General features: G+C 65.2%; 49 protein-coding genes and 2 pseudogenes (1 of these 51 running past the window's edge). 29 read left to right on the top strand and 22 right to left on the bottom strand.

Going from position 1 to position 57,671, the window contains the following annotated elements; translation table 11 throughout:
• From AB0H42_RS07990 to AB0H42_RS07960, 7 genes and pseudogenes are all read left to right on the top strand, one after another.
• Window positions 1-436 (top strand): annotated as a pseudogene (locus tag AB0H42_RS07990) (serine/threonine-protein kinase) (its annotated part extends 407 nt beyond the left edge of the window); the annotation flags it as partial.
• A 1,757-nt stretch (window positions 437-2,193) separates the two neighbouring features.
• Window positions 2,194-3,096: a hypothetical protein gene (locus AB0H42_RS07985; RefSeq protein ID WP_357051519.1), complete on the top strand. Its 903-nt coding sequence runs from the start codon at window positions 2,194-2,196 to the stop codon at window positions 3,094-3,096.
• Between the two features lie 88 nt (window positions 3,097-3,184).
• The gene (locus AB0H42_RS07980) at window positions 3,185-4,219 is read left to right on the top strand and encodes an ATP-dependent 6-phosphofructokinase (protein ID WP_063126910.1); all 1,035 of its coding nucleotides are present in this window, start codon (window positions 3,185-3,187) and stop codon (window positions 4,217-4,219) included.
• A 101-nt stretch (window positions 4,220-4,320) separates the two neighbouring features.
• The gene (locus AB0H42_RS07975; RefSeq protein WP_357051515.1) at window positions 4,321-5,706 is read left to right on the top strand and encodes an alpha/beta fold hydrolase; all 1,386 of its coding nucleotides are present in this window, start codon (window positions 4,321-4,323) and stop codon (window positions 5,704-5,706) included.
• 43 nt (window positions 5,707-5,749) lie between these two features.
• A complete protein-coding gene (gene gatB / locus AB0H42_RS07970) occupies window positions 5,750-7,258 on the top strand; it encodes an Asp-tRNA(Asn)/Glu-tRNA(Gln) amidotransferase subunit GatB (RefSeq protein WP_357051512.1) in 1,509 nt (502 codons plus the stop codon).
• Between the two features lie 202 nt (window positions 7,259-7,460).
• The gene (locus AB0H42_RS07965) at window positions 7,461-7,997 is read left to right on the top strand and encodes a helix-turn-helix transcriptional regulator (RefSeq protein ID WP_357051509.1); all 537 of its coding nucleotides are present in this window, start codon (window positions 7,461-7,463) and stop codon (window positions 7,995-7,997) included.
• Window positions 7,981-8,616 (top strand): GyrI-like domain-containing protein, encoded by a 636-nt coding sequence (locus AB0H42_RS07960; protein WP_357051506.1) that lies wholly within the window; start codon window positions 7,981-7,983, stop codon window positions 8,614-8,616. Before AB0H42_RS07965 ends, AB0H42_RS07960 begins: the two co-directional genes overlap by 17 nt.
• Window positions 8,617-8,626: 10 nt before the next feature.
• Here AB0H42_RS07960 and AB0H42_RS07955 read toward each other — a convergent pair whose 3' ends face one another.
• Window positions 8,627-9,733 carry a PQQ-dependent sugar dehydrogenase gene (locus tag AB0H42_RS07955; RefSeq protein WP_357051503.1) on the bottom strand — a complete coding sequence of 369 codons (1,107 nt, stop codon included), beginning with the start codon at window positions 9,731-9,733 and terminating at the stop codon, window positions 8,627-8,629.
• A gap of 338 nt (window positions 9,734-10,071) precedes the next feature.
• On the opposite strand from AB0H42_RS07955, the gene AB0H42_RS07950 reads away from it, so the two are divergent.
• Window positions 10,072-10,764 (top strand): DoxX family protein, encoded by a 693-nt coding sequence (locus AB0H42_RS07950; RefSeq protein ID WP_357051500.1) that lies wholly within the window; start codon window positions 10,072-10,074, stop codon window positions 10,762-10,764.
• A gap of 64 nt (window positions 10,765-10,828) precedes the next feature.
• Here the strand turns inward: AB0H42_RS07950 and ilvD are convergent, their stop codons facing one another.
• Window positions 10,829-12,670 (bottom strand): dihydroxy-acid dehydratase, encoded by a 1,842-nt coding sequence (ilvD, locus tag AB0H42_RS07945; protein ID WP_357051497.1) that lies wholly within the window; start codon window positions 12,668-12,670, stop codon window positions 10,829-10,831.
• A gap of 150 nt (window positions 12,671-12,820) precedes the next feature.
• Window positions 12,821-13,459: a PH domain-containing protein gene (locus AB0H42_RS07940; RefSeq protein WP_357051494.1), complete on the bottom strand. Its 639-nt coding sequence runs from the start codon at window positions 13,457-13,459 to the stop codon at window positions 12,821-12,823.
• A gap of 391 nt (window positions 13,460-13,850) precedes the next feature.
• Between AB0H42_RS07940 and AB0H42_RS07935 the strand changes: the two genes are divergently transcribed.
• From AB0H42_RS07935 to ilvC, 3 genes are all read left to right on the top strand, one after another.
• The gene (locus AB0H42_RS07935; RefSeq protein WP_357051491.1) at window positions 13,851-15,776 is read left to right on the top strand and encodes an acetolactate synthase large subunit; all 1,926 of its coding nucleotides are present in this window, start codon (window positions 13,851-13,853) and stop codon (window positions 15,774-15,776) included.
• Window positions 15,773-16,276 carry an acetolactate synthase small subunit gene (gene ilvN / locus AB0H42_RS07930; RefSeq protein WP_063126766.1) on the top strand — a complete coding sequence of 168 codons (504 nt, stop codon included), beginning with the start codon at window positions 15,773-15,775 and terminating at the stop codon, window positions 16,274-16,276. Before AB0H42_RS07935 ends, ilvN begins: the two co-directional genes overlap by 4 nt.
• A gap of 111 nt (window positions 16,277-16,387) precedes the next feature.
• Window positions 16,388-17,389, top strand: a complete 1,002-nt coding sequence (ilvC, locus tag AB0H42_RS07925) for a ketol-acid reductoisomerase (protein ID WP_357051686.1) — start codon at window positions 16,388-16,390, stop codon at window positions 17,387-17,389.
• 90 nt (window positions 17,390-17,479) lie between these two features.
• Here ilvC and AB0H42_RS07920 read toward each other — a convergent pair whose 3' ends face one another.
• On the bottom strand, window positions 17,480-17,680 hold the full coding sequence (locus tag AB0H42_RS07920) for a hypothetical protein (RefSeq protein ID WP_357051487.1): 201 nt from the start codon (window positions 17,678-17,680) through the stop codon (window positions 17,480-17,482).
• Between the two features lie 322 nt (window positions 17,681-18,002).
• Here AB0H42_RS07920 and AB0H42_RS07915 point away from each other — a divergent pair, with 322 nt between their 5' ends.
• Window positions 18,003-19,265: a phosphotransferase gene (locus AB0H42_RS07915; protein ID WP_357051484.1), complete on the top strand. Its 1,263-nt coding sequence runs from the start codon at window positions 18,003-18,005 to the stop codon at window positions 19,263-19,265.
• Here AB0H42_RS07915 and AB0H42_RS07910 read toward each other — a convergent pair.
• Complete coding sequence (locus AB0H42_RS07910) at window positions 19,259-19,483, bottom strand: hypothetical protein (protein WP_357051481.1); 225 nt, start codon at window positions 19,481-19,483, stop codon at window positions 19,259-19,261. The two genes, AB0H42_RS07915 and AB0H42_RS07910, sit on opposite strands and share 7 nt — an antisense overlap.
• Window positions 19,484-19,944: 461 nt before the next feature.
• On the opposite strand from AB0H42_RS07910, the gene AB0H42_RS07905 reads away from it, so the two are divergent.
• On the top strand, window positions 19,945-20,529 hold the full coding sequence (locus tag AB0H42_RS07905; RefSeq protein WP_357051478.1) for a dihydrofolate reductase family protein: 585 nt from the start codon (window positions 19,945-19,947) through the stop codon (window positions 20,527-20,529).
• 26 nt (window positions 20,530-20,555) lie between these two features.
• Here the strand turns inward: AB0H42_RS07905 and AB0H42_RS07900 are convergent, their stop codons facing one another.
• Complete coding sequence (locus AB0H42_RS07900; protein WP_357051476.1) at window positions 20,556-20,966, bottom strand: RidA family protein; 411 nt, start codon at window positions 20,964-20,966, stop codon at window positions 20,556-20,558.
• Window positions 20,967-21,044: 78 nt separating this feature from the next.
• Here AB0H42_RS07900 and AB0H42_RS07895 point away from each other — a divergent pair, with 78 nt between their 5' ends.
• Window positions 21,045-21,452 (top strand): helix-turn-helix domain-containing protein, encoded by a 408-nt coding sequence (locus AB0H42_RS07895; RefSeq protein WP_357051473.1) that lies wholly within the window; start codon window positions 21,045-21,047, stop codon window positions 21,450-21,452.
• 167 nt (window positions 21,453-21,619) lie between these two features.
• Complete coding sequence (locus AB0H42_RS07890) at window positions 21,620-22,381, top strand: dienelactone hydrolase family protein (protein ID WP_357051470.1); 762 nt, start codon at window positions 21,620-21,622, stop codon at window positions 22,379-22,381.
• Between the two features lie 176 nt (window positions 22,382-22,557).
• Here AB0H42_RS07890 and AB0H42_RS07885 read toward each other — a convergent pair whose 3' ends face one another.
• Window positions 22,558-22,743: a hypothetical protein gene (locus tag AB0H42_RS07885; RefSeq protein ID WP_357051467.1), complete on the bottom strand. Its 186-nt coding sequence runs from the start codon at window positions 22,741-22,743 to the stop codon at window positions 22,558-22,560.
• On the opposite strand from AB0H42_RS07885, the gene AB0H42_RS07880 reads away from it, so the two are divergent.
• Entirely contained in the window at window positions 22,743-22,898 is a 156-nt protein-coding gene (locus AB0H42_RS07880) for a hypothetical protein (protein ID WP_357051464.1), read from the top strand. The two genes, AB0H42_RS07885 and AB0H42_RS07880, sit on opposite strands and share 1 nt — an antisense overlap.
• A 416-nt stretch (window positions 22,899-23,314) precedes the next feature.
• Complete coding sequence (locus AB0H42_RS07875) at window positions 23,315-23,797, top strand: RDD family protein (RefSeq protein WP_357051461.1); 483 nt, start codon at window positions 23,315-23,317, stop codon at window positions 23,795-23,797.
• A 375-nt stretch (window positions 23,798-24,172) separates the two neighbouring features.
• Here the strand turns inward: AB0H42_RS07875 and AB0H42_RS07870 are convergent, their stop codons facing one another.
• Both AB0H42_RS07870 and AB0H42_RS07865 read right to left on the bottom strand, forming a co-directional pair.
• On the bottom strand, window positions 24,173-24,364 hold the full coding sequence (locus AB0H42_RS07870; RefSeq protein ID WP_357051458.1) for a DUF397 domain-containing protein: 192 nt from the start codon (window positions 24,362-24,364) through the stop codon (window positions 24,173-24,175).
• The gene (locus tag AB0H42_RS07865; RefSeq protein WP_357051455.1) at window positions 24,361-25,254 is read right to left on the bottom strand and encodes a helix-turn-helix transcriptional regulator; all 894 of its coding nucleotides are present in this window, start codon (window positions 25,252-25,254) and stop codon (window positions 24,361-24,363) included. Before AB0H42_RS07865 ends, AB0H42_RS07870 begins: the two co-directional genes overlap by 4 nt.
• A 240-nt stretch (window positions 25,255-25,494) precedes the next feature.
• On the opposite strand from AB0H42_RS07865, the gene AB0H42_RS07860 reads away from it, so the two are divergent.
• The 5 genes from AB0H42_RS07860 to AB0H42_RS07840 all read left to right on the top strand — a co-directional run bounded on the left by AB0H42_RS07860 (window position 25,495) and on the right by AB0H42_RS07840 (window position 28,122).
• Complete coding sequence (locus AB0H42_RS07860; RefSeq protein WP_357051452.1) at window positions 25,495-26,202, top strand: hypothetical protein; 708 nt, start codon at window positions 25,495-25,497, stop codon at window positions 26,200-26,202.
• A complete protein-coding gene (locus AB0H42_RS07855) occupies window positions 26,199-26,414 on the top strand; it encodes a hypothetical protein (RefSeq protein WP_357051449.1) in 216 nt (71 codons plus the stop codon). Before AB0H42_RS07860 ends, AB0H42_RS07855 begins: the two co-directional genes overlap by 4 nt.
• A gap of 86 nt (window positions 26,415-26,500) precedes the next feature.
• Entirely contained in the window at window positions 26,501-26,896 is a 396-nt protein-coding gene (locus AB0H42_RS07850; RefSeq protein WP_357051446.1) for a hypothetical protein, read from the top strand.
• Window positions 26,893-27,495 (top strand): DUF3558 domain-containing protein, encoded by a 603-nt coding sequence (locus tag AB0H42_RS07845; protein WP_357051443.1) that lies wholly within the window; start codon window positions 26,893-26,895, stop codon window positions 27,493-27,495. Before AB0H42_RS07850 ends, AB0H42_RS07845 begins: the two co-directional genes overlap by 4 nt.
• 12 nt (window positions 27,496-27,507) lie before the next feature.
• Window positions 27,508-28,122: a DUF3558 family protein gene (locus tag AB0H42_RS07840; RefSeq protein ID WP_357051440.1), complete on the top strand. Its 615-nt coding sequence runs from the start codon at window positions 27,508-27,510 to the stop codon at window positions 28,120-28,122.
• A gap of 65 nt (window positions 28,123-28,187) precedes the next feature.
• Here AB0H42_RS07840 and AB0H42_RS07835 read toward each other — a convergent pair whose 3' ends face one another.
• Both AB0H42_RS07835 and AB0H42_RS07830 read right to left on the bottom strand, forming a co-directional pair.
• Complete coding sequence (locus AB0H42_RS07835; protein ID WP_357051437.1) at window positions 28,188-30,518, bottom strand: hypothetical protein; 2,331 nt, start codon at window positions 30,516-30,518, stop codon at window positions 28,188-28,190.
• Window positions 30,505-30,828 carry a hypothetical protein gene (locus AB0H42_RS07830; protein WP_357051434.1) on the bottom strand — a complete coding sequence of 108 codons (324 nt, stop codon included), beginning with the start codon at window positions 30,826-30,828 and terminating at the stop codon, window positions 30,505-30,507. The genes AB0H42_RS07835 and AB0H42_RS07830 overlap by 14 nt, the downstream gene beginning before the upstream one ends.
• Window positions 30,829-31,002: 174 nt before the next feature.
• Here AB0H42_RS07830 and AB0H42_RS07825 point away from each other — a divergent pair, with 174 nt between their 5' ends.
• The gene (locus AB0H42_RS07825; protein ID WP_357051431.1) at window positions 31,003-32,766 is read left to right on the top strand and encodes a hypothetical protein; all 1,764 of its coding nucleotides are present in this window, start codon (window positions 31,003-31,005) and stop codon (window positions 32,764-32,766) included.
• Entirely contained in the window at window positions 32,763-33,542 is a 780-nt protein-coding gene (locus AB0H42_RS07820; RefSeq protein ID WP_357051428.1) for an ESX secretion-associated protein EspG, read from the top strand. The genes AB0H42_RS07825 and AB0H42_RS07820 overlap by 4 nt, the downstream gene beginning before the upstream one ends.
• Before the next feature lie 67 nt (window positions 33,543-33,609).
• Here AB0H42_RS07820 and AB0H42_RS07815 read toward each other — a convergent pair.
• The 3 genes and pseudogenes from AB0H42_RS07815 to AB0H42_RS07805 form a co-directional block, all read right to left on the bottom strand.
• Window positions 33,610-34,591 (bottom strand): annotated as a pseudogene (locus tag AB0H42_RS07815) (IS110 family transposase); the annotation flags it as partial.
• A gap of 136 nt (window positions 34,592-34,727) precedes the next feature.
• Window positions 34,728-35,822: a DUF3320 domain-containing protein gene (locus AB0H42_RS07810; protein ID WP_357051425.1), complete on the bottom strand. Its 1,095-nt coding sequence runs from the start codon at window positions 35,820-35,822 to the stop codon at window positions 34,728-34,730.
• Window positions 35,823-35,945: 123 nt separating this feature from the next.
• A complete protein-coding gene (locus tag AB0H42_RS07805; protein ID WP_357051423.1) occupies window positions 35,946-37,022 on the bottom strand; it encodes a DNA cytosine methyltransferase in 1,077 nt (358 codons plus the stop codon).
• A 169-nt stretch (window positions 37,023-37,191) separates the two neighbouring features.
• On the opposite strand from AB0H42_RS07805, the gene AB0H42_RS07800 reads away from it, so the two are divergent.
• Genes AB0H42_RS07800 through AB0H42_RS07780 form a run of 5 tightly spaced genes read left to right on the top strand, consistent with a single transcriptional unit; the run spans window position 37,192 to window position 48,966 of the window.
• Window positions 37,192-39,999, top strand: a complete 2,808-nt coding sequence (locus tag AB0H42_RS07800) for a DUF1156 domain-containing protein (protein WP_357051420.1) — start codon at window positions 37,192-37,194, stop codon at window positions 39,997-39,999.
• A gap of 11 nt (window positions 40,000-40,010) precedes the next feature.
• Window positions 40,011-43,391: a Swt1 family HEPN domain-containing protein gene (locus tag AB0H42_RS07795; RefSeq protein WP_357051417.1), complete on the top strand. Its 3,381-nt coding sequence runs from the start codon at window positions 40,011-40,013 to the stop codon at window positions 43,389-43,391.
• Complete coding sequence (locus AB0H42_RS07790) at window positions 43,388-44,926, top strand: ATP-binding protein (protein WP_357051414.1); 1,539 nt, start codon at window positions 43,388-43,390, stop codon at window positions 44,924-44,926. The genes AB0H42_RS07795 and AB0H42_RS07790 overlap by 4 nt, the downstream gene beginning before the upstream one ends.
• A gap of 48 nt (window positions 44,927-44,974) precedes the next feature.
• Window positions 44,975-45,955 (top strand): PD-(D/E)XK motif protein, encoded by a 981-nt coding sequence (locus AB0H42_RS07785; RefSeq protein WP_357051411.1) that lies wholly within the window; start codon window positions 44,975-44,977, stop codon window positions 45,953-45,955.
• Complete coding sequence (locus AB0H42_RS07780) at window positions 45,952-48,966, top strand: Z1 domain-containing protein (protein WP_357051409.1); 3,015 nt, start codon at window positions 45,952-45,954, stop codon at window positions 48,964-48,966. Before AB0H42_RS07785 ends, AB0H42_RS07780 begins: the two co-directional genes overlap by 4 nt.
• A 129-nt stretch (window positions 48,967-49,095) precedes the next feature.
• Here the strand turns inward: AB0H42_RS07780 and AB0H42_RS07775 are convergent, their stop codons facing one another.
• The 8 genes from AB0H42_RS07775 to AB0H42_RS07740 all read right to left on the bottom strand — a co-directional run bounded on the left by AB0H42_RS07775 (window position 49,096) and on the right by AB0H42_RS07740 (window position 56,964).
• Window positions 49,096-49,776, bottom strand: a complete 681-nt coding sequence (locus AB0H42_RS07775) for a response regulator transcription factor (protein WP_357051406.1) — start codon at window positions 49,774-49,776, stop codon at window positions 49,096-49,098.
• Window positions 49,773-50,981 (bottom strand): histidine kinase, encoded by a 1,209-nt coding sequence (locus AB0H42_RS07770; RefSeq protein ID WP_357051403.1) that lies wholly within the window; start codon window positions 50,979-50,981, stop codon window positions 49,773-49,775. The genes AB0H42_RS07775 and AB0H42_RS07770 overlap by 4 nt, the downstream gene beginning before the upstream one ends.
• Window positions 50,978-51,868: a CPBP family intramembrane glutamic endopeptidase gene (locus tag AB0H42_RS07765; protein ID WP_357051400.1), complete on the bottom strand. Its 891-nt coding sequence runs from the start codon at window positions 51,866-51,868 to the stop codon at window positions 50,978-50,980. Before AB0H42_RS07765 ends, AB0H42_RS07770 begins: the two co-directional genes overlap by 4 nt.
• 233 nt (window positions 51,869-52,101) lie before the next feature.
• On the bottom strand, window positions 52,102-52,890 hold the full coding sequence (locus AB0H42_RS07760) for an ABC transporter permease (RefSeq protein ID WP_357051397.1): 789 nt from the start codon (window positions 52,888-52,890) through the stop codon (window positions 52,102-52,104).
• A complete protein-coding gene (locus AB0H42_RS07755; RefSeq protein ID WP_357051394.1) occupies window positions 52,887-53,624 on the bottom strand; it encodes an ATP-binding cassette domain-containing protein in 738 nt (245 codons plus the stop codon). Before AB0H42_RS07755 ends, AB0H42_RS07760 begins: the two co-directional genes overlap by 4 nt.
• A 133-nt stretch (window positions 53,625-53,757) precedes the next feature.
• On the bottom strand, window positions 53,758-54,240 hold the full coding sequence (locus tag AB0H42_RS07750) for a hypothetical protein (RefSeq protein WP_357051391.1): 483 nt from the start codon (window positions 54,238-54,240) through the stop codon (window positions 53,758-53,760).
• Between the two features lie 178 nt (window positions 54,241-54,418).
• On the bottom strand, window positions 54,419-55,651 hold the full coding sequence (locus AB0H42_RS07745; RefSeq protein WP_357051388.1) for a cytochrome P450: 1,233 nt from the start codon (window positions 55,649-55,651) through the stop codon (window positions 54,419-54,421).
• The gene (locus AB0H42_RS07740) at window positions 55,648-56,964 is read right to left on the bottom strand and encodes a cytochrome P450 (RefSeq protein ID WP_357051385.1); all 1,317 of its coding nucleotides are present in this window, start codon (window positions 56,962-56,964) and stop codon (window positions 55,648-55,650) included. Before AB0H42_RS07740 ends, AB0H42_RS07745 begins: the two co-directional genes overlap by 4 nt.
• Window positions 56,965-57,671 lie beyond the last annotated feature (707 nt).

Genomic DNA, 57,671 nt, shown 5'->3' with positions numbered 1-57,671 from the left:
CCGCGACGTGAAACCGGCGAATATTCTCGTCACCCCGGCCGACTTCGCCTATCTGGCCGATTTCGGGATCGCCCGCCACGAGAGCGATACGGGTGTGACCCAGGCGGGTGTGGCGATCGGTTCCTATACCTACATGGCGCCGGAGCGGTTCGACAGCGGCCCGGTGACCCCGCGCGCCGATATCTATTCGCTCGCCTGTGTGCTGCACGAATGCCTCACCGGGGCGACGCCGTTCCCGACGACCAGTGTGGGCGTGTTGATCGGCTCGCATCTGACCGCGCCGCCCCCGCGAGCAAGTGTGCAGCGAACTGGATTACCGGCCGCGCTCGATGATGTGATCGCATGGGGTATGGCCAAGGATCCGCACGAGCGTTTCGCTACAGCAGGTGAACTTGCTGTAGCTGCCCGTACCGCGCTGACCTCCCCGGCGCGCTCCTCGTATCCCACCGACCCGGAGCTACGGTCCGGCGAATCTCCCGCTACTCCCGGTGTGCCGAGTCCCTCCGGGCCACCGACCGGCGGCATTCCGACCCTGGTGGTCCGGATGCCGCGGGACGAGGGAGCGCCGGACCCGGCCACCACACTGCCCGCGATCATCCCCGGCGACCCGACCTCGTTCCGGCCCACCGAAACCGAGTTCACGCCGCTCCCGGCCGACGATCCCGCGGCCGCCGACCCCGAGGCCCCGGCCGGCGGAATCCGGCCGTTCCCGGATGCGCACCTCTACCAGAACGAGCAGTTGCACCCGGCCGCCGATCCGTCACAGTACGAGAATCCGGCCCCCGCGACCGGGGGTATGCCGGTGGCGGATTTCTACCCGCACGATCAGGCGACCCGCATCTACGGTGAACCCGGTTATCCGCTCCCCGGGGCCGAGGAGACCACCCGTGTCTTCCAGCCGGTGGACGAGCCGCACGCGCCTTACTCCGCTGAGGAGGCGACGCGCGCCTACCAGGCGATGGGCCAGGAGCCTGCGGGGCTCGCTTACTCTGCTGAGGACGCGCCGCGCGCCTATCAGCCGGTGGACGAGGAGCCTGCGGGGCTCGCCTATTCCGCCGAGGACGCGACGCGCGCCTATCAGCCGATGGGCCAGGAGCCTGCGGGGCTCGCTTACTCTGCCGAGGACGCGACGCGCGCCTATCAGCCGATGGGCCAGGAGCCTGCGGGGCTCGCCTATTCCGCCGAGGACGCGACGCGCGCCTATCAGCCGATGGGCCAGGAGCCTGCGGGGCTCGCCTATTCCGCCGAGGAGGCGACCCGGGCCTATCAGCCGATGGACGAGGCGCCCGCGGGGCTCGCTTACTCTGCCGACGAGGCGAGCCGCGCCTACCAGCCGCAGTACCCGCCGTCCGAACCGACCGGCCGCTACGACGCTCCGGCGCCGGGCGACAACTACGGCTACCGGGCCGACGATGCCGGGCCGGCCCCGGCCGACCCCTACGCGGCGGCCTACGAGGCCGGCTATCGCGACAGTTACGCCGCGAACGCGCAGGTACGCGATACCGCCCCCGGCGGCGGACGAAATAAAGTCGTTCCGATATCGACCGGGATCGGGGTGTTCGCGGTGGTGGTCATTCTCGCGGTACTCGGTATCCAATTCCTCGGCGGCTCCGGTGGCCCGGAATCCACCGGCGCCGCCGATACGACCGGCGCCGCCACCACCTCGGCGCCCGAACAGACCTCCGCGGCCGGTAGCAGCGCCGAACCCTCCACCACCACGTCCGCGCGTACCAGCACCACCACGTCGGCGACCACCACCACCCGCCGGGCCGATCTGCCCACGGGCGCGCAACCCTGTTCGGGATCGGCATCGGGCGGCTCCGAATACGGCTCGGCGGCAACCGGTACCGCGGTGACCAGCTGCGAGTTCGCCGAGGCGGTCCGGCAGGCCTACCTCGATCCCACCGTCGTCTCGGCCGAAGGCGATCCGGTCTCCGTCGAGGCCATCAGTCCGGTGACCGGTCAGGCCTACACGCTCGAATGCGTCGCCGCGGACGGTGTGGTCACCTGCCGGGGCGGGAACAACGCCGTCGTCTACCTCTACTGACCTGCCGGTCGACACGGAATCGGGCACTCGATTGCCGGTTCGGCGGGCTCATCCGATCCGGGCCGGGGCCGCCGATGGAGTACGGTTTCCCGACCGGGTACGAATCATCGGGACTGTGGGAGATCGCAAGAGCCATGCGGAGAGAAGTGTCGGCCGATAAGAAACGGGAACTCCCACTGGTTCGCCGCCTGCTCGCGGTCACCGTCTGCCTGCTCGTCGCGGCCTTCGCGTCGTCCTGCGGATCCGAGCCCGAGAAACGCCCGCTGACCACCTCGATCACCCAGGCGGCGGCCGAAGCGCCGGGCGGCAAGGTCTCGATCACCATTCCGGGCACGCTGGCCGCCGATTTCACGGTGCTCGAGCAGTCGGCGAAAGGAAAGCTGGGCCTGGCGATCATGCCGGTGGGCGGTGCGCAGTTGGTCGGACTGGGGAAGTGGACCACCGGTCCCGCCTGGTCGACGATGAAGGTCCCGCTGGTGGTGGCCGCGGAGCGGAAGAACCCCGGCGGTCAGTCCTACGCCGTCTCGGCCGCCATCACCGCGTCGGACAACTCCGCGGCGGACAGCCTGTGGTCAGCGCTGGGCACCCCGCGGGAGGCCGCCCAATCCGTGCAGGCCGTGCTGCGCGAGGGCGGGGACACTGCCACCGTCGTGGCCGAGAAGCCGAAGCGCGCGGAGTACTCGTCGTTCGGCCAGTCCGAATGGTCGCTCGCCGACCAGGTGCGGTTCGCCTCGAAACTGCCCTGCCTCCCGGGGTCGGACAAGGTCGTGCAGTTGATGGGTTCGGTCAGCGCGAACCAGCAGTGGGGCCTCGGCTCGGTGTTCGACGCGGCCGAGTTCAAGGGCGGCTGGGGGCCGGACACCGACGGCGCCTATCTGGTGCGTCAGTTCGGCCTGGTCCCGGCCAGCGGTGGTTCGGTGGCAATAGCGCTTGCCGCGCAACCGGATTCGGGCACCTTCTCCGACGGGATGAATCTCCTCGACGAGATGGCGGGCTTGATCTCGCAGCATCTGGGCGAGTTCACCGGCGGGTCCTGCCCGGCCCGATGAGGGGCGGGCCCGCGCGGTGCGCGGGTGTTACCGGACATTCACGGGCCCGACGCGGCAAAGGTGGCGCGCAGCGGGCAAGATGGGCGCCATGCGCATCGGAATCCTGACCGGAGGTGGGGACTGCCCGGGACTGAACGCGGTGATCCGCGCGGTCGTTCGTACCGCGAACGGCCGCTACGGTGACGCGATCGTGGGCTTCGAGGACGGATGGCGCGGATTACTGGAGGACCGCAAGGTCCGGATCCAGAACGACGATCGCACCGACCGCCTGCTCACCAAGGGCGGCACCATGCTCGGTACGGCGCGCACCAACCCCGATATCCTGCGCGCCGGCCTGGGGCAGATCCGCCGGACCCTCGACGACAACGGCATCGAAGCGCTCATCCCGATCGGCGGGGAGGGCACGCTGACCGCCGCCAGCTGGCTGTCCGAGGAAGGCGTTCCGGTGGTCGGCGTCCCGAAGACGATCGACAACGATATCGACTGCACCGATGTCACCTTCGGTCACGACACCGCCCTGTCCATCGCCACCGAGGCCATCGACCGGTTGCACACCACCGCGGAATCCCATCAGCGGGTGATGCTGGTCGAGGTCATGGGCCGGCACGCGGGCTGGATCGCCGTGCACGCCGGTATGGCGGCGGGCGCCCATCTGACCCTGGTTCCCGAACAGCCCTTCGACGTGACCGAGGTCTGCGCGCTCATCAAGAGCCGCTTCCAGCGCGGGGACAAACATTTCATCTGCGTGGTCGCCGAGGGCTCGCATCCCGCCCCCGATTCCGGGTTCGCCCTGCGGGAGGGCGGGGTCGACGAATTCGGGCACGAGCGATTCACCGGGGTCGCCCAGCAGCTGGGTGTGGAGATCGAACGCCGTATCGGCAAAGAGGTCCGCACCACGGTGCTCGGGCACGTGCAGCGCGGCGGAAGTCCCTCCCCGTACGACCGGGTGCTGGCGACCCGGTTCGGCCTGCACGCGGCCGAGGCCGTGCACGCCGGGCATTTCGGTCAGATGGTGGCCCTGCGGGGTACCGAGATCGGGCTGGTGCCGTTGCACGAGGCGACCAAACAGCTCAAACGTGTTCCGGCCGACCGTTACGACGAAGCCCGGGCCTTCTTCGGCTGAGCGCCGGCCGGCGGGCCGGATTCGGCGGTCCGGCCGAAATCCTCGGCGTGACCTCGGTGCTTCGCCCGGGTCCGGCCGTGGCGCGGGGATACAGTCGGACCATGCGCCATGGCAGGGGAGTGTTGCTGGTTGCGGTTCTCTCGATGCTCGTCCCGGTGTTCGCCGGTTGCCCGGGTGGCGCCGTCGACGACCGGGTGCGCGGGCAATGGCACGGGGCCATCGAGGTTCCCGGCGCGCCGGTCGTGGTCGCGGTGGACTTCACCGGCCGGCACAGCGGACGGATCGATATCCCCGCCGAAAAGGTCGCCGGCCGTGCCCTGGCCGGGGTCGTGGCCGAACCCGGGCGGGTGGAATTCGGGGTGCCGGATGCGCCGGGCGACGCGCGGTTCGCGGGCCGGCTCGACGAATCGGCCGATGCCATCGTGGGTGACTTCCACCAGGCCGGGCACAGTTTCGGGCTGAGGCTGAACCGCCGGCCGGTCGGGCCCCCGGCCCGTCCCCAGCGACCCGCGCCGCCGTACCCCTATATCTCCGAGGATGTTTCGTACCCGAGCGGCGGTATCACCGTCGCGGGCACCCTGACCCGCCCCGCGGCGGCCCCCGGCCCGCTGCCGGCGGTCGTCCTCATCGGCGGCAGCGGACCCCAGGACCGCAACGAGGGGATCGCCGGGCATCAACCCTTCCTCCTGCTCGCCGATACCCTCACTCGCGCGGGGTACGCGGTGCTGCGCACCGATGATCGCGGGGTCGGCGGTACCGGCGGCAACCTGAACCAGGCGAACTACACCGACCTGACCGGTGATGTCGAGGCCGGCCTGCGTTTCCTGCACGAGCGCCCGGAGATCGACTCCGGTCGTATCGGGCTGCTCGGGCACTCCGAGGGCGGTTATCTGGCACCGCTCGTCGCCGCGCGGCCCGAGAACGGGATCGCGTTCACGATCCTGATGGCCGCACCCGCCGTCCCGGGCACCGACATTGTCTTGGCCCAGGGCCGCCGGACCTTCACCGAGGCCGGCGCCACTCCCGAGCAACTGGACGCCCATCTCACCTTCCTGCGGGACTGGACCGCGGCGCTGCGGGCCGGCCTGCTCACCAGGGCGGCGCGGCTGTCGGAGACCTACAACCGCACGCTGCCGAAGGATCTGCGCACCATCTCCGAAGCCCTCACCGGGGAGAACACCCCGTATATGTCCGCGCTGGTCTCCCACGATCCGGCCCCCGCGCTGTCCGCGCTGCGGATACCGGTGCTGGCGTTCTTCGGGTCCAAGGATGTGCAGGTTCCGCCGGCACAGAACGCGCAGCCGATGCGTGATCTGCTGGGCGCCGGCCCGGACGCCACCGTCACGGTGCTGGACGGGCTCAACCATCTGATGCAGCCCGCCGGATCCGGCCTGCCCATCGAGTACGAGTCCATCGAGACGACCATCGACCAGGTAGCCCTCGATACGGTCACCGGCTGGCTCGGCGTCCGGGTTCGGGGGGACTGACCGCCCACCGAAGGGCCGCACCTGCTTGCATAGACTGTCTGCCATGAGCGCACCCACCGTCGAACTCATGGATTACGCCGAGGTCGTCACCCGGTACGAGCCGGTGCTCGGCATGGAGGTCCATGTCGAGTTGAATACCGCCACCAAGATGTTCTGTGGTTGCCCCACCACCTTCGGTGCCGACCCCAACACCCAGGTCTGCCCGGTCTGCCTGGGCCTGCCCGGTTCGCTGCCGGTGGTCAACCAGGCGGCCGTGGAGTCGGCGGTGCGGATCGGCCTGGCGCTCAACTGTTCGATCACCCCGTGGGGCCGGTTCGCGCGCAAGAACTACTTCTACCCCGACCAGCCGAAGAACTACCAGATCAGCCAATACGACGAACCCATCGCCACCGACGGCTATCTCGAGGTTCCCCTCGACGACGGCACCACTTTCCGGGTGGAGATCGAGCGCGCGCACATGGAGGAGGACACCGGTAAATCGGTGCACGTCGGCGGCGCGACCGGGCGTATCCACGGGGCGAGTCATTCCCTGCTGGACTACAACCGGGCCGGGGTACCGCTCATCGAGATCGTCACCAAACCCGTCACCGGCGCCGGCGATCGCGCGCCCGAGGTCGCGCGCGCGTACGTGACCGCCCTGCGTGATCTGCTGAAATCCCTGGATGTCTCCGATGTCCGGATGGAACACGGTTCGCTGCGCTGTGACGCCAATGTCTCACTCATGCCGGTCGGCGCCGAGGTATTCGGCACCCGCACCGAGACCAAGAACGTGAACTCGCTCAAGAGCGTCGAGGTCGCGGTCCGGTTCGAGATGCGCCGCCAGGGCGCGGTGCTGGCGACCGGCGGCGAGGTCATCCAGGAGACCCGGCACTTCCACGAGGCCGACGGCTCCACCTCCCCGGGCCGCCGCAAGGAGACCGCCGAGGACTATCGCTACTTCCCGGAACCCGATCTGGAGCCGGTCGCGCCCGATACCGCCTGGGTGGACGGGCTGCGCGGCACCATTCCCGAATATCCGTGGCTGCGCCGCGGGCGCATCCAGTCGGAGTGGGGTGTCTCCGACGAGGTGATGCGCGATCTGGTGAACGCCGGTGCGCTCGACCTGATCATCGCCACGGTCGATGCCGGCGCGCCCGCCAAGGAGGCGCGTTCCTGGTGGGTCGCCTACCTCACCGAGAAGGCCAACGAGCGCGGTGTCGCGCTCGAGGACCTGCCGATCACGCCCGCGCAGGTGGCCGAGGTGATCGGCCTGGTGGAGGCCAAGACGGTGAACAACAAGGTCGCCAAACAGGTGGTCGACCTGGTGCTCGACGGTGCGGGCGATCCGGCCCATATCGTGGAGAGCAAGGGCCTGGGCATGGTCAGCGACGACAGCGCGCTGCAGGCCGAGGTCGACAAGGCGCTGGCCGCCAATCCCGATATCGCCGACAAGATCCGGTCCGGCAAGGTGCAGGCCGCGGGCAAGATCGTCGGTGATGTCATGAAGGCCACGCGAGGCCAGGCCGACGCGGCCCGGGTCCGCGAACTGGTCCTCGCCGCCTGCGGCGGGTAGCTTCCCGAAATTCCGGAACCGGCCCGTCCCGCCTCGCGCGGGGCGGGCCGGTGCGTGTTGTGGGCGGGTAGGGAACGTCTGCGGCCGGGCGCCTCCGCCTCCACCTCCGCCGCTGCCGGGGACGCTCCGGGGACGCTCCGGGGACGCTCCGGGGACGCTCCGGGGACGCTCCGCCCAGCTATTCTAGTGCTAGAATAGTTGCGTGGAGCTCACCTCGTCGGAACTCGTCGTCCTCGGTCTGCTCATCGAGTCCCCACAGCACGGCTACGACTTGGAACAGGTCATCGAGCGCCGCGGGATACGGCAGTGGACCGAGATCGGGTTCTCCTCGATCTACTACCTGCTCACCAAACTGGAGAAACGCGGGTTCGTGCACGCGCCCGAGGCTCCCGCCGCGGCGAAGGGCCGACGTGTCTTCCACGCCACCGCGGCGGGGCGGGAGGTGGCCACCCGTGCGGCGCTCGCGCTCATCGCGGAACCGCATCCGGTACCGAATCCCTTTCTGGTGGGTGTCTCGAACCTGCCGCTGCTCGCCGAGCCGGAATACGCGCGGGCACTGGTCGAACGGCTCGGGCAGGTGCAGGCGCGTATCGCCGCGATCGAGGCGGCGGCCTCCGCGCAATCCCCCCTCGCGCTACCCGCGCGCGAGGTCTTCTCCTATTCGCTGAGCCTCCTGGAGGCAGAGAGGTCGTGGCTCGCGCGGCGAGTCCAGGTATCCGATGGTGGACAAGACGGCTGACAAGATCGACTTCAAGAAGGAGATCGAGGCCTATCGTGCCCGGCAGGGCCGATTTCAGGTGGTGGACGTGCCCGATCTGCAGTACCTCATGATCGACGGGCACGGTGATCCCAATACCGACCCCGCCTTCGCGCACGCGACCGAGGCGCTCTACCCCCTCGCCTACGCACTCAAGTTCGCCAGTAAACGCGAGCTCGGACGCGACTATGTCGTCATGCCGCTGGAGGGTCTGTGGTGGGCCGACGATATGGACTCTTTCACCGCCGCGCGTGACAAGTCCCGCTGGGACTGGACGTTGATGATCATGGTCCCCGACTGGATAGAGCCCGGCCTCTTCGCGGCCGCCGTCGAACGGGTCGCGGCCAAGAATCGACCGGCGCGTCTACTCGATGTGCGCCTGGACGGCCTGTCCGAGGGGCGCTGTGTGCAGACGCTGCACATCGGCTCCTACGACGACGAGACCGAGGTGCTGGCCCGGATGCATCACGAATTCGTGCCGAACAACGGGTTCCGAATGGTCGGCCGGCACCACGAGATCTATCTCGGTGACGCCCGCAAGGTGGCGCCCGGGAAACTCCGCACGATCCTCCGGCAGCCGGTCGCCGCGCGGAATTCCTGAAGCGCATTCTCTAGTCCGGTCCGCCCCCACCGGCGGCCGGTGGTGGAATGCGCACCACCCGGTCGTCGTTCGGCGTCGGCTCGCCACCATCGGATTTGTTCGCCGTCGATACCCAGATGGTCCCGTCCATCGCCGGGGACGCGCCGAGCAGGCGGCCGTACTTGTTGGAGACGAAAACGCTCGGGGGCGCGGTGACCGCGAAGGTCTGGGGGTCCGGCGCGGCCATCGCGAGCGCTTTCGCGTCGGTCAGCGAGATCGCCACGCCTTCGGGCGTCACCGCGCACCCGGCCACTCCCGGCCGGTCGGGCCAGGTCCAGGCGGTGGTGACCACACCGTCGGGGCCGATCCGCTGGAGCCGGTCCATGGTGGGGGTGCGGTCGGTGATCCAGATCTGGTCACCGCCGAGGCAGATATCGCCGGCCGAGCCGATGCCGGCGACCGCGACCTCGGTGGGCGCGTCCCCATTGGAACTCGGATTGTTCACCCGCAGCAGTTTCCCGGCCCGGCTCCCGGGATCGGCGGCCGCGGCGGGATCGCCGGTATCGCCGGTGAGCACCAGCATCTGATCGGGTTTCGACCATTCGATCGCACCGCGATTCCCGGTGGCGCCCTTCGGGATTCCGGTCAACACCGGTTTCGCGGGCCCGCCTTCGGCGAAGCGCACCACCCGGTTGTCGCTGGGCGTGGTGACATAGGCGTAGATCAGCCCGTCCTCGGCATAGGTGGGGGAGATCGCGATATCGCTCAACCCGCCGTCGCCCGCGGGGTCGACATCGACCCGGGCCACTTCGATCGGCTGCTGCTCCGGCGCCACCTGCAGGATCCGCCCGGTACGGCGTTCGGCCACCAGCGCGTACCCGCCCATCTCGACCAGCCCGCCGGTGGTGTCGAGGCAACTCACCACCACGGCCGGATCCGGGTCGATACACGGACCGCTGGGCCGGGTGGTGGAGCTCTCGGAATGCTCGGGTTTCTTCGGCTCGAGTTCCGCGCCCTCCAGCGTCGGTTCCGGGGTGAACGGACTGGATGCGGAATCGTCGAATCGGGCGCATCCACTGAGCAGCAACGCTCCGAGTACCAGCCCCACCGTCACGCGCCGCGCGCCAACCGACCTCATAATCTCCCAACGTAGTGGAAACGACGCCGCCCGTGCCCCGAAGGCCCCGCCGCGGCGAGAAGCGTCCATTCGGAGCGGTTCGTCCGGGCTGTGACACGGGGCCGGCGCATGGCACGGACACGCCGCCGATTCAGCCGGTGCCGGGCGGTTCGTCGGCTTACTGTTGAGGAGTGAGTGCCAAGGCGAGAAACGGGTCCGCGTCCTCCGAGGCCGCGGGGCCCGGGAATCTGTCTACCGGAGAGCAGCGCGCGGTATCGACCACCGCGGGCGGGGTCGGGAGTCCCTACGATTCCCCGACCGGCCAGTTCCCCTCAGTGGCCATGACGAAGGAGATCCCGGTGAACGCATCGGCGACCACCGGTGGCACACCGGCCGATACGCCGGGTCCCGGCGGCCCCGGCGACCCAAGAGGTCGCGACGACGCCTACAACGCCAGCATCCCGCCGGCCGGTAATCAGCCCAACAGGGGACTGCGCCGCCGCAACGGCGATTTCCGCCGCGGCACCCTCGACTTCGGCCTCTTCATCCTGCGACTGGTCGTGGGAGCCACGTTCCTCTACCACGGCCTGCAGAAACTGACGGGCTGGTTCCACGGCCCGGGCCTGGACGGCACCAAAGCCATGATGGAGAGCAGCGGCTGGCAACATCCCTCGCTGGCCGCCGCCCTGGTGACCGCCGGCGAGGTGGGCGGCGGAGCGCTGCTGATCCTGGGCCTGGCCACCCCGCTGGCCGCGGGCGCGGTGCTGGCGGTGATCCTGGACGCCTGGTTCTGGAAGCAGGGTATGCATCCCGGGTTCCAGTACAAGGCCGGTCCGGGCGCGGTCGAGATGGAGAGCATCCTCGCCGGCACCGCGGTCGCCCTCATCTTCACCGGGCCCGGACGCTGGTCACTCGACCGCGGGCGGGGCTGGGCGGTCCGGCCCGGGGCGGGATCGTTCGTGGTCTTCGTATTGGCCGTCGCCGCCGCGGTGCTCACCTACTGGTGGCTCCAGAACGGCAATCCGCTGACCGGTATCGGTCCCTTCGACTGACCTCGCGAAACGAACAAGGCGCCCCCCGGTTTTGGGGAGCGCCTTGTTCGTTGCGGCGGGCGGGTCAGGGCACCTGCCGGACCGCGCCCTTGTCGGCGGAGGTCGCCAGCGCGGCATAGGCGCGCAGCGCGGTGGTGACCTGCCGTTCCCGGTTCTGCGGCTGCCACGGCCGCTCGCGGGCCTCCATCTTGGCCCGGCGTTCGGCCAGCACCGCCTCGTCGACGACGACCTCCAGGGTGCGGGTCGCGACATCGATGCGGACCCGGTCACCGTTCTCCACCAGGCCGATCACACCGCCGCTGGCCGCCTCCGGCGAGATATGGCCGATCGACAGACCCGAGGTACCGCCGGAGAACCGGCCGTCGGTGATCAGGGCGCACTGCTTGCCCAGGCCCGCGCCCTTGAGGAACGCGGTCGGATGCAGCATCTCCTGCATCCCCGGTCCGCCGGCCGGACCCTCGTACCGCACCACGAGCACATCACCGGGCTGGATCTTCTTGCCCAGGATCACCGAGACGGCTTCCTCCTGGGACTCCACCACCACGGCGGGGCCTTCGAAGGAGAACAGATCCTCGTCGATACCCGCGGTTTTGAGCACCGCGCCGTCGACCGCGAGATTGCCGCGCAACACGACCAGCCCGCCCTCGGCGGTGTAGGCGTGTTCGATATCGCGGATGCAACCGCCCGCGGCATCGGTGTCCAACGACGACCAGCGGTTCTCGGTCGAGAAGGGTTCGGTGGTGCGCACCCCGCCCGGTGCCGCGTGGAAGAGTTCCAGTGCTTCCTCGGACGCCTTGCCGGACCGGATGTCCCAGGTGTCGAGCCATTCGTCCACCGACGCGCTGTGCACGGTCGTCACCCCGGTTTCCAGCAGACCGGCCCGGTGCAGCTCACCGAGGATGGCGGGGATACCGCCGGCCCGGTGCACGTCCTCCATGTGGTAGTCCGAGTTCGGTGCCACCTTCGACAGGGTCGGCACCTGGCGGCTGATGGTTTCGATGGTGTGCAGATCGAAATCGATCTCACCCTCCTGCGCCGCGGCCAGCGTGTGCAGGACGGTGTTGGTGGACCCGCCCATCGCCACGTCCAGGGCCATGGCATTGCGGAAGGCCTTCTCGTTCGCGACATTGCGCGGCAGCACCGAGGCGTCGTCGTCGCGGTACCAGCGGGTCGCGATATCGACGACGATCGTCCCGGCGCGCTCGAACAGGGCACGGCGCGCGGCATGGGTGGCCAGCGTCGACCCGTTGCCCGGCAGCGCCAGACCCAGGGCCTCGGTGAGGCAGTTCATCGAATTGGCGGTGAACATGCCGGAGCAGGAACCGCAGGTCGGACACGCGCTGCGCTCGACCTCGCTCAATCCGTCATCGGTGACCGCCGGATTCGCGCTGGCCGAGATCGCGGTGATGAGGTCGGTCGGGGCCTGCGCGACCCCGCCCACAACCACGGCCTTCCCGGCCTCCATCGGCCCGCCGGAGACGAAGACGGTGGGGATGTTCAACCGCATGGCGGCGTTCAGCATGCCCGGGGTGATCTTGTCGCAGTTGGAGATGCACACCAGCGCGTCGGCGGTATGCGCGTTCACCATGTACTCCACCGAATCGGCGATGATCTCCCGGCTGGGCAGCGAATAGAGCATGCCGCCGTGACCCATGGCGATTCCGTCGTCCACCGCGATGGTGTGGAATTCCCGTGCTACCCCGCCCGCTTCCCGCACCGCGCCGGCCACGATCTCACCGACGTTCTTGAGATGCACGTGCCCGGGCACGAACTGGGTGTAGGAGTTGGCGATGGCGACGATCGGCTTACCGAAATCGGAATCGGTCATACCGGTGGCCCGCCACAGGGCGCGGGCGCCGGCGGCATTGCGGCCGATGGTGGTTGTTCGGGAACGAAGCGGTGGCATGAGTGTCCTCGGTCGGGTCGCGGGGCTGAAAGTTGCGACAGCGCCGTATCGCCCGGCGCGGGGACCGCGGTCGGGTGCGATCGGCGATTTTCCAGGCTACTCCCGTTCGGAAGTGGGCCCGGGGCCGGTATCGGCAGCCCAGGAGGTGGGTCAGGAGTCGTTGGAGTCGGCGCCGGTCTTTCCGGAGCCACCGGCCGCGGGCCGGTCGGACGTCGAGTCGCCCGGCGCCGCATCCCGGGAACCCGCGTCACGCGGCGTCGCGTCATCGGCTGCGGCGTCGGCGGGTGCCGAGTCGTCGGACGTCGCGTCGGCGGGCGCGGGGCTGCCGGCTTCGGTGCCGGGCGTCGCGTCGTCGGTGCCGGGGGCGGCGTCATCGGACGCGGTGACGTCGGTGGTGGCAGTGTCGGAGGCGGGCGGGGCCGGGTCGGGGACCGCGAACGGGTCCGGGATACGCCCGCCGGAGGCGTCCACCAGGTCACGCAGCCGGTCGTAGCTCACCGCCGGCAGCGGCACCTCGCTGTCGTCGCCCAGATGGACGCGGACGAACCCCCGTTTGGGGATGCTCAGGCCTTTCACCTGTGCCCAGTCGATGTGCCGGGAGGAGAAGACCGAACGCAGGTCAAGTCCGGCCGGCGAGACCGTCGTCTGTGTCCGTACGATCCAGACGAGCACGGCAAGGGGGATCAGCGCGAGCCAGAAGAACCCGGCCGGCCAGCCGACGATGGGGAAGAACACGCACATCGCGAGAATGAACACGCCGAGATAGGACAGACCTGTCGTGCGGATCACACGCCGCGGTCCGGGCGGCGCCGTATCCGCACCCGTTACCTCCGCGGCAGCGGGGTTGTGGGACGATTCAGGAGGTGGCACGGACTGATGCGGTGATGACACCTCACCATCCTCGCATCATGGTGGACCGGCGTGAGCACCCGCTACCTTCCCACATAATGGGAAGTCGGCGGTCAGCTGTTTGACTCCGCACCACACGCACACATACCGTCATGCGCGTGAATCGAAACGAGTTGCTCGTAATCGGCCGGCGCGTCCAGCGCTGAGCCAGACGATCCGGAGTCGAATACGTCAGCTCGCACTGCGACGCGCCACCCTCGAACAGCCGCCGGCTGTCGGGGGCTTTTTTATGTCGGGACCAGTGAACGACAAGCAGTAAGGAACCAAGACGGTGAGCGCACCAACTACCCGGCCCGGGCCCGCGGCCCGCAGGCCCGCGCCTTCGAACCCGTCGGCTCCGGCCGGCGCTCCGACCACCCCGGCGAATCGCCGCCAGGTCCCGCCCGAGCGGGTCACCGGCGCGCAGTCCGTCGTCCGCTCCCTCGAGGAGCTCGGCGTCGACACCGTATTCGGCATTCCGGGTGGCGCCGTTCTCCCGCTCTACGATCCGCTGTTCGATTCCACCAAGGTGCGCCATGTGCTCGTGCGGCATGAGCAGGGCGCCGGCCACGCGGCCACCGGATACGCCCAGGCGACCGGCAAGGTCGGGGTGTGTATGGCGACCTCCGGTCCCGGCGCGACCAATCTGGTGACCCCGATCGCGGACGCCCAGATGGATTCGGTGCCGATGGTCGCGATCACCGGTCAGGTCGGCCGTAGCCTGATCGGCACCGACGCCTTCCAGGAAGCCGATATCTCGGGCATCACCATGCCGATCACCAAACACAATTTCCTGATCAAAGAGGGCGCCGATATCCCGCGCATCCTCGCCGAGGCCTTCTACCTGGCCTCCAGCGGACGGCCCGGGGTGGTGCTGGTGGACATCCCCAAAGATGTGCTGCAGGAGCAGACGACCTTCGGCTGGCCGCCGGAGATGCGGCTGCCCGGCTACCGTCCGGTCACCAAACCGCACGGTAAGCAGGTGCGCGAGGCCGCCCGGCTGATCGCCGAGTCCACCCAGCCCGTGCTCTACGTCGGCGGCGGTGTGATCAAGTCCGAAGCATCGGCCGAACTGCTGGAGCTCGCCGAGCTCACCGGTATCCCGGTGGTCACCACCCTGATGGCGCGCGGCGCGTTCCCCGACAGTCACGAACTCAATATGGGTATGCCGGGTATGCACGGCACCGTGGCCGCGGTGGCCGCCCTGCAGAAATCGGATCTGCTGGTCACCCTCGGCGCCCGGTTCGACGATCGCGTCACCGGAAAGTTGGACTCCTTTGCGCCCGGCGCCAAAGTGATCCACGCCGATATCGACCCGGCCGAGATCGGTAAGAACCGGCACGCCGATGTGCCGATCGTCGGCGACTGCCGCGAGGTGATCACCGAACTCATCGAGACCCTGCGCGCCGACCCGGCCGGTTTCGAACTCGACCTGACCGCCTGGCGGGCCTACCTCGACGGCATCCGCGACTCCTATCCGCTCGGCTGGAGCAAGCCGTCGGACGGGTCGGTGTCGCCGGAGTACGTCATCGAGACCCTGGGCCGCCTGGCCGGCCCCGACGCCATCTACTGCGCCGGCGTCGGCCAGCACCAGATGTGGGCCGCCCAGTTCATCAAGTACGAGAAGCCGCGGACCTGGCTGAACTCCGGCGGCGCCGGGACCATGGGGTACGCGGTTCCCGCCGCGATGGGCGCCAAGATGGGCCGGCCCGACCGTGAGGTGTGGGCGGTCGACGGTGACGGCTGCTTCCAGATGACCAATCAGGAACTCGCCACCTGCTCGGTGGAGGGTGTGCCGATCAAGGTCGCGCTGATCAACAACGGCAACCTGGGCATGGTCCGCCAGTGGCAGACCCTGTTCTACGACCAGCGCTACTCCAATACCGACCTCAAGACCCACGGTCTGCGTATCCCCGATTTCGTGAAGCTCGCCGAGGCCTTGGGCTGCCACGGCATCCGGGTGGAGAGGGAAGAGGACGTCGAGGCCGCGATCCGCGAGGCCCAGTCGATCAACGACCGTCCCGTGGTGATCGATTTCATCGTCGGCAAGGACGCCCAGGTGTGGCCGATGGTCGCCGCCGGCACCAGCAACGACGAGATCATGGCCGCGCGCGGTATCCGCCCGCTGTTCGACGAGGACGAGCAGGCCGCCGAACCCGCCATCATCCACGAGGCCATGAACCGCGAGCAGGCCGAGACCGAGGGGAACCCGTCATGAGCACCACCCACACCCTCAGTGTCCTGGTCGAGGACAAGCCCGGCGTGCTGGCCCGGGTGGCCAGCCTGTTCTCCCGGCGCGGATTCAATATCGAATCGCTGGCCGTCGGCGCGACCGAGGTCAAGGAGATCTCCCGGATGACCATCGTGGTCACCGTGGACGATCTGCCGCTGGAACAGGTCACCAAACAGCTCAACAAGCTGGTGAACGTGATCAAGATCGTCGAACAGGACCCGGAGTCCTCCGTGGCCCGCGAGCTGATCCTGGTGAAGGTTCGCGCCGACGCCAGCGTGCGCACCCAGGTGATCGAATCGGTCAACCTGTTCCGCGCCAAGGTCATCGACGTCTCGCCCGACGCGCTCACCGTCGAGGCGACCGGCACCCGGTCCAAGCTCGACGCGCTGCTGCGCATGCTCGAGCCGTACGGCATCCGGGAGATTGTGCAATCCGGGGTGGTGGCCGTGGGCCGCGGACCCAAGTCGATCACCGCCACCCGCTAACCCGTGGCCGGGCGCACCCCGCACCCGGCCACGTTATGTGCCTCGTTTACCGTTTCCCGCGTTTCGCGGGTTCGAATAAGTCAGAAGGGATACCACCAAGTGGCAGTCGAGATGTTCTACGACGACGATGCCGACCTGTCGATCATCCAGGGCCGCAAGGTCGCGGTGATCGGCTACGGCAGCCAGGGTCACGCGCATTCGCTGAGCCTGCGCGACTCCGGCGTCGAGGTCCGCATCGGCCTCAAGGAAGGCTCCAAGTCGCGGGCCAAGGCCGAAGAGGCCGGGCTCACCGTCGGCACTCCCGCCGAGGTTTCGGAGTGGGCCGACGTCATCATGCTGCTCGCCCCCGACACCGCGCAGGCCTCGATCTTCACCAATGACATCGAGCCCAACCTGAAGGACGGCGACGCGCTGTTCTTCGGGCACGGCCTCAACATCCACTTCGGCCTGATCAAGCCGGGCGCCGAGATCACCATCGGCATGGTCGCCCCCAAAGGCCCCGGCCACCTGGTGCGCCGCCAGTTCGTCGACGGCAAGGGTGTCCCCGCTCTGATCGCCATCGAGCAGGACCCGAAGGGCGAGGGCCAGGCCTTGGCGCTGTCCTACGCCAAGGGCATCGGTGGCACCCGCGCCGGCGTCATCAAGACCACCTTCAAGGAAGAGACCGAAACCGACCTCTTCGGTGAGCAGGCCGTGCTGTGCGGTGGCACCGAGGAACTGGTGAAGACCGGTTTCGAGGTCATGGTCGAGGCCGGCTACGCCCCGGAGATGGCCTACTTCGAGGTGCTGCACGAGCTGAAGCTGATCGTCGACCTGATGTACGAGGGCGGTATCGCCCGGATGAACTACTCGGTCTCCGACACCGCCGAATTCGGTGGCTATCTGTCGGGCCCGCGGGTCATCGACGCCGACACCAAGAAGCGGATGCAGGACATCCTCAAGGACATCCAGGACGGCAGCTTCGTCAAGCGGCTGGTCGCCAATGTCGAGGGTGGTAACAAGGAGCTCGAGGGCCTGCGCAAGCAGAACGCCGAGCACCCGATCGAGGTCACCGGTAAGAAGCTGCGCGATCTGATGAGCTGGGTGGACCGGCCGATCACCGAAACCGCGTAGTCCGGACACCACATCGATGGGTCCGTTCGCAAGATCGCGAACGGGCCCATCTGTGTGTTCGGGAGGGCATGGTTCGCCGGCGGGTCCCACTCAGTCGAGTACGGCGAATGCCTCGACCTCGACCAGCACATCCGGCTCGAACAGGTAGTCCACACCGATCTGGTGCCCGAAGGGAACTTCAACGAAACCAGGTGTCATGCCGGAAACCGCGCCGCTGCCATCGGGTACCCGCAACTCACCCACAACCACCGCGAACTGCTCGATCAGGTCCTCGACAAATGGTCGCTCCAAATCCTCGACGCGCTGTGCGAGCTCGACGATTCGGTGTCCGGGAACCAGCGGCGGAGCACTATCGGTAGCGGATTTCACTGCCGATGGACGACGACGGACTTTTGGCTGCAGTTACGATTCACATCGAATTGATCGACGAACGGAACCGTGGGCCAACCCACAGTGAGGGGACGAGGTGGCGCTGACCAGACGGTTTCAGCCAGTATCTACCCTCCGACCGTTCGTGCACCGCGGGACTGTGCCCGCCGCGTTCGACAGCGCGCTCGCCGCCACCTTCTACTTCGCTGCCTGAGCGCCCGGTCACCGGCAACGGAAACCTTCGATGGCTAGGTTGGGCGACGATAGGGTCATCGCGGAAATGCTGCATGCGGCCGAACGCATCGCCGACGCGCTCGTGGACAGGACCGCTCCTCAGTTCAGCAGAAAGCATCACGAATTCCCGGACCACATACGGAACCACCTCGAACGAGTCCAGCACCAGGACGAGCGGCTCGCACCCGAGGTGTACAAGATCGGTCCGGCTGCGCACACGGACCGCAATACCGCCACCGAAGAGTCCGCATACGGCTCGAGCACGCGGGGGCCGTTCCACGATCCGGACGCGAAGCGAGTCGAGATATCCCTGGAAGAAGCTCAGGAGCTGTGCGACCAGGTCCGTGATCGGAAACCGGATTTCGCCGGAACCGGTAACAGGGTGCATCTGATCGATACGAGCTCTGGTCCAGCTGTGATGCGTTCCAATAAAGATGAGCCAACCGTGACTTTCATGAAGAAATGGATGCCCGAGAACACGGCGATAGCGTACGGACGCGATCATGGCATGAGAACACCCAGGGTCCTCCATGCCGGGGTGGATTCGGTCACCGGTCGGGCATTCACAATTATGCAGCCTATTCCCGGTAGAACGCTGAAGGTCGATGATCCCGAGCTGATGAGTTGTCTGCCCGAAATTTTGGATCAGGTGCATCCGATGTCTCCACGCCCCGTACCGAAAGGAATGGAAATGGATATACCGGAGTGGCAACGGCAGATGATCCAGCATGCCGACGACGAGTATCACCGCCTCCCACCGGATCGGCGGGCGAAGCTCGACGAACTCGGCCTAGGCCCGCTGTCCGAGTATGTTCGGCCGGACCGTAGTCGTTTCGGTGAACCGGTCGTCTTCGGCCACAACGACATGTATCCGGGCAACGTCAATCTCGATGCAAGGAACGGAAAAATGGAAGTGTGGCTTTTCGATCTGGAGAACGCCGGACCCAGTGATTCGATCTATGACGGAGCGTTCTTCCTTGATCGTTCGTTGAATGACGAGACGGTCCGCGCACAGGCCACGGCGATGTGGGCCGAGCGGATATCGTCCGTGAATCCTGCCGTTGATGCCGAAGCTGCCCTTCGCATGTACCGTGATATTCAGGACTGGAGAGTAATGGCGATGTCCCCCGATGTAATGCCGGGTGTCACCGATCCGGGCCAGTACGAGAAATTTGTCGACTTGTACCACAAACGGCTATCTCGGCATTCTGAACCCTGGCCCAATTTTTCACGGGAGGAGTTGAGTGCAGTGTTTCGCGGATGGGGTCAGTAACCTCTTGTGTCTGTGCGGGACAGCCGCATCGTACCGATCGCGAAGATCGCCACGCAGACCACCGCGAAGTAGATCCTGCGGCGGTCACGGCGGCGATCACACCGAAGACGATCGGTTTCGCGATCGGGAAGGAGCCGGCGGCGGGTCTGGATGCCGAAAACCGTCTCGACCGTATTGGCTTTGAATTCCGCGCACAGCGACGACACCCCGCCCGCCATGAGGATGAAGGCGGAGAAGATGAGGATCCAGTAGGCGGCATTGGTCCGATCCGTGGTTGGAGACGCTCAGTACAAAAGCGACCCGGCCGGGTTTGGTTTCGACACCGGGAATGGGAATCACGTTGTCCGGCCCCTGCACGTGGGCGGTTTCGTCACCGACCCCGCTGCGACCGGTGTCGAGGTTCGTCCAGGACACCCGGAACTGCTGTTCGTAGCCCGTCTCCGACGCGGCGTCGGTGTACAGGGTGAGATCGATGATCCCGGGCGCGACGGGGGTCGCGGTGACCTTGCTTCCGGCGTCGTGTCGTCGGGGGTCGGTCGGTCCGATGCCCAGGCCCCGCCGATGCGGCGCTCGCGGTGACCGCCTCGGCGGTATCCGGAGCCCCGGCCCCCCGATGAGTTTCGCCGTGGTTCCGCGTCTGTACCTGTACGTGCCCGATCACCGCACCCGAGGAGAGCATATGACCGCCACCTACACCTTCGACGTTTTCTCCAGCCTCGACGGCTACGGCTCCTACGGAGAAGACGGCGACTGGGGCGGCTACTGGGGTAAACAGGGCCCCGAACTGCTCGACCGCCGATTCGAACTATTCGGCACCGAGCAGCGAATGATATTCGGTGCCAATACTTTTCGTCAGTTCGTGGAGATGCTGGGCTCCGGCACCGAGGAGTCCGGGGTGGGTGACCCCTGGGTCACCCGGATGCGGAACCTGCCCGCGACGGTGGTGTCGAGCACCCTGGAAGGGCCGCTCGACTGGCCGGACGCGACCATCGCGAGCGGAGACGCCGTCGAGATCGTCGCCCGGCTCAAAGAGGAGTCCGAGTTGCCGTTGCGGTCACACGGCAGCTTGTCGATGAACTGGGCGCTGCTGGCCGCCGGTCTGGTCGACCGGGTGCAGGTGACGATTTTCCCGGTGATCACCGGGCGGACCGGCACGGACCCGATCTTCGGCGGCGCGGCCGATTTCGATCTGGAGCTGATCGAGAGCCGGACGCTCGACGGCAATATCCAAGAGCTCATCTACCGTCCCACCCTGCACGGGTAACGTTCGGGCGCCGCTTCTCATACCACTCAGTCCAGCACGGCGTACGCCTCCACCTCGACCAGCACATCGGGCTCGAACAGGTAGTCCACACCGATCGCCGACAAGGGCGGCAACGGTTGAGGTATCCCGAGCTCCTCGACGACGCGCTCGATCCCCGCGACGAAGTCGTCGTACTTGTCCGGGGTCCAGTGCGTGACGAAGAAGCGCAACCGGACAACATCGGCGAAACTCGCGCCCGCCCCCGCCAGCCCGCGTGCCGTACTGCGGAGGGCGTGCGCGACCTGACCGGCGAGGTCGCCGGTCGCGACGGGATTGCCGGCCGCGTCGCGCGCGATCTGGCCGGCGATGTGCACCTGACGGGCGCCGGAAGCGATCGAGACATGGTGGTACGGAACAGGGGCGAACATGCCTTCGGGGGTGAGCAGCTGCACTGTCATGGTGGTCCCTTTCACTGATCGAACAGGTATCTGATGTCTACCTGGTGTCCGAAGGGAACTTCAACGAGACTAGGTGTCATGCCGGAAACCGCGCCACTGCCCCCGGGCAGCCCGCAACTCACGCAGGCCCACCGCGAACTGCTCGATCAGGTCCTCGACAAATGGTCGCTCCAAATCCTCGACGCGCTGTGCGAGCACGGGTCGCTGCGCTTCAACGACCTCCGCCGGGCCATCCCGTTGGTGACGCAGAAGTCGCTCACCGCCGCGTTGCGGCGGCTGGAACGCAACGGGATGGTCGATCGGATCGTCACGAGTACCCGGCCCATCGCGGTCGAGTACCGGCTGACGCCGCTCGGCCGGTCGCTACAGGACCTCATCGACGCACTCCTGCACTGGGCCACCGGCACACTGCCCGAGGTCGAATTCGCCCGCACCCGGTTCGACCAGGAGGCGGAAGGCGGACAGGCCCGTTCACGTACGAGCTGAACGGACGCTGGGGAGTCGGCGAACCATGCCGACGCCGGGGGCGCGGAACGGCAGTATCCGCGCCCAGCGACGATCAGTAGGCCCCAGACCGGGCTCGACGCCGTATCGCATCGGCCGAGCCGAACCCGGTATGTTCGAGAACGCTCGACACCACAGGAGGTTTCACAATGACTGAAGTCCACGGTATGTCGGTCGACATCCAGACCCCTGACGGTGTCGCCGACGCGTACGTCACCCACCCCGGCGACGGGGCCGCCCATCCGGGAGTACTGCTGATCCAGGACGGTTTCGGGGTGCGGCCCAGCCTGCGAGCCCTGGCCGACCGTATCGCCGCGCACGGCTACACCGTCTTGCTGCCGAACGCCTTCTACCGGCACGGTCCCGCGCCGGTGCTCGAACTACCGGATTTCATCGACCCGGAGGCACGGCCGGAGATCTTCCAGCAACTCTTCCCGATGATCCGCGAGCTGACCCCCGAGCTGCTGCGGTCCGATGCCGGCGCCTACCTCGCCTGGCTGGCCGCGGCGCCGCAGGTCGCCGCGGGAAAGGTCGGTGTCACCGGCTACTGCATGGGTGCGCGACTCGCGGTGCTGGTCGCGGCCGGGTTCCCCGATCGGGTCGCGGCGGTGGCCGGATTCCACGGCGGCCCGCTGGTCACCGAGAGCGCGGACAGTCCGCATCTGCTCGTCGGAAAGATCACGGGAGAATTGTATTTCGCCCATGCCGGCGAAGACGTGCACAAGGCGCCCGACCATTTCGACCAGTTCGACAAGTCAGTCGAGGCGGCCGGTGAGCGGCACCGCACCGAGGTCTACGAGGGCGCGAAACACGGCTACACCCAGGCGGATACCGCCGCCTACGACGCCGAGTTCGCCGAGAGGCACTACCGCGAACTACTGGCCTTGTTCGACCGCAACCTGCGGGGGTAGCCGCGCGCGGACCGTTGGCCGGACCGCAGCGCTTCGCCCGGCTGATCCGCGATATCGCCGACGGTTGCGATGCCCGTCGCTATCTCCGCGAATGTTCGCACTGCTGTGGAATCGACAGAGCGCGGGCCGTTGCCCCGCCCGCTTCTTCGTCGTGACGGAACCCTTCGGACTGCGGGTTACGATGCGATACGCGGTACGGCACGGCTGTTGTGCAGGAGACCGAAGCGTCCGGTGGTGTCGGGTTCGAGGAAGATGAGGTCTCGGTATTCTCCCTGGTCCGGGATCGTTTCGACGAAGTGCGTCTCGCTGATCGCCGCCAAGGTCACGACCGAATCGGTGACGGCGATGGTCGCGCCGGGCAATGGTGGCTCCGCTCTGGGTCGACGAGGACGAACTCGCCCGCATTCACCAGGGACTCCGCGAACTTTTCGACCCCCTGGTGCGCAATCCGCCCGGGAGCGGCCGTCGTCAGCTCACCCTGGGTGTGGTGACGGTCCCGCATCCATCGTCGGAGTGATGGTGCGACCTGTTGGCGAAACAGTGGCGGCACAAGCGTTTCCGAGCGGTACGGTCCGGCCGGAGGTGGTTGACTCGTGGTGGCTATGCGGCCGTGGGCCGCAAGAAGTAACAGCAGTCGATTGCCCGTAGCGCGTCCGAGTCCGTGATCGCGCTGGCGCTGCGGCGCACGACCGGGAGTCGCAGACCTCGCTCACCGATGCAATGAACTGCTCGTCGGCCCGCTTCCTCCTACCGCGCCGCGTGCGTCCTACCTGTCACTTTCCGTTATCAGCCGTATTGAGTCCGTACTGCGAGATGGACACGAAACAGTGTCGACACCGCCGCTGCCGCCCCCGCCGTGGAATCCTTGAAAATCGACATGCCGTGAGCACGTGACAGGCACCCGGAGCCACACAGCGTTCGCTAGGAGGCGTGATGACCGCAGGTGGATTCGACCCCGCATACAGCCCCACAGCAAGCCCCGCCAGCAGCATCAAACCAGCCGGCCTGGGCAAACGCGCGGTAGCCAGGTTCGTCGACTGGATCATCGCCGGCATCATCGGCGCCCTCTTCTTCTGGCTCCTCGGCACGGTTTGGGACCTCCCCGACTGGGTCTCGGTCCTCCCCGGTGCCGCCTTCGGCTGGCTCTACTTCGTTCTCTTCGAAGTGTCCTCCGGCTCGACACCGGGCAAGAAACTCCTCGGCCTGCACGTCAACGGGTCGGGCAGGGCACCGAAACCCAGCCTCAAGGACTCCGCGGTCCGCAACGCCTACATGCTGCTCAACCTGATCCCGTGGGTGGGCGGGCTGCTGTGGTTCGTCGCGGCGATTGCCATCGCGTTCACGATCAGCTCGAGCCCGACGAAGCAGGGTTGGCATGACAATGCGGCGGGGGGGACGCAGGTCATCGACCAATAGCCACAGTCATCATGTCTGGGACGTGGCGGACTGGCCCATGCTTGATATGGCCCGGCATCGGAGCAGATGCTGGGCCATATCGTTTGACCATGTCTGATTCACTCGCGTAAACAACTGCGGCGCGAAGATGGGGGAGCACCGGGTGGGGGTGTACTGCATGAGAACGAGATCGTCACAGCGAACAACCGGCCCGCAGTCTCCCACCCGGGCCTGGCCGCACCGTTGGGAAGCTCACCGATATCCGCGACCGGGTGCTACGGGGCCATCTGTTTGTGATCCATCGCCGGTCCTTGCGATCGCGGCCGTCATGATTCCGGGTCTGGCGTCACATGGCTGAACTGAGCTGAAAGAAGCCGTGATCGATTGTGGCAACCTTCAGGTAGCTGACGAGATATCCCGGAGGAAGCCGTCCCACTCTGCGGGGGTGAACATGAGCACCGGGCCCGTCGCATTCTTCGAGTCACGGACTCCGACTGCCTCATCGAGGTGAGCGACCTCCACGCAGTCGCCGCCATGCTGGCTGTAGCTGCTCTTGAACCAGATAGCGCCGGATAGATCATCGTTCACTCGGCATGCTCCTCTAAGACTTCCCGCATAAGGAACCTGGTGTCCTCTGGGCTCAACGCTACATCGCGCAGGGTTGCCACTGCTCTTCGATGGCGATCGATCTGGTCGTCATCTTCCAGGAACAACGCTCCGGTAAACCCTTCGACGAACACCACGGGCGGCTCCGGAACGTGGCCGGCGCGCAGTGGCGGGAATTCGAACAAGGTGAACGATTGAGTGATCAGGCCGAAGTGTCCGCCCACACCGAACGGGATAGCCCGGATCGCTACGTTCGGTAGTTCACCGGCTTCCAGCAGCCGACGGACCTGTTCGCCCATTACTTGTTTACCGCCGATCTGGTGCCTCAGCGCTGCCTCCGACAGCAACAGCTCCAATGAAAACGGCTGTGTCCCTGTTAGTTTTCGCTGCCTCCTGGCGATCAACTCCAGGTGCCGCTCCTTGTTCGCCGCAGAAATGTCCGGTTCGGTCGTCTCCATGATCCACCGGCGGTAGGCCGGGGTCTGGAGCAAACCGGGCAGCAAGGTGAGTTGGAACGTCGTCATGCTCGCGCACGCCTGCTCCAGGCTCATGAAGTGATCGAAGTGCGGGTTGACCACATCGGCATAGTCCCGCCACCAACCTCTCGACGGATCCCCTTTTGCTGCTTTCACCTCTTGGATCAGTCCCAGCACTTCATCGCGCACGTCCTCGGCCGCCCCGTAGAAATTCAGCAGATCCCTGAACTGCGCGGTACTGATCCGGACCGGCTGGCCTTCCTCCAAGCGTCCGATGCCCTGCTTGGACACCTCGATCGCCAGCCCGGCAGCCAGCTGACTCTTCTTGGACTGGGACCGCAGTTTCCGAAGCCGCCGACCCAAAGCGCGCCGTGGAAGAGTCGAACCAATAGCCATGCCCACCCTCGCTATCTCGTCGTGGTCCAGTACGGACCTATGTTTTCTGGACCTACCCATACTGGACGCCTGACGATCTGGCCAAATGTCCCCGAATAGTCTTTTCAGCGAACAGCTTTCGGAGTCTACTGTAGCCACCCGATGGCCGGGAACTCGAATAAATGTCGAGCGCAGATAATTTCATTGCAAACCCTCAGGAAGGGCTGCCGGAATCGCATTTCCGTGCCGGCAGGAATTGCCATGCGCGGTCATGGGTCAAATCACCATCTACGAAAAGGGATAGAACAGATGACGTTACGTCCGGTGGACGGAAAACAACACGCGCACCGCCCCCGTGCGATCGGCTATCTCCGAACCGATCTCTCGCCCCATGAGGCCCACGACACGGAGACTATCCGTCGACTCGCTCGACGGCAGCATCACACGCTGGTCTACATAGTCCGACTCGGCCCCGACTCCGTTCCGGACGCTATCGCTCACGTCCTCGATATCGTGTGCGCAACCGGCACAACAACACTGATCACCCCCGACCTCGCGCACCTCGAAAACCATCCCGGCCGGGTCTGCGACACCTGCGACCTCATGACGGTGTGTCCGGGACAGCTCTGGATGAAAGCCGTTACGAACCCACATGAAAATCCACACGAACCCATCTGGTTGCCCGAGGTCTGGCACAGCGAGCCCGACGCCCGGCTGCGCATCGCCGACGCGCACCGCGTCATGCAGACCCACCTGACCTGCAATCCCTTGGACTGCCCTCGCAAAGCCGCCGCGTTCGCCCTTCTGGTCGAAACCGGCAAACTCGTCCCCGCCACCCGCAGCCCCCGCGAACGCGCCGTCTCCCGCAACCTCGCTTACCCGCCGGTCGGGCCGACCACCCCGGGCATGTGCCCATCCCCCGCGATTCTCCAACGGCTACTCACTGGTCTCGAACAGGTGCAGCCATGAGCGTCTACGCAACCCAACAGTTCGGCGCCGATGTCCACCTCACGGTCTTCCTCCACGGCCTCCGCCTCGACTACCGAGCCCATCCAACCGCCGCCGAGCGCTTCCTCGAGGAGTGGACCGCACACCACGGCATCCACACGGCTGCCGTCCTCCGTGAGGACCCGGCCGACCTCCCACGTCTCCCTTGTGAACGCCTCTACCTGGACCGCTGAGAACTCCGCGTTCGGCGTCGGTGAATCTGACCCAACCTCCCCTTCTGTTAGCCTGAGCAACCGAAGCCGTTGAGGGGGTCCCATCGATGAATCAAACCGCAATCGACTACGGCCAAGCACAGATCACGGCCTTCAGCAACGCCGCGGCCGCAGGAGAAATCAAGTATGAGCCGGACGTCGCTCGTCAGGCTGCCGCCGAGTACCAGAAGATGATCAACGGGCTCTTGGAAATCCGCAATCGACTGCGGACGGTTACCGAACCCCAAGGGTTCGGGGGCTTTCGATCTGCGTTGGACCTGCAGAGTGGGTTCGGTAGGAAGGCGGCCGACGGGCTTACTGTCCTCGACCAGCTGGTCCAAGGAGCCATGCAGCTCCAGGAAGCATACTTTCGTGCCGGCGATCTCATTGCCGAGGCAGATCAAAGCAACGCTGCCCGGACCAGATTCGTCGCGGAAAACGCTGGACTTGGAGCGCCTCAGTGATCAGAAAACTCGCGCTGGTTCCGGCTGTTGTGGTTATTGTCTTCGCCGGTGCCTGTACGACTCGGACCGACGACACGACTTCGTCCGCGCCTTCGCGTATCACGACAGGTCCCAGTATTGCGGCGAATGTGCCGCCAACATCGAGTCAGGTCAACAAGGGAAGGGCTCGGGTCGAGCGTGACCCATGTACTGACCTGAGCGATGAGGCTGTCGAGGCGGTTGGTTTCGACCACCTGACGAGGCAGCGGATCGACCGGATATTCGACAGCTACTCCTTTGTCGGATGCCAGTTCGATCACGAAGAACGCGATCAGTTCGAGATGATGACGACTACCAGGACTCTTCAGGTGTACGCGACGAATCTGACGCTCGATGAGTTCCGTGGGCGGGAGGGAGCGGCCGCCACCCCCGCCCAAGTGAATGGGCGCGCAGCCATAACGTACACAGATCCGTCGGCTGAGGCCTGCTACACCGTAATCGAGACGAGCTACGGAACCCTCGATATCTCGAAGAGCGTTGCCAGCGTGTTCACACAGGAAAAGCCTTGCGACAATATGCAGGAAATCGCTTCGGCAATCGATACCTCTATGCCTGATTGACAGGATCGTTGAATGAGAATCATCTCCACTGTGTGTCCTGTTGCTCTGGCCGTCATCATCTCGGCCGGTTGTGCCACATCGGGGAACTCGGACACGCCAACTGCCGCCCCGCCCAAGCCGGCAGGGCCGCCGGTGATTGCCATATCCGTCCCCCCGGCGAAAACTCTGTCCGGTGACGGTCAGCCATTCGCGGGCCCCGACCCCTGCCTGGAGTTGGGCGACGATGTGATCGAGCGTCTCGGATTCGACCCTCTCAGCCGGGCGCGGAACGAGGAGACTCCGTCTGCGCATGTATTCGTCGGATGCAGCTTCGAAGGTCGAGAGCTGGCGTCGCCGCCCTCGCCTTCGCAGTCTTCCGTGGTGACCGGTTTCCTCTATGTGAGTGCTTCCAGTATGACGCTGGGCGAAATCCGAGATGGAATCAAGAACGCAAGCGATACTGAAGTGGGCGGGCTCGAGGCCGTTGAGTATGTCTACGGAGACGATAAAATCTGTGATGTCGTCATCGAACGGCCCTATGGGACCCTATCTGTGCGTAGATCGGTTGTACGGTCGAGTTCCCGGCAGGAAGCTTGTGCTGGGATCGATGAGATAGCCGAGGAAGTTTCGTATCGTCTTCCCGAATAGAGGCTTCGCTTCCGACGTGTAAGACGCTGGTCTCCTCCTGCACGCTGCAACTCGTGTTCGACAGGCTATTTGTCTCGTTCAACGACATTTATCCTGTACGACTGGCCGTAGTCGGTGATGTACTGGTCCAGTCCTCGCGTATCGGTAAACTCCTTGAATATATCCCAGGTGGTCGTATCAGCCCTGATGTCACCAAATTTCATTGGGCCGTTCTCCGTCTGCAATTCCGCTGGGAGGACCCCGGCGGAGTATGCCGCGTTCAGGACGGCCTCATTGGCGCTGATTACAGCATCGACATTCATCATCTGCTCGTCCGGCCGGTCGAGGAATTTGTAATCCGGATTGGCTCCGAGCATGTTCTCCACAGCTTTCTGAACCGTCTCGCCGGCTTCGACTCCCGCGACTCCGAGACCCGTTTCGACCGGCTTGACGACACCGACAGCCGTATCGGTTAATCCGCCCGCCACCTGCGCGCCCAGCATCTTCGCCCGGTGGAGGGCATCAGTGGGGTTCAAGACTTCCTCCCCCTTCATTTGGTCTTGATGGATCAGCGCATTCCATATGGCCTTGTCGGCGCGGCCGGATAGCGTGCCGACGTCACTGTCGTCCAAGCCGGCCGTTATATCGCCCGGATTGTCACGCATGGCTTTGGCGAGTTCGTCGATACGGTACTGCTCGATCGCGGCAGTCAAAGTGACCCTGCCTTCATCGCTGTAGCCCGCCAGCTGCATGAGGCCGTCAGCCTCCGCTGCGCTCCACTCGACTCGGCCGTCGGGGTAGACAGTCGTGGCGCTGAAACCGGCCGCCATGCCGGGAATGCTGACCGACTCCAGATTCTGTGAAACAGCACGACTTATCGCCGCGGAGAGTTCTGGACTGTTTGCGATGCCTTCTTGGCTCTTCTCCCATGCTGCGCTGTCGTCAGCCGGGGCGAGCATTGCACCGAGGCTCGCGAGCGCCTCCCGGCCTCTCTCGCCTCGTGGATCATCGGCAGGTAGAGCGGCCTCTTCGGTTATTCGGTTGACCATGGTGGAAGCCGCGACCCCGTTGTCGGATCCGGACCAATCATGGCCGAGAAGGCTACGGACGGTTTCCTCTGGCTTGTATCCTTCGGGCATTCCTTCGCCTGTCCAGATCTGGTGGCTGCTGTCATCATTCCGCCCCGCGATACCGAGGAACTCTGCGGCGGCATCATCACGCCCAGGCCAGGTGTACTGGTCCTGCACCATGTCCGATGATTTCAGGACCATCTGGGTACCCAGTTCAGTCCCGGGCTCGTAATCGGGGTTGGCCTCGCCCAGTAGCGCCGCGAGCGCGTTGGTGTCTTCCCATTGCTTCTGCAAACCCGCGGCCGGCCCGCCTGGCACATCGGGCTCGAGGGGATCCGGATCTGTGCGCCGGGATTCGAGCAGCTGCCGCACGTCTTCGGGAAGTTGCTGGTAGCTGCCCGGGTTCGTCAGCGTCCCGTCGGGGTTGCGGCCGGTGCCGATGTCCTCGTTGCTGACCACCATCAGCCCGTTTGCCAGCGAATCCAGCTGACCGGCGGCCTCGGGGTTGCCAGCGGCTTCCTCGGTACGGAGATGTTCGCTCAGCGCCAGGACGCCGTCCTTGCCGGCTGCCTGATAGAGGCCGCGGTAGTACTCCTGAACGTCCGCCGGCAGATTGTCGACCTCGCCACCCTCTGCCAGGATTCTCAGTTGTTCGTCGGTGAGCGCTCCTTGGGGCAATCGGCCCGCGATTTCCTCGAGTGCCTCGGTGTTCTCCTTGTCCGGAAGAGAACCATCGGCCCACGCGGCGAGTGCTTCGCCGTCTTCCTTACCCAGTTCACCGGAGTCACTGGGGGAAACCGAAGTCACCGAGACCCCGTCTCCGATCAGGTCACCTCTCACCCGGACCTCCTGAGCCGCCGTAGTTATCCCTAGGCCCACTTCGCTGATCGCATTGGCGAGGCTGTAGTAGGCGGCGTTGATCGCGTCCTGGTGGAGATGGACCTTGTCGGTGACTGTCTGCTGATCCTGCTGGGACAGGCCGGTACCGGTACCCGATACAGCCCAGTTGTCGGCCACCTGCAGCCCGACCGGACACGTCGGGTCGTTCTCGGCCTCGCCCACTTTGCCGAGCAGAACACGACGTTCGTTGGCCAGCCGCTGATCCGCGCTTCGCAATGCGACCGCCACGTCGCGAATCTCTTGAGAGAGCTTTCGGCCTTGGTCGTGTTCCTCGGTGAATCGGTCGGCTGCTGCGTCGTGTGCCGCCCCCGACCAGTTGGTGCCGGTGAAGTGCGGGAGCATCCGGCCGAGTTCTGTCTCGTAATGCTGGGTGTCGGTCTCGAGTTCGGTCGCCCACTCCGAGAGCTTCGCGGTGTTCCAGGATTCGACCTGCTTACGGGTTGGCATGCTCGCCGCCTCCAGGAATCCGGAAGTCCATGGTGTTCAGCTTGTCTTTGAACTGCTGGTCCGTGGTGTTCATATCGTCGGCGCACTGCCTGACGATCTCCGACAACGCCCGTATCCGGAGGGCTGTTCGCAGCCATGCACCTTCGGTGAACTCGCCTGCCTGCGCACAGATCGTTCCGAGGTTGCAGCCCGGAAGTGCCGCTCCCAGCTGGTCGCCGGTGGTTCGCACGTCGATCTCGTCGATCTCCCCGCCGATGCTTTCCAACGTGTCGGCCAGCTTCTTCAGCTCATCGATATCAGCTTCGAGCACGCGCCGATAACCCCCTCGAACTCTCGGCTCCGTCGGCTCGGACGGTCGTCAGTGAACAGATGCGCTCAGACGATATCCGAGCCCCCCGAGGGCGGGCCAGCGGGAGGTATGCGTTCGTTCGCTGTGCTAATCTCCGGCCAGCGGGCTGGCGCGCCCGTGAGCGAAGGGGGCTTTGTGAGCGAGCAGGGGCTGCCGGAGATTCTGCTGCCGGGTGTCGGTGACTATGTGGCGAACCAGCAGTCGCAGGCCGCTGTCCAGCAGACCACGGAGGCGCAGGGCCGGGTCGCGTCCTGGGACTCCGGGCTCGCCGATCTCGGCGCCGGCACCGACCCGGATTTCGTCACCACCGTCGAACACTTCGAGGGCATGACCCATCAGGCCATGTATCAGGCGGTGCACGGCGAAGGCGAGGGCGGGATGGACGCGGCCGGTCTGCGGACGCTGCAGCAGGTGTGGCGCGAGAACTACTCGGATCTCCTGAATCTGACGATGTTCAACCGTCTGGGATTGAACCGGATCTTCTCCGATGGCCTGTGGACGGGGGCGGCCTCCGATGCCGCACAGGTCGCGTCGGAACGGTATGCGATGGCGGCCAATCAGATCGGGCAAGTTTTCGCCTCTGTGGCCGACCGCCTCGACGCGCTGGCGTGGTCGGCCGAAGCGGTCCGCGCGGCAGTACAGCCGCCACCCGGCACGGCAGTGCTGTACGCGGACCCCGACGACCCAAGCCAATCCTTGCTACCAGGACTGGTCAACCCAGAGTTCTCGGATCAGGATCGAGCGGCCCGGGAATTGGCGCGACAGGAAGCAGTGCGGGCCCTCAACAACATCTACAAACCGACTTACCCACCGGCCGGTTCCGGTGTACCCACATATGTGTCCGTTCCGCAGCTCGCTGGTGATATGCCCGGTGCACCCGGTGGGAACAGCCCCGGCACGCCGGGGCTCTCGGTGACCACTGCCACAACACCGCCCGGTGCACCCACTGCGCCGGGAGCACCCGGGGAAGCGACTGCGCCGGGCGGAGACACCCCGGCCGGTCTCGATCCCGGCCAATTGGGAGCGCTGGAAGGGCTGCTGCCCGAAACCGGTACCCTCCCTGACGATCCGGCGGCGACGACGACGGCGGGAGTCACACCGAGTGTCACAACCATGCCCGGCAGCCCAGGGCTCGGCACACCGGCACCGACAGTGGACAATCCGGATCAGCCCGGCCGGACGGTAAACAGCCCCGGGGGGCCGGGCGCGCCGGGCACGTCCACCACCCAGCCCGGCCCGATGGCCACCGGAGCTCGGGGGGTGTCGCCCGCCGGTCGCAATCCGATGGCGCCCATGGCGCCGGGTGCCGCGGCGAACCGCCGCCAAGAAGACGACGACGAGCACACGGCTCCGGATTATCTGCGCCGCGTATACGACGACTGGACCGAGGGTCTTGCACACCCGGAGGGGGTGATCGGTGCAGACCCGGCATTCGAGCTGGACCCGAGCGATGACCGACCATCCGGGCCGAACTCGTTTATCGATGACGAGTTCGATTCCTTCACAGACGATTTCACGCGCCCGGCAGTTGCTCCGGAAAGCATCGGCACCGCAGGGATATCGGTGACTTCTGCCGCGACCAGCTTCCCTGCTCCGGCTGCCTGGCCAAATTCCCACGTGCCGTCCGTCAGCAATTCGGAAACATCTGCTGTTGCCGCGCAACCCGCCCCACCGGAACCTGCGCCCGGCAGAGTCCCGCCGCCGTCGGTAGCAACCCGAACCGAGCACCCGGCCCCACAAGCGCACCCGGCGAGAGCCGAAACCACAGAGCCAGTCGAAGACAACGCGGACGCTGCGGCGGCCGACGCCGCGAGTCCGGTGGAGCCGGAGATCTTCACGGTGACGGGCCGCGGTCCGATGATGGACCTCGACGCCCCCGGCAACGATTCACCCAAATGACAGACCCTTCACAGCAACGTTGGATTCTCACCCCGGACGAGTTCGCCTGGGTGTGGATGGAAACAGGCAGCGATCTCCATCCAGATCCGATCAGCGTCGTCGAATCACCCACTACCGAAGACGAATACCGCCTGCTGGCCCGGGAAATCAGCGCCCGATACCCGCGGGGCGGCACTCCGAACCTGACCGAGGCCCTCCGTACTCTTGCCGATCCCGAACTGCGAATCATCGGCACCGGCTACTCTCATCAATCCCCTGACAAACGTCTGCGAGTGGTGGCGGCGGCGGTCGGCGAATCCGGCGCGGTCGCGGTCCAGCGCTCCGGCCCGACCGCGGAAGCCGGCGGTGACATCCAAGTGCTCACCACCACCCGGTCGATGCTGGCTCGTCATGTCGCGGCGGCGATGCCGCCCAACACAGCCGGACCAGCGGAACGGATGGTCGGCTACACGCCGCGGATCCGAGGTGACGAACCACCCGCCACCTATTTCCGGGACAGTGCCGGCCGGGCGCCGGTAGAGGAACGAATCCGGGCCTTCCTCCGGGCGCCGCGCGCGGCGGAAGGCCACTTCACCATCGCAACACACGTGTCACGTGGCGCGCCACCGGCTTATCTCAGCTGGGTCGATATTCGAGAAGATCGTCCTGCGGCGGGTCGATACCTGGTCGCGGTCAACGAGAACGACACGACGGTCGCCCCGGCATCCCGAGAGGACATCGAGCGGCACCTCACCCACCGTGCCGAGCCGGAATCGGCATCTCGGCGTGACTTCTAGTTGTATGAGGCCGGGATGTTGGTGACGCTGGCGGAGGCGGCTGGCTGGTGGCCGGTTCCCGGCGGCGCAGGCGACGGTTGCCCTCGTCGCCCCGTGCTCGGGCCGCTGCCGGTGCCGGTGCCTGGTCCCACCGCGAGCGCATGACCGCGCCGACGTGATACCGCGGCCGGTGGTGCCAGGCGGCCTCGACCAGCAGTCGCCGGGCGTGGGTGTTTCCGGTCTTGGTGATGGCGCACTGCACACGTGACGAACCCGACGAGCACTCCGACGGCGCGAGACCGACGAAGGATCCGACCATATTGCCTGTGAACCGATTCCAGTCACCGATCTCGACCGCCAGCGCGAAGCCCGTCAAGGTGCTCACCCCGCGCAGGCAGCACATCCTCCGGACGATCGGAGTGAACTCACTGCCGGCGGCCATCTCCTCGATCGCGGTGTCGAGGCGCCCACGCCTGGCCTGCATCGTCAGGACGTGGTCGCAGTCGGCGTCAAACGTCGTCCGTGTCGCCTGTGAGGTCAGCTGCGGTGCCGCTTCGGTGCGCAGCCACCGGTCGTGTGCTCCGGTCCAGGCGGCGCCGTCGTAGTAGACGATGCCGTGCCGCAGTAGCAGTTTCGACAGTCGATGTCGTGCTCGCATGAGATCACCGCGGCAGTCCTCACGGGCCCGCACCAGATCCCGCGCCGCCTGCTGATCGACGGTCGGGATCGACACTGCACAGATCTCGTCGAGGCGCAGCAACCGTGCCAGATGCATCGCATCGCGGGCATCGGTTTTGACCCGGTCACCGGACGGTCTCTGCAGCTTCGACGGGGCGGCGACCTCGCACCGGATCCCTGACTCCGTCAATGCCCGGTATAGCCCGAACCCGGTCGGTCCTGCCTCGTAGACCGCAGCTGCCGGCCCCGGGAAACCAGAAATCCAGGATCGGATGTGGTCGTAGGACGGAGTCGGACGGGCCTGGAACACCTCGCCTAACGCTGTCGATCGCTGCTGCCGCGACCGAACGTGCGTGCACGTCCAGTCCTACGCTCGTACGCTCGGTAAACACCGGGCCTCCCACCACTGTCGGAAAGACCGGGCAGTGCGCTTCCTGCTCGGAACCCACGAACATGGGTGAGTGAGGCCCCGGCCCGCAACCCCGGCTCAACACCGGCGGTCACCCATACCGTCTAGATGGGAACCGATCACCGCGCTTGCCGGTTGCGGTGTGCTGCGTTCTCCGGGGCGGATTCGAGTGCGGCCGCGCGCTGTTTGCGTCCGCAGTCGGACAAGTAGGTGAGTCCGTCCGAGGTGATACGCCCCGATTCAAGCATCAGGTTAAGGCACGCCAGCATTCGCGTCGAACCCTGCGCCGAGATTCGCGAAATCCCTAACAAAGCGGCGGTCCTGCGGAACAACTCGTCGCGACGCAATGCCACCAGTGCAGCCGTCTGCATAGCGTTGGCGATCTCTTCGGGTGCGATCTCCACAAGCGGACGGGTGTTACCGGCTACGGGTGTTCGAAACCCACGCCATCGGTCGGGGTCGCATTGTTCGGGCCACACGAAGGCGCCCATCCGCGACCGTCGGATCATGGCACGGGGAACCCGCCGCTTGATCTGTTCCTGCCTGCGTGACGATGCCCGTTCGAAGCCGAAACGCTGAACGATCGTGCGCGTCAGGCGGTCCATTGACAACGGCCCCTCTACGTTGGCGATCTCACGGATTGCGGCGTCGATCACACCGCCGACTGCTCGGGACCGGATCTGATCCAGGTCGTCGGGGACACCAAGCGGCGTGATAAGAACGCAGACGTATGGCGTTGCGTTCCCGGGGAGCGCTTCGGTGGCAGGAGGCGATCCGTTACCGTGGTCGGCTGTGGTCACCGAGTGTTCGATCAGTGCGAGCACAATTTGATTCGCTGCTGCTGAGCCGATTCCTGGCGCGTGCGTCAGTTCCGCCACGGAAAACTGCAACACGGTGTTTGCCAATGGCGAGTCGGTGACGGCATCCGGACGGATACCGGTGGCGTCCGAAATACCTCCGATCGCTCTACTGCCGAGCCCCAAGGCGGAGACGCCGATGTTATCGGCGATTCTGGGAAATGCGGTGCGAAGGCGGTCGTTGGCGTGGCGGGCGACGAAAATCTGTGTCAGTTCGCTGCAGAGCGCAGGCACATCAGTATCCAAGGAGGTTTCGGCGGGCGTCTGGCTGAACCACCAGTCGAGATCGGGTGCGAGGTCTTCGAGGACCTGCGCTTTCCGGGATACGTATCCTTCGAGCCACGGCAACAGTTCCACCCACGGTTCGTCGGCGAGCAGTGGCGGGTGATCAGGTCGATTAGGCAACGCTTGCTTCTCACGGATAGGGATGAGTGGATCCAGCGCTCCAGTATGGCCGCAGTCCGGGACGTGATGGCATGGTCAGCTGGATTCGAGGGCGCCGGCGATCAATCTACCGATAGCCGCCGCGAGTGGAATCGGCACGGCGTTGCCGATCTGACGTGCGATTGCGGTCTTCGAACCCACCCACTGATGGTCTTCGGAGAAGCCTTGAAGTAGCGCGGCCTCGTAATGAGTGATGGCACGATTCTCGGTCGGATGAAGGTACCGGCCCTTCTCCGGTTTGAAGAACTCCGTCCGAATCGTCACCGACGGCCGGTCCCAGTGCAGCCGGCCCATAACGTCCGCCGAGCCGGTGGTGTGGCGACGCCAGCAGGGGGAAAGTAGCTCGTCCGGGATGTCGAAGCGGTTTCCGCCTCGAGGGATCGAGGCGAAGCGCGCGAGGGAGCGGTCCTCGAACTTCCGCGTCACATGCAATTGAGATGTCTTGAAGGCGCCGGGGAAGCTTCGACCGGCGAACTCGACATGCTGGTCGGGTAGTTCGCGTTCAGTGACAGCGGCGGGAACGCCTGCGAAGGCGTCGCGGACTGTTCGCTGGCGTGTTGTGGTCGTCGGGGGTGCTCCGGACGCAGGGAGATCGCGGTGACGCCCGATGACCACGGTGCGCTTGCGCGCTTGTGGGGATCCGTAGTCGGCCGAGTTGAGGACGAACGTCTCAAAGGTGTAATCCGCGAGGCGACCGCCTTTTCGGGTGGCGCGCTGGAACAGCGCGAACTCCGGCGATGCCAGGAATTGCGGCACGTTCTCGAGCACGAACATCCTGGGCTGCGCCCGCTGGACGGTCTGCGCATAGTGCAGCCACATCCGGTTGCGCGTGTCGTCGGCATCCTGTTTGCCCAGGGTGGAGAACCCCTGACATGGCGGTCCTCCAACGACAACGTCGACCGCAGGTACCTCTTCGTCCTTCAGCCAATCCTCGATACGACCGGGATAGACGAGGTCCCCGAAGGTGGTTCGGTACGTCGCTGCGGCCGCGAGGTCCATCTCTACTGCGCGGACGGTCGCGAATCTGTCATCTGATTGATGCAATCCGGCCGTGAGTCCGCCGGCGCCGGCGAACAGGTCGAGAACTCGGAAAACCGGTGATGACGTGGACACACGACAACGATAGCCGGCGCGGCGGACAGAGTTAAGTCAGATAGGCCACTCGGCCGAGTCGCCCGCAGTGCCTGTCACGTCGGTTCCGTCATGTAACTATTTGCTTAGCAGTTCATACAGTCTTATTGAGGCGGCCGGTCAGCCACCTCGTCGAAGGAGGGCTCCAGCGGTGACGCGGCGGAAGTTGATCGAGGTGGCGTTGCCATTGGAGGCCATCAACAAGGAGGCCGCGAGGGAGAAGTCGATCCGGCACGGGCACCCCTCGACACTGCACCTGTGGTGGGCACGTCGGCCGCTGGCTGCGGCCAGGGCGGTGTTGTTCGCTCAGCTCGTTGACGATCCCGCGTCACGACCTGAAGCCGAGGCGATCGAGGATCCGGACGATCGTGAACACTGGATCCGCGCGGAGCGCTCGCGACTGTTCCGGATGATCGAAGATCTCGTCAAATGGGAAAACACCACTGACGAGCGGCTTCTCAAGGCAGCTCATGACGAGATCCTGCGCTCGACCGACGGCAACCCACCGCCGATCGTCGACCCCTTCGCGGGCGGCGGCACCATCCCACTCGAAGCGCAGCGCCTGGGTCTCGAGGCCCATGCGTCCGACCTCAACCCGGTCGCAGTGCTGATCAACAAGGCACTGATCGAAATCCCTCCGAAATTTGCCGGCAATGCACCGGTATTTCCTGACGCAGCCGAGTCGAAGCTGGGGAATTGGCCGAACGCGACAGGCCTCGCCGAGGACGTGCGCCGCTACGGGCAATGGATGCGAGACGAGGCCGAGAAGCGAATCGGGCACCTCTATCCGAAAGCTACGCTCGCGGACGGAGCCGAGGCGACAGTCATCGCCTGGATCTGGGCCCGCACGGTAATGTGTCCGAACCCTGCTTGCGCAATAGAGATGCCCCTCGTTCGGTCGTGGTGGCTCGGGAAGAAGAAAGGCAAAGAGGCATACGTCGTCCCGGAAGTGGTCGATGGGCCGCACGGCAAGTGCGTCCAGTTTCGAATTGGATGCGATCCGAAACGTGGCCCTGCGAAAGATCAGGATGGTACCGTCGGTCGTAATGGTGCAACTTGCGTCTCTTGCGGCACTGCAATTCCCCTAGAGTATGTGCGAGAACAGAGTCGGAATGCGGGACTAGGTTCTCGGATGATGGCGACGGTAGCGGAGGGAGATCGTCGTCGGGTCTACCTATCGCCGACAGAAGTGCAGACTGCTGCAGCGTGGGTTTCGATGCCGCAATCAGTACCAGCCGGCGACTTGTTTGATTGGCCCGGTCGGATCAACGTTGTCCGCTATGGACTGACGAAGTTCGCCGACCTGTTCACTAATCGCCAGCTCGTTGCATTAACGACATTTAGTGATCTTGTGTCGGAGGCGCGCGAGAAGGTGCTCGCGGACGCAGAATTGGCAGGAATGTCCGTTGGTGAGCGGCTGGTAAACAGAGGGACCGGCGCTGCCGCATACGCGGACGCTGTCGCGACCTATCTGGGGTTTGGCATCTCGAAGGCCGCTGATTACCAGAACTCGTTGTGCGCGTGGCGGAGTGATCCCAAGAATGAAGGTGTGGGTCACTTGTTCGCTAGGCAGGCGATACCAATGATCTGGGACTACTGCGAAGCCAACCCACTGTCGTCCTCATCGGGGAACATTCGCGATCAGTACACCTGGGTTAGTAAGGTTATCGAACGTCTTCCTGCAGCCGCTTCCGCATCGGCCAGTCAATCAGATGCTTCGTCGCGAGATTTTAAACGCGTACTGATCTCGACCGACCCGCCTTATTACGACAATATTGGATACTCCGATCTCTCTGATTTCTTTTATGTCTGGTTGCGACGCTCACTGGAGGGCATCTTTCCGAGCACGTTGGGCACGATGCTTGTGCCAAAGGCTGAAGAACTTGTGGCCAATCCCTACCGGCATGATGGTAGGGACGGCGCGAAGGAGTTCTTTGAAAAGGGGTTTCAGCGGGTATTTGCTAACGCGAGAAATTCGGCATACGAAAACTACCCGATAGCTGTTTACTATGCCTTCAAGCAGACCGAAACTGACTCCGAGGGCAGCGCTTCAACAGGTTGGGAAACCCTCCTTGAGGGAATGATCCGGTCTGGATGGGCAATTACGGGCACCTGGCCCATGCGAAGCGAGCTGGGTAACCGTATTCTCAGTAGAGGGACCAACGCGCTCGCATCGTCAATTGTCCTTGCGCTGCGGCCGCGTTCGGAAACTGCGCCTTCGACTGAGCGCCGCACGTTTCTCAATGAGCTGCGCGATGAGCTTCCTGAGAAGCTGCGTGAGCTCCAGCAGGGTTCCATTGCGCCTGTCGACATGGCACAGGCTGCCATCGGCCCCGGTATGGCGGTTTTCTCCCGTTACTCCGATGTCATCGAGCCCGACGGCTCCTCGATGAGCGTGCGCAAGGCCCTATCCCTGATCAATCAGGTTCTCGCGGAGGTTCTGTCGGAGCAGGAGGGCGATTTTGACGCTGCCACGCGGTGGTGCCTCAAGTGGTTTGAAACCCATGGCTTCAACGAGGCGCCCTACGGTGAGGCGGAACAGCTCTCGGTGTCGATGAACACATCGGTGGCCAGCCTCGCGCGATCCGGCGCGATCCGGTCGGGGCAGTCGAGAGTGACGCTCATTCATCCCGACGACCTGCCCGACAACTACGACCCTCAGCGTGACAACGACATCAACCTCTGGGAAGTCGTGTGCCACATGGCAAAGTCTTTGGACACGGTCGGAATCGACGATACGGCCCGGATCATGGCGGGCGCGGTCGATCGCGTCGACCTCGACTCCGCCAAAGGGCTCGCATATCTCGCCTACTCGATCGCCGAGCGGAAGAACTGGTCGCAGATCGCGCAACTGTTCAACGCGTTGGTGACCACATGGGCAGACATCGCCGCAGTCGCCCGCGAACACCAGGGTGGTGTTCCGGAGCAGGGCCAGCTTGGCCTCGACGAGCTGTACTAGGAGTACTGATCATGGCAGTCAGCAATCGTGACCGCGTCGGAAGCGCACTCGACCTCCTCGCCGGCGCCCTCGAACCCTTCGTCGCCAGCGCGCTCGCCGAGGAGGTGCCCGCAGGCGCCGAGTGGACCAAGCTCCTCGAAGCACGGGACAACGAAAAGTCATCGTCTCCCCGCGGCGGGTACAACCGTGGCGACCTTCAATGTCAACTCCGCGCGATCACTGAACGCTTACTCCCACAGTGGTTCCCCTTCGAAAACCTGCTGGCCAGGTCGGAGATCAACCTGGCCAGTGAACTCCGCGAAGTGCGAAACCGATGGGCTCACCAAAACCCCTTTAGCTACGACGATGCCTACCGTGCCCTCGACACAACCGAGCGGCTTCTCCGCGCCATCAATGCTCCGGAGCCGGCGGACACGGTTCGCAGCACGCGGCAAGTTCTCCAACAGGAGCAGTTCGAGACAGGCGTAAAGCGGGCCACTCGCGCCCAGACTGCTCTTCCCACACTGTCGAGTGAGGGCCTGCCGTCATGGAGAAGCGTCCTGCGCCCACATCCTGATGTCGAAAGCGGCAACTACGCGAAGTCCGAGTTCGCGGCGGATCTCTACACTGTGGCCCAGAACGCCGGCATCGCCGAGTATCAGGACCCCGTCGAGTTCTTTCGTCGCACATATGTAACCGAAGGGCTCGGTGACCTGCTGAAGCTGGCGGCGCGGCGGGTAGCCGGCGACTCCAACGCCGAACCCGTGATCAACCTCCAGACGAACTTCGGTGGCGGCAAGACCCACTCCATGCTCGCAGTGTGGCATCTGTGCTCCGGAACTGACATAACGGATTACCCGCAGCAGGTGCAGGACGCTGTCGATGACACCAGAGTTCCGTCCGGTGTGCGGAGGGTAGCGCTGGTGGGCAACGAGATTCCACCCGGGCAGCCGCTCCCGGCGAAAGAAGACGGCACCGTCGTCCACACTCTTTGGGGAGAACTGGCATGGCAACTCGGCAAAGCCGAGGGATATGCCATGGTCGAACAGGCCGACCGCACGGGCACCAACCCCGGATCCGTGCTCGAGGACCTTCTCCGTCGATTCGGGCCCGCAGTGATTTTGATCGACGAGTGGGTCGCCTACGCACGCGGTCTCTATGGGCGGGAAGACCTTACCGGTGGCACCTTCGAGACACAGTTCACCTTCGCTCAGACACTGACCGAGTCTGTCAAGCGAGTGCCCGGAATCCTTCTGCTCGTCTCCATCCCGGCATCCGATGTTCGGCTCGGTGAGAACGGCGAAGAGAAGGACGCCAGCGACCTCGAGATCGGCGGAGCCAATGGTCGCGCAGCCCTGGACCGCCTCCAGAACGCGGTGGGCCGGCTCGCCTACCAGTGGCGGCCGGCATCGTCACGAGAATCGTTCGAGATCGTCCGCCGACGGCTCTTCCAGGATCCTGATGCCGACGCGCGCACTCTGATCGGCGCAACCGCACGCCGCTTCGTCGAGTTCTATCGCGAGCACATCGGCGAGTTCCCGAGCGAGACCAGGGAAGTCGCGTACGAGCAGCGGATCCGCGACGCCTATCCGATTCACCCGGAACTGTTCGATCGCCTGTACGAGGACTGGTCCAGCCTCGAGCGATTTCAGCGCACTCGCGGTGTTCTGCGCCTGATGAGTGCGGTCGTCAGTTCCCTGTGGATGGCCGGCGACGAGTCGCCGTTGATTATGCCCGGATCGATCCCCTTGGACGCGATCGGCGTGCGAGACGAGATCACACAGTACCTCAACGACCAGTGGAAGCCGATCATCGACGCCGACATCGACGGTGCCGGATCGGTGCCTCAACGCATCGACGCGGAGCGACCGTTGTTCGGCAAACGATCTCTGACCCGACGGATCGGCCGCAGCGTGTTCCTCGGGTCTGCGCCACGACTGCACACGGCACACAAGGGAATCGAACGGCAGCGGGTGTTCCTCGGTGTCGCGCAGCCGGGCGATACGGTCGGCAACTTCGGGTCCTCGCTGCAGATGCTCGGCGATCGTGCCACGTACTTCTATGCGGACGCGGACACCTACTGGTACGACGTCCAGCAGTCGCTCAGTCGGCGGGTGCGAGACCAAGCCGAGCAGCTGTCGATCGGTGATGTGTGGGCGGAGGTAGTCGAACGGCTGCAGCGTACCGAAGTATCCAACCCTGGTGATTTCTCCGAGGTCCAGGTCGCGCCGGAGTCCTCCGCCGACGTTCCCGAGGCATCCGGTGTAAGGCTCGTCATCCTCGATCCGCGACTCGTACACGCTAACCGCAGCACTAGTTCGAGCGCGTACGAGTTCGTCGAGAAGCTCGTCAATTCACGCGGCAGCGCCCAGCGTGAACGACGGAACACCGTTATCGCACTGGCCGCCGACCACCAGCGGCAGCCTGAATTGGAATCAGCGGTGCGCGCCCATCTGGCGTGGCGCAGTGTCGTCGAACGCATCGACGCAGAGTCGGCCTTCACCCATCAGCAGGCAGCGCAGGCTCGCCGGCGGATGGACGAGACCAACAAAGCGATCGGGCAGCGCATCGCTGCCACTTTTATCTGGGTTCTTTACCCCGAGCAGCCCGACGGCTCGCGTCCACTGACTATCGTCTCCCGCAAGGTCGAAGGGCGGGGTGAGGCGTTGGCCCGAACGGTCAGCAAACGGGTGGTCACAGACGACATTCTCCGTACCAGTACCGCGCCGAGAAACGTCCGCATGGACCTGGACAACCACCTGCGCAACCGCTGGAACGACGGACGAATCGCTCTTGGTGAGTTGTGGGACTACTACACCAAGTACCCGTACCTTCCGCGGATGAAAGACCGCGCGGTTCTCGACCGTGCGGTGCAGGACTCACTCGGAGATATCGGCTGGGAGACCGGAGGGTTTGCCGTCGCAGACGGGTACGACGAGGCCACCGGAGACTTCCTCGGACTCGTCCTGCCGCACTCGGGTCGCCTCTCGCGTCTCGTAGACACGACGCTCCTGGTCGCCCCGCACCTCGCGATGGCGCAGCATCAGCGAGAACTCAGTGCGGTCGAACGCCGCGCGCAGGAGCTCGTGTCGGAGCAGCGCAAGGCGGATTCCGGTTCCGTCGCGGAAGACACGATTCGGACGAAGCCCGTGCAGGAAAAGCCACAGGTGACACGAAACGCGAGGTTCATCGCTCGCTTCAACGTCGATCCGGACAGCAGCATCGAAGAACAACTGGCCACCGTCGTGCGCGAGGTACTCGACAGACTGCACGGCGGAGCCGACACATTCGACGTCACACTCGATATCGAGGCTGAGCGTTTCGACGGTTTCGATGATGCAGTGGTGAGGACGGTCTCCGAGAACTGCCGGACCATCGGATTCTCGAGGGCCAGGTTCGAGGACGGGCAGTGAACGGAGAGCGCCCGGTCGTCGTCGACACGAAGACCCTCCCTCCGGACCCATCGCTCGTCCGGAGCTTGGGCCTCCACCATTCCCTGACCACCGCCATCGCCGATCTCGTGGACAACAGTATCGATGCAGGCGCGAAGCATATCCTGATCCGGTTGGAGCAGAGAGGTATCCGGACTGTCGGCCTTGCCGTCATCGACGACGGGAGAGGAATGGACGAGTCGGCTGTCGACAGCGCAATGACGTACGCGAAGAAGCGCGACTACGGCGACAGCGACCTCGGCCACTTCGGACTCGGGTTGAAGGCGGCGTCTCTGAGCCAAGCCGAGACACTCGTCGTGTGGTCGCGGGCATACGGCGCAAACGCCGTCGGACGAATGCTCAACCGTGAAGAGGTCGGTCGCAACCACGCGGTGTCGGTGTTGTCCGGAAAACAGGCCGAGGAACGGCTCGCTAATACTGCGGCAGGCTTCGACACCTCGACAGGCACCATTGTGGAGTGGCGTGACGTCTATACCTTCCTGTCGTCGGACGACCCCGGCGATCAGGCAAGTTGGCTGGAACAGACGATCAATGAAATCCGTACCCACCTCGGAGTCGTCCTCCACCGAATTCTCGCCACCGGTTCACTTGCAGTGACTGTGCAGCAGTACGATCTGGACCTGAAGGCTGCAGGTATACCTCGAAGTGTCGAGCCTATCGACCCCTTCGGGTACCGAGCAGTTGGCGCATCTACATATCCGCGCATGCTCACCGTGACGCTGCCCGGTGTGCCCGAACCCGTCAGCGCGGTGGCACACATCTGGCCCGCAGCGGCCCAGGAAGACGGCTACCGTCTCTTCGGTCGACCCGGACGTGAGCACCAGGGCTTCTATTTCTACCGCAACGACCGGCTGCTTCAGATCGGCGGCTGGAACGGAATAGCGCACGCGAAGCCTGCGTACGAGCTCGGTCGCGTAGCGATCGAACTCCGCGACGACATCGACCGGTTCGTCACGATCAATCCAGAGAAGTCGGGCCTCGTACTGGCCGCCGAGTTCGACGAGGCGATTCGGAAGGCGCGCTTCGACGAGGGGCGGGGTGGATTCGCTGAGTACCTTACAGATCTGGAAGACCGATCGCGGCAGTCCCGGGCGCGAAAAAGGTTGCCGGTCACGCTCGTCGAACCGGGCTTCGGCCTACCCGGATCGGTGATCGACGTCATCGACGAGACCGTTCAGATCAGCGAAGCGACAGAAGCTATCGAGATCCGGTGGCGTGCACTTCCGCTGGACAAGGTTTTCGAGGTTGATCTCGAAGATCACAGGCTCAACTTGAATGCGCGGATGCGAGATGTTCTCGTCGGTCATCGCAGCCGCGACCCTGACGACGCGCCCGTTCTTAAGGTGCTGTTCCTCTTGCTCATGTCGAACACGTTCGAAAGCTCCTGGCTCGGGCCGGCCGAGCGGCAACGGCTGGATGCGTGGCAGGAAATCCTCCTGTCGGCGGTCGACGAGCAGCGCCACGCCACGGAACATCGCAGTTCATCGTCAGACTGAGCCACGAGTTCACAGCTAGTGTTCGCACGACAAGCGAGGCGGAAGATTTTGGCAGATCCGAACGAGTACATGACACCGGAAACCCTAAACACATACTTCGAGTCGGGTACGCCGACGGTTCAGGTGCTCAGCACTGATCCACAATGCTGGTTGAGGATCGACCCGGTCCGGGATGCACTGCAGTTGTTCACACCCGAGATGGGCGACATCCCCGATCTCGTTGCCTATTCGCGACTGACAGTGGACCTCGACGAGATGGACGACGTCGCGTGCTACCGGGTCGATGTTGAGGCGGGTGACGCCCGGTATGAGGGATACAGTTTCCTCGCGGCGGTGGTCGACGCGATGAAGTCGGGGCAGACGCTCGCGGCGGCGACACAAGGCTCGGTTCGCACCTTCAAGGACCTCCTTGCAAAGCGGAGGGGTCTGACACCGGAGAGAGAACAGGGTCTGATCGGTGAGCTTCTCCTACTCAGGCACCTGCTGGACGCGGTCGGTGAACACGAGGCGCTGAAGGCATGGCTCGGCCCCCAATCCGAGGAACACGATTTCGTTCTGAGCGAGTGCGACGCCGAGGTCAAGACCACGACCTCAGAGAAGCGCGTGCATACGATCAACTCGGCAACGCAGCTCCAGTCGTCGCCGCAGCGTGCCCTGTGGCTGGTCTCGATTCAACTGACCAAGGCAGGCGCAGCGAGTGACAGCACTAGCCTGGCGATACTCGTCGGCGAGATCCGCAACCGCCTGAGCGTTGCACGTGAGCGGTTCCTCGAATACCTGGTCTCGCTCGGTTGGCGAGACGCCGACGCCGACCTATATCGAACGAAGTACATGCTGCGGTCCCAACCGGCCGCCTACCTGGTAGACGACGACTTTCCTGCAATAACCCAGCCTCGAATCGATGCGGTCGTTCCGCAGTCCCACTTTGTCGGTGGCATCTCGTACCGTATCGACGTCTCGTCACTGCCGGCATCCGTGCCACCGCAGCCACTTACCGAGTTCGTCAAAGCCCCTGGGAGGAACACGTGAACGACACCGCGATCGTAGACGAGCAGATCGCCGGGGTGATACTGCAGGAGTTGAAGGCACTCGAAGGTGCTGCCCCGGAGAATCTGCTCGAGAGTGTTGCGTTCAGGGCTCGTAAGGAAAGGCCCGGGGGAGTACCCGAACTAGAAATTCTCGCCGTCCTGACGGCAGCGGACCCGAACCTGGCGGCAAAGACTAAGTTCCGTATCCTGCTGACGAAGTGGGATGACGCCGAATCGGGCGAATGGATGTTCGAGACTGCCCCGAGGTCGCTCGAACGCCGCAGTCTTGTATACAATCAGCTTGGATTCGACGAATCCAGCTACGACGCCCTCGACAAGGAGTACCCGCGCGACCTGAGTGGTTCGACGGTGATCAGTGTACCGATGCAGTGGGATCCTTGGTACACCGGTAAGCGCCGTGCCGAACATGATTTCTACTGGAGTGCCTACCACGGAGTCCTTCAGAAGGGCTGGGATTCGGAAGCGATAACCAAACTCGACTCCGCAACAGACGAGGTTGTGAGCCGCCTTGCTGACCCCGAGCGGGATGCGTCATACCAGTCCAAAGGTCTCGTCGTCGGCTACGTTCAGAGTGGCAAGACCGCCAACTTCACCGGAGTAATTGCGAAGGCGATCGATGCCGGTTATCGCCTGATCATCGTCCTGACCGGCACGGTGGAGATTCTTCGTAGTCAGACACAGCGGCGCCTGGATATGGAACTCGTTGGTGAGGAGAATATTCGCGGCGGAATTGATCCCGATGACGCCGAACTCATGGCTGGTGTCGACTATGCGGGTCAGGGCGACCAGGACTGGTTTGACGGCAAGTTTCTTCAACACGGCGTGAACATCGCTGAGCAGGATGGTATTCCAGGAATAGTCCGTCTAACGTCACCGAACTGGGACTACAAGAAGCTCCTGGCAGGACTCGGTGCACTCGACTTCCGAGGCGGGCACGAGCTCGCAGTGAAGAGCAAGAAGCTGTACGACCCGGCCAACCTGCACGGTACGAACGTTCGCCTCGCTGTTGTGAAGAAGCACAAGGGCACGCTTGAGAAGCTTGTCGCGGACCTGAAGCGCATTCACACACGGATGGACGAAATCCCAACGCTGATCATCGACGATGAGGCCGATCAGGCATCCGTCAATACCATCAACCCGAACCGCAAGGGAAGGTCGAGCGAAGAGATCGAGCGGACTGCGATCAACAAACAGATCTCTGCGCTTCTCGAACTGCTTCCCCGTTGCCAGTACATCGGTTATACTGCGACACCTTTTGCGAATGTATTTGTAGACCCTGACGATTCCGAGAACATTTTCCCCAAGGACTTCATCGTCTCGCTCGACCGGCCGGTCGGCTACATGGGTGGATCCGACTTCTACGATTTCGATCGGGACTTCAGCAATACCCCCAAGACGCCGGCTACGTCGAATGAAGCCGCATTCGTTCGCAACATCGACAGCAATGCGGGCGACGAACGCATCGCCACTCTACAACGCGCAATCGACTCGTTTGTACTCGCGGGCGCCATAAAGCTGTACCGTGAATCGCGCGGCGCCAAAGAGTTTCGTCACCACACAATGCTTATTCACGAATCGGTAAAGACGGCAGAGCACAATACGCTGCGGGTAGAGGTCCAGCGGCTATGGCAGCGGTCGGCCTACAGCTCACCGGTCGGACTCGATCGACTCCGCGATTTATGGTCGGACGACTACGAACCCGTATGTCGTGCCCGCGCTGAAGATAAGGCCGAGATCCCGTCCCACTTCGACGAGTTGATCCGATTCATCGGCAAGGCGGTTGACAACATCTCGTCACTGAACACCCCAGTTCTTGTCGTGAATGGCGACACGGATATTAACCAGCCAGCGCTCGACTTCCAGGCGGCCAAAGTATGGAAGATTCTCGTCGGTGGCACGAAATTGAGTCGAGGATTCACTGTCGAGGGTTTGACCGTCTCATACTACACACGACGCACTTTGATGGCGGACACCTTGATGCAGATGGGGCGTTGGTTCGGCTTCCGTCGTGGGTACCGGGATCTGGTTCGCTTGTACGTGGGACGCGCAATCACGGCCGGAACCAAGACGTACGACCTCTATGAGGCCTTCGGTGCAATCATTCAGGACGAGGAGGAGTTCCGTGACGAGCTAAAGCGGTTCGCGGACACCGAGGAAGACGGCCGGCCCAGCTTCACCCCGATCGATGTACCGCCGCTTGTCTACCAGAGGCTTCCGTGGCTCAAGCCGACTGCCGGCAACAAGATGTACAACGCAGAACTAAAGTTTCGAGGTGAAGGCGCGAAGCTTGTCGACTTCACGATGCAGGATGTGCGAGGAAAGGGCGACGGCAACGCCGCCCATTTCGCTGCCATCCTCCCGCTGCTGGATGCACTCGACAAAACTGGTAAGTTCGAGTACCGGGAGAAGCGAATCGAAGGCGATCGCGACGGCAGTTTCTCAGCGAGGTACGGTCTCCTCGATGCTCAGTCGATACTCGATGCGCTCAACCATTTCCGATGGGCTCCGAATTGGGAGTTTGGTCCCCACGCGGCCTTCTTGAAGAGGGCAATCGAAGCGAAAGAGCTCACCGATTTCGCGATACTGTTGCCGCTACTCGCAAATTGCGAGATTAAGGAGGTAGCAGGTACCGAGCTGTCCGTGCCAGTCATCAAGCGGAAGCGCCGAGAAGACCGGCCGGGGTTCTCCGGTAGCTCTTTCCGTCAGCGGCAGGCCATTGAGCACATCGCTGGTGGTGACAAACTTGGCGGTGTTCTGGCCGAATCACTGTTCACGCCGACGCGAGGGGCACTGTTGCTCTCGTTTGCGGCCGACCCACATGGTGTCGACCCGAAAACCGGTGCGGATCCCGCTGACCTCAAGCCAATTGTCGACCCGAAAGATATTGCGACGTTGTTTTCATACGCCCTGCCGAAGGCTGCAGCGCCGGGCGGCAGGATCGGCTTCGCTGCGAAGAAGAAGGGTAGAGGGCTCGTCGTGACAAACGACTGACTCGCCTTCGGCGGGTTCGGAGGTACCGCCAAGTTGGCCCACCGACCCGGCGTGACGACGAGCGCAAGCGGCCGCCTGCACTGGTCAGCATTGAGATGCGGTCCCGTGGTGGGCCCACTGCTCTCGTGGTCAGTTGGCCTGGGGTTGGCCCAGCGAACGTAGATAAATCAGCGTCGCCTGGACTCGTCGATCACCGTCGAGCAGGGGAAGTTTCGCGAATATGGCGCCGATGTGTTTGCGCACGGCGGCTTCCGAAACCGTCAGAACCTCCGCTATTCCGGAGTTCGTCTTGCCTTCCGCCACCAGTGCGAGCACCTCCCGTTCGCGGGCGGTGAGGTCGGCCAGGGGAGTGCGGTGCCGGCTCGACTTGACGAGGGCTCGGACGACCTCGGGGTCGACGATCGTTTCGCCCGCGGCGACCCGGGAGATGGTGTCGAGGAACTGCCGGACGTGTCCGACGCGCTCTTTCAGGAGGTACCCCACACCGGCAGTCGAATCGTCGCCGAGAATGTCGTCGAGGTAGGCGACGGAAACGTACTGTGACAGAACCACTATCGGTAGGCGTGGGTCGCGGCGGCGTAGCTCGGCGGCTGCGCGGAGGCCGTCGTCGGTGCCGTGCGGCGGCATCCGTACGTCGGTGATCACCAGGTCTGGCGTGTAGGCCGCGCAGGCGTGGAGGAGGCCCGGTGCGTCGCCGACTGCCGCGCTCACCTCGTGCCCGGCCGAGGCGAGCACACTCTCCAGCCCGGCGCGCAGCAGCGGGCTGTCCTCGGCCAGCACGATCCGTAGTCGAGAGGGTGGGACTGTCACACTGTGCACTCCATCCGGATGGTGGACGGCCCACCCGGTGGGCTGGACACCGTCAGTTGTCCGTCCAGGGCCGCGAGACGGCGTTGTAGGCGGTCGAGGCCGTGGCCGCCCACAATGTGGGCGCCGCCCGGCCCGTTGTCGGTGATGCTCACAATCCACTGTGTACCGGTGTGGGTGCCGTGGAGGTCGACTCGGGTGGCGTCGGTGTGCCTGGCGACGTTGGTGAGGGATTCGGCGGCGAAGACGTAGGACATGTGCTCGACCGCTGGTGGTAGCCGGTTTCCCGGGCCGGACGCGTCGTCGAGGTAGATGTGGATATCGAGTGGTAGATCCGCCGCGAGATCGATCAGCGCCGGTGCCAATCCGCGTTCGGTCAGGACCCGGGGCGAGAAGCCGCGCAGGACGGCCCGCAGTTCGCTCAGGGTTTCGTCGACCTGCCGGTGGGCTTCGGCGGCGACGCGGCCGGTGGGTCCGTCCGCGTCCTGGGATTCGGCGAGGCCCAGGGCCATCGACAGGGCGACGAGTCGATGCTGGACGCGGTCGTGTAGTTCGGATTCGAGGAGTTCACGCTCGAACCCTTCCGCTTCCAGCAGCGCGGAGCGGGAGTTCTCGATTCGCGCGGCTTCGCGCTGCCAACGGTCGGCATCGGGGACCAGCAGCGTCCGAGCCACCAGCGCTTCGAGCGCCGACCAGGCGCTGAGCAGTACCAACAGCAGGATCGCGGCGACGAACGCCACGCCTGTGCAGATCCATGCTTCCGCCGGCTCATCGACCACCCAGGGACCGAGGTCGAAGTAATCACTCCGGACGAGGCGCGGCGCGGCGAGCAGGACCGCGGCGAGGATGAAACCCAGCACTGCCAGGCAGCACACCGCACCGCCGAACACTGTGGTGGCGACCAGGTAGATGGCGTGGCGGGCAGTGGGCAACCGGCGCTCGGCCGCCGCGGCCCGCACCCGGGCCGTGGCGTGGTCCGCGGTCTCGGGGTCGACGAGTCGGAGCCGGGCGCACTGGAGTCGCAGCATCGGCTCCCACAGGGCGGTCCGCAGATCGCGGGTGAGCCCGAGCAGTACTACCGGTACGAAGCCGACCGCCGTGGCTGCTGCGAGGATGCCACCGCAGAGTACGGAGAGCAGCGCGCGCCACGGCCAACGGGAAATGAGGAAACGCGGGCCGGTCCGGAGTGCGGACCCCACCGCGGTCACTGCTGGACTACTGCCGTCGTCGCCGGTTGCGCGCTCCGTGAGTTGCCGCGCTTCGTCGCTATGACGATCCACGCGACCACGGGCGAATATGCTGCGCACATCAGCAGAGTAGTGGCGGCGCCGGAGGGGTCGGCGGTGCCGGCGAACAGTTCCAGTCCCAGCGCCAGCACGAGGTTGCTCCCGCCGTGCAGTAGGGCCGGCGGCCACACCGAACCGCTGCGCGTCCACAACCAGCCGATCACGAACTCGAGTTCGATCGACAGCGGCAACCACAGCACCATGGCGACGAACGCGTCGGCGGCGGTACCGCCTGTGCCCAGATACCCCACCCAGGGCAGCGGCCAATGCCACACACCCCAGATCGCGCCCGTCGCGAACGTGGTGAGGACGGGGCGGCCGGGAACGAGACGGTCGCGTAGATAGGTGGTCCAGCCGAATTCCTCACCGAAGAAGAGCGGCGCGGCCACGACGGGGATGATCGGCGCGAGCGCCAGGAACAGCACATGACCGGAATCGAAGTCGCCGGCCTCGGGACGCCACATGCCCAGCACCAGCGCGAGCCCGAGCGCGAGGGCGAGAACACCGATCGGGAGCAGCGCGGCGATCAGGTACGAGCGCCACTGCCGGGTGAGTCGCAGGGGCAAACCGGCATCGGCGAAACCCTCACGGGTGATCCACCGCCGGGTGCAGACCGCGGCGAGAGCGGGAACGAAAGCTCCGGTCAGCAGTTGGACGACCGGATTGTCGAGGGAGTACCCGACCGCCCCGGCGATCCCCCACGGAATCCACGCTCCGGCGAAGGCGAGTATGAGGAACCAGAGGATGCCCTTGCGCCGGGTCCGGGCGCCGGACCCGAGCGGCTCCCGGTCGGTCAACGCTGTTGTCATGCCCTCATTACAGAGCGGCTGCCGCGGGATGTCGGTGGTGAACGTGACCGTTTCATGGTCGCGTACGCGCTACCTCGAGGGCGACAACCGTTATGCCATTCCCCGACACCTGAACCTCGTCACAGGGGGTTCGTCGGTGGTCCTTCCAGGACCATCGGCGCCCGCCCTCGTGGACAAGGTCCCGAGTGGCGGCGGTCGGGCGGAATCGACCGTCGATGTGTGCCGGCCGCCGGTCAGTAGCCCTTCGTGTCCGTAAGGGAAAGCCGCACCGTACCCACCGCGAAGATCGCCACGCAGACCACGGCGAAGTAGATCAGCGACCCGTTCTGCCCGCCGAACATGCTCTCGATCGTCGCCAACTGCCCCACCCCCAGCTCCCCGTTCTTGAACGGCGACAGCTGTTGCAGCGTCACACCGAAATCCCCCGGGACGAAGGTCAGGAAAACCTCCACCCCGAACTTCCACAGCAGCACGATCATCACCACCAGCCCCGGCTTCGGGACCAGTGCCGCCACTCCCAACCCGAGTGCGGAGATCAGCAGTGTGTAGACCGGGACGCCGAGCAGCAGCTGGACTCCGTCACCCGAGAAGACCTCGACCCTGCCCCAGATCTCGGGGAACAGTTGCGGGAATGCCCACAGGACCAGGAATGTGACGACGGCGGCGGTGACCGCGGCGATCACGCCGAAGACGATGAGTTTCGCTACCGGGAGGATCCAGCGGCGGGTTTGGATGCCGAATACCGTTTCGATCGTGTTGTCCTTGAATTCCGCGCACAGTGAGGACACCCCGCCCGCCATGAGGATGAAGGACGAGAACACGAGAATCCAGTAGGCGGCGTTATTGGTGTCCATACCGCCGGCGCCGTTGAGGGCGTTGGATTCGGTGGCCTTGGCGATACCGAAATTGAGGCCCAGGGGGATCGCGAGGGCGAGGGGGACTATGGCGTACCAGATCGGGCTGCGCCAGGAGAGTTTCGCGAGTTCGCTGCGGACGGCCCGCACGAGATAGGTGGCGATCACCGGGCACCTCCGGTGGCGGCGTATTCGATGCTCTCCTCGGTGATTTCGATGTAGGCGGATTCCAGGGGGCGTGGGCCGGACCCTGCATTCACCAGTTCGTCCTTACTGGTATCGGACAGGACTCTGCCCTTGCCCATGATGACCACGCGGGTGCCGGTGATCTCTACTTCGGTGAGGTTGTGGGAGGCCACGAGCAGGCATGTGCCTTCGGCGGCCAGGCCGAGGAGTAGTTCGCGGAGCCAGATGATGCCTTCGATATCGAGGCCGTTGGCCGGTTCGTCCAGGACCAGAGTTTTCGGGTCGCCGAGAAGGGCGGAGGCGATGCCCAGGCGTTGCAGCATGCCGTAGGAGAATTTTCCGACGGGGCGTTTCGCGACCCGGTCGAGACCGACTCGGTCCAGGGCCGGGCCGACATTCGAGGTGGAGAGGCCGCCGAGCCTTGCCTGCCAGCGGAGATGCTGTTCGGCGGTGTGGCCGGGATTCCGGGCGAAAGCGCCCAGGCTGAAACCTATTTCGGTGATGGTGCTGCGGAAGTCGCGTAATCCGCTGCCGTTCACCGAGATCGTGCCGGAATCGGTGCGGGCCAGGCCGGCGATCATGCGCATCACGGTGGTTTTCCCGGCACCGTTCGGGCCGAGCAAATAGGTTATCGAGCCCGGCTCGGCCTCGAAGGTGACGTCGTCGACGGCGAGTTTCGCACCGAAGCGTTTGGAAACGCCACGAACGCTGATCATAGGAATTCCTGGGTGGCTGGTACCGGATACTGCCGGGAAATGGGGTCCCGGAGATTGTTTCGGGAATGCGTGCCCACACCCGGGCGGAGCGACACCCGGGATCGCGGGGCCGCTCCGGCAGGTATGTCCGAGGTCAGTAGCCGAAGGAGGGGTTACCCTGGCACTGCATTTCCTGGCAGGTGGCCTTCCAGTCGAACTTCCACAGGCCGCCCTCGCGGATGTAGTGGTACAGGACGCTCTGCGCGGGGAAGCCGGCCATGACGCCGTGCACGGTGACCGACATGGTGTTACCGGAGACGTTGACCGGGGCGATGGCGCGACCCTGGATGGAGAAGAAATCCATGGTCTTGCTGGATTCCATGACCCGTTCGAGGGCGGGGCGGGCCGAGGGGCCGTTGAAGCTCACCTCGATTTTGGGGTCCATGCCGATATTCGGGTTCCAGAACGCGGCGAACTGCCTCTCGACCTGCGCCAGGCTGGGGACCTCGTCACGAACGTAGAGATCCGATACCTGGGAGGCTCGGATGGAGAAATCGGCCGACGCGGGCTGCGTCAGGCCGAATCCCATGAGCGCGGTGAGAATACAGACAGCGGCGATTCTGATGAATGTGGACATGACGGCCCCTTCTAAGACCAACCTGCGAAGCGATGCGCCGGGGGCGGTGTGCGCGGAAGTGCGTACCTCGTCCGCCGGTGCTGTCCGGGTGGGGGAACGCAGGGCGAAACCCACTCGGGTAATGCGAAACGCTAGCGACCGGCCTTAGGTTAGTCAATCCTAAGTGCGGGATCGGGGCTCAGACCACAACCGGGAGGGTGTGGTGTCCGTTGGTGACCAGGCTCGGGACGTTGCCGAGGGTGGCGGGGTCGGCGGCCAGGCGCATCTCCGGGAAGCGCGCGAACAGGGCGGGCAGCGCGACCGCGGCCTCGAGCCGGGCCAGCGGGGCGCCGAGACAGTGGTGCACGCCGTGGCCGAAGGCCATATGGTCCTTGGACTGCCGGCTCGGGTCGAAGGTGTCGGGGTGGTCGGGATGGACCCGCGGATCGCGGCCGGCGCCGGCCAGCCCGGCCAGGATGGCGTCACCCTCGGCGATGCGGTAGCCGTCGGGCAGGTCGATGTCCTCCAGGGCGAAGCGCATCGGCATATGGGCGATCGGCGGCTCCCAGCGCAGGGTCTCCTCGATGATCTCGGACCAGTCGAGCTGCCCGTCGAACGCGGCGGTGCGGTGCTCCGGATGGGTGAGCAGGGCGTAGACGGCGTGATCGAGAAGATTGGCGGTGGTTTCGTGCCCGGCGACGATGATGAGCAGCAGGGTGTCGCCCAGCTCTTGCTCGCTGAGTTTCGACCCGTCCTCGTCGTGGGTGGTCATGAGGACGGTGGTGAGATCGTCACCGGGGTTGCGGCGCTTGTAGTCCAGCAGTTCGTGCAGGGTGGTGTAGAGGCCGGCGAAATTGGCCTGGGCCTGCTCGGAGGTGAGGGTGGTGTCGAGGGTGCCGCCGGCGTAGACGCGCAGGGCGGCGGACAATTCGGCGGGCACGCCCATCAGTTCGCCGATCACCCGGATCGGGAGGGCGCAGGCGAAACGGTCGCGCAGGTCGACGGGGTGATCGGCCGGGGTGGTGGCGATATCGTCGAGCAGTTCGGCGGTGATCGCCTCGATCCGGGGACGCAGGGACTGGGTCCGGCGGTGGGTGAACGCCGGAGCCACCAGTTTCCGCAACCGCCGGTGGTCGTCACCGTAGGCGGTGAGCAGATTGGATACGGCGACCCACGGCCACATCACCCAGTCCTGCGGGATCTCACCGGTGTGCATGGCGGGCCAGTGCCGGTGGGCGTCCTTGGAGACCCGGGAATCGGTGAACAGCTTCTCCAGCAGCTCGGCGTCGATCACCGACCAGGCAGGCACGCCACCGGGAAGTTCGATCCGGGCCATCCGGCCGCGGGCCCGGATGCGGTGGATCTCGGTGTGGAAATCGGCGCCGGCGGGGTCGAGGACCAGCGGTTCGGTCTGCGACTGCTCCTGGGTCATCGGGGTGCTCCTGTCATCATCGGGGTCAGGGGAGCGGACGGGGGGAACCGCACGGGGAGTTCGCTCAGGGCGCGATGGAACAGGCCGGGGCGCCAGGTGAGCTCCTCGGCGGGGATGGCGAGCTCGATCTCCGGCAGGGCGTCGAGCAGCTGGTCCACGGCCTCGCCGGCGATGATGCGCGCGATGTCCTCGGCCATGCAGGCGTGACTGCCCTGGCCCCAGGCGAGATGGGAGCGGTTGCCGATCCGTTCGCCGCCACCTATCCGCGGGTCGGTATTACAGGCGGCGATGCTGATCACCACCGGCTGATCGGCCGGCAGCCAGGTGTTGCCGATGAGGATCGGCTGGCGCGGGTAGGAGGTGCAGAAGTTCGGCAGCGGCGGGTCGGTGAACAGCACTTCGTCGATGGCGTCGCGGGTCGACAGCGAACCACCGAGCATATGACTGCCGAACCGTTCGTCGATGAGCATGAGCCGCAGGGTGGTGGTGATCAGCGAGGTGGTCGGCTCGGTACCGGCGGCGTACACCAAGGCCGCCTGCTGCACCATCTCCATATCGTCCAGCCGGGATTCGTGCTGCATCATGTAGGAGGTCACGTCGTGGGCCGGGCAGGTGCGTTTCTGCCCGACGACCTCCATCAGAGCTCCGGCGAAACGCATATTGCCCTCGGCGGCGCTCGCCGCGGAGGTGGCGTCCAGAATCGCCGCCATACCCTCGAACGCGGTGTGCCCGGCTTCCGGTGACAGGCCCATCAGCTCGGTCAGCGTGGCGAAGGTCAGCGGAAACGCATAGTCCGTGCGCAGATCCGCCGTACCCGTCTCGCAGAAATCGTTGATCAATGGGATCGCCAGCCGCTCGATGGTGGCGCGCAGCTGATGCAGATCCACCGCCTCGAGGCCCGCGACAATGGGTGAACGCAGGCGGAGGTGCTCTTCACCGGCCGAACGCAGGGCATTGGGCCGGTACTCCATCATCGGCAGCAGCGGGCAATCCGGTGACACGGTCTCCTGCCAGCGGCGGGGATCGGCCGGGAAGTGGTCGGGGTCGTGCAGGATGCGCAGTGCGTGGCGATATCCGACGACGAGCGTCGCGGGGACGTCCGGGGCCAGATCCACCGGAACCAGCGCGCCGTACCGGCGCCGCATCTCGCGATAGGCGGCGGCGGGGTCGGCGGCGAACTCGGGGGCGTAGAGCGGCACGCGCTCGCCACGGGGTGCGAGAGGCGACCCCTGGGTGGCCGGACGCGTGGACGGAATCGACATGGTCACGTACTCCAAAAGCGGATCGATGGTTCGGTCGAAGGCCCCGATCACGGATGGTCCCGGTGCGCGGCAGCCCGGCAACGGCTGCGGGCGCCCGGGGCGCGTACTTTCGTGTGCTGTTCCCGAGTCGGAACGATCACGGGGCGGTCCGGGTGATTACCTACGGTGCCGGGGCGGAACCGTTTTCGTCACCGGGAATCGGGCCGGAGCACCGCGCGGTGGCGGGGCCGCCGGCCGTCGATAATCGGGGACGGCCCGGTCGGGCGGGCGGGGTGCGCCGGATCGGCCCGACCCCTCGCGCACGGCGGACCGGATGTTGCGTGGAGGAAGCCCGGCGGCAGGTGTGCGGGGCCGGCGAGGTGCGAGGGGTGCACCCGCCGCTGTCCGCTACGCGGGAATCGGGTTGCCGACCGAAGAGGGCGCGCTCGCGGGTCGCGGTGGCGCGCAGGCGGTCGCGCGGATGGGACGGCCCGGGCGCCGGCGGTGGCGCGGCACGCTCCGGCACAACGAATCCCTCCCGCTTCGTCAGATCACGATCGTCCTGAATCCTAGTCCAGCACTTCGGGTTACGTGCGGCGGGCGGAGCGCCGCAGGTCATCGGACCCGGGGGGAGGTGACCGGCAGTCGTTTCGGATCGCGAGTGGCCGAAGGCCACCCGGCCGTGCGATATTAGCAAGGGCGACAGCAACCCCAAGCGGGTACAGGCCCGGGGCGCCGAGGGCTGGTTCAGGGCCCGCGCGGGGGCGCGCCGCGCCGGG

Source organism: Nocardia sp. NPDC050799, assembly GCF_040654015.1.
In the GTDB taxonomy this organism is placed as follows: Bacteria; Actinomycetota; Actinomycetes; order Mycobacteriales; family Mycobacteriaceae; genus Nocardia.
The sequence above is the reverse complement of the archived record's forward strand: the minus strand, read 5'-3'. Positions and strand labels throughout refer to the sequence as shown.

What these genes read in the sequence shown, in the direction of transcription:
- AB0H42_RS07980 (WP_063126910.1), top strand. Translation starts at nt 3,185, where the DNA reads ATGCGCATCGGAATCCTGACCGGAGGTGGGGACTGCCCGGGACTGAAC.
- AB0H42_RS07975 (WP_357051515.1), top strand. Translation starts at nt 4,321, where the DNA reads ATGCGCCATGGCAGGGGAGTGTTGCTGGTTGCGGTTCTCTCGATGCTC.
- gatB (WP_357051512.1), top strand. Translation starts at nt 5,750, where the DNA reads ATGAGCGCACCCACCGTCGAACTCATGGATTACGCCGAGGTCGTCACC.
- AB0H42_RS07955 (WP_357051503.1), bottom strand. Translation starts at nt 9,733, where the DNA reads ATGAGGTCGGTTGGCGCGCGGCGCGTGACGGTGGGGCTGGTACTCGGA.
- ilvD (WP_357051497.1), bottom strand. Translation starts at nt 12,670, where the DNA reads ATGCCACCGCTTCGTTCCCGAACAACCACCATCGGCCGCAATGCCGCC.
- ilvN (WP_063126766.1), top strand. Translation starts at nt 15,773, where the DNA reads ATGAGCACCACCCACACCCTCAGTGTCCTGGTCGAGGACAAGCCCGGC.
- ilvC (WP_357051686.1), top strand. Translation starts at nt 16,388, where the DNA reads ATGTTCTACGACGACGATGCCGACCTGTCGATCATCCAGGGCCGCAAG.
- AB0H42_RS07915 (WP_357051484.1), top strand. Translation starts at nt 18,003, where the DNA reads ATGGCTAGGTTGGGCGACGATAGGGTCATCGCGGAAATGCTGCATGCG.
- AB0H42_RS07910 (WP_357051481.1), bottom strand. Translation starts at nt 19,483, where the DNA reads ATGGCGGGCGGGGTGTCGTCGCTGTGCGCGGAATTCAAAGCCAATACG.
- AB0H42_RS07905 (WP_357051478.1), top strand. Translation starts at nt 19,945, where the DNA reads ATGACCGCCACCTACACCTTCGACGTTTTCTCCAGCCTCGACGGCTAC.
- AB0H42_RS07900 (WP_357051476.1), bottom strand. Translation starts at nt 20,966, where the DNA reads ATGACAGTGCAGCTGCTCACCCCCGAAGGCATGTTCGCCCCTGTTCCG.
- AB0H42_RS07895 (WP_357051473.1), top strand. Translation starts at nt 21,045, where the DNA reads ATGCCGGAAACCGCGCCACTGCCCCCGGGCAGCCCGCAACTCACGCAG.
- AB0H42_RS07890 (WP_357051470.1), top strand. Translation starts at nt 21,620, where the DNA reads ATGACTGAAGTCCACGGTATGTCGGTCGACATCCAGACCCCTGACGGT.
- AB0H42_RS07880 (WP_357051464.1), top strand. Translation starts at nt 22,743, where the DNA reads ATGGTGGCTCCGCTCTGGGTCGACGAGGACGAACTCGCCCGCATTCAC.
- AB0H42_RS07875 (WP_357051461.1), top strand. Translation starts at nt 23,315, where the DNA reads ATGACCGCAGGTGGATTCGACCCCGCATACAGCCCCACAGCAAGCCCC.
- AB0H42_RS07865 (WP_357051455.1), bottom strand. Translation starts at nt 25,254, where the DNA reads ATGGCTATTGGTTCGACTCTTCCACGGCGCGCTTTGGGTCGGCGGCTT.
- AB0H42_RS07860 (WP_357051452.1), top strand. Translation starts at nt 25,495, where the DNA reads ATGCGCGGTCATGGGTCAAATCACCATCTACGAAAAGGGATAGAACAG.
- AB0H42_RS07855 (WP_357051449.1), top strand. Translation starts at nt 26,199, where the DNA reads ATGAGCGTCTACGCAACCCAACAGTTCGGCGCCGATGTCCACCTCACG.
- AB0H42_RS07850 (WP_357051446.1), top strand. Translation starts at nt 26,501, where the DNA reads ATGAATCAAACCGCAATCGACTACGGCCAAGCACAGATCACGGCCTTC.
- AB0H42_RS07840 (WP_357051440.1), top strand. Translation starts at nt 27,508, where the DNA reads ATGAGAATCATCTCCACTGTGTGTCCTGTTGCTCTGGCCGTCATCATC.
- AB0H42_RS07835 (WP_357051437.1), bottom strand. Translation starts at nt 30,518, where the DNA reads ATGCCAACCCGTAAGCAGGTCGAATCCTGGAACACCGCGAAGCTCTCG.
- AB0H42_RS07820 (WP_357051428.1), top strand. Translation starts at nt 32,763, where the DNA reads ATGACAGACCCTTCACAGCAACGTTGGATTCTCACCCCGGACGAGTTC.
- AB0H42_RS07795 (WP_357051417.1), top strand. Translation starts at nt 40,011, where the DNA reads ATGGCAGTCAGCAATCGTGACCGCGTCGGAAGCGCACTCGACCTCCTC.
- AB0H42_RS07765 (WP_357051400.1), bottom strand. Translation starts at nt 51,868, where the DNA reads ATGACAACAGCGTTGACCGACCGGGAGCCGCTCGGGTCCGGCGCCCGG.
- AB0H42_RS07755 (WP_357051394.1), bottom strand. Translation starts at nt 53,624, where the DNA reads ATGATCAGCGTTCGTGGCGTTTCCAAACGCTTCGGTGCGAAACTCGCC.
- AB0H42_RS07750 (WP_357051391.1), bottom strand. Translation starts at nt 54,240, where the DNA reads ATGTCCACATTCATCAGAATCGCCGCTGTCTGTATTCTCACCGCGCTC.
- AB0H42_RS07745 (WP_357051388.1), bottom strand. Translation starts at nt 55,651, where the DNA reads ATGACCCAGGAGCAGTCGCAGACCGAACCGCTGGTCCTCGACCCCGCC.